A 57266-nucleotide genomic window follows, 5' to 3' on the forward strand; every position below is an offset into this window, starting at 1 on the left:
CTCCACGTCCGTAAGGACACTAGCACCTGAAGCTAGCGCGTCTACCAATTCCGCCATCTGGGCCAAGGCGCGATGCATGATACCGACTCTGCGACCGAATGCAAGCGTCTCATGGCCGGTGTGAAAGCCGCGTTCCGAGCAGCTTCTCAGGCGTCGTCAAGCAGGGTGTCGAGGTGGCAATTGGGCCTGTAGGTCAGTGCATGGTTGGGTCGAACAGGCGTGGCCGCTATACTTGTCGCATGAATCCCAAAAAACTGAACGGCTCAAGCCGCCCGCCGCGTGCATTTTCTTTATCACTCAGGCCCAACTGGCTCAACGCAAGGACGATGGTTGCATGACTCATTGGACGTTGAATGACGATCCGCACGCGGCTCGTGAAACCCAGAAATATGACAATCCCGTACCCAGTCGTGAGTATCTGTTGGCACGACTGGAGGAGTACGGCAAGCCGATTACCCACGAAAACATGAGCGCCATGCTGGGGCTCGAGGACGAGAACCAGCTGGAGGCCGTGCGTCGCCGGCTGGCGGCGATGGAACGCGACGGGCAGATCCTCAAGGATCGCAAGGGCGCCTACGCGCTCATCGACAAGCTCGATCTGATCAAGGGGCGGGTTCAAGGCCATCGTGATGGCATGGGCTTCCTGATCCGTCATGACGGCGTCAAGCCCGATCTGGTACTGCCGCCACGTCAGATGCGCCGGGTATTCAATGGCGACGTGGTGCTGGCGCGTATCAGTGGGCGGGATCGCCGCAACCGCGCCGAGGGCACCATTGCCGAAGTGCTGGCGCGCAACACCCAGACGCTGGTCGGCGTATTTCGTCAGAACACCTCCGAGTTTGCGGTTCTGATCCCCGAGAATTCTCGGATCAGCCAGGAGGTGATCATCCCCCACAGTGTCAGCGGCGGGGCGAAAGACGGGCAGATCGTTTCCGTTCGCATCACCCAGCAGCCGGAAACGCGCAAGCAGCCGGTCGGTGAAGTGGTGGAGATCCTGGGCGAGCGGATGGATCCCGGTCTCGAGATCGACATTGCGATTCGCTCCCACGACATACCTGCCGACTTTCCGCCGGAAGTGGATGACCAGATCGCCGGCATGTCTGCCGAGGTCAAGGAGGAGGACAAGACGGCCCGTATCGACCTCCGCGAGATGCCGCTGGTCACCATCGACGGCGAGGATGCCAAGGATTTCGATGACGCTGTCTGTGCCTGGAAGACCAAATCCGGCAGTTGGAAGCTGGTGGTGGCAATCGCCGATGTCTCTCATTACGTCCGCGGTGGCAGCGCGCTGGACAACGAAGCCTATATTCGCGGCAATTCGGTCTACTTCCCCGGTCAGGTCGTGCCGATGCTGCCGGAGCTGCTTTCCAACGGGCTGTGCTCGCTCAATCCGCACGTCGATCGCCTGACCATGGTCTGCGAGATGAACATTTCGCAGACCGGTACCATCAGCCGCTACAAGTTCTACGAAGCGGTGATCCAGTCCCATGCGCGGCTGACCTACAATCAGGTCGGTACCATGCTGCAGGAGGCGGACAGTGAAGAAGGCATCGCGCTGAGAGAGCGCTATCGTGAGCTGGTGCCCTCGCTCGAGAATCTCCACGGCCTCTATCAGGTGCTGCGCAAGGCGCGCGAAGTGCGTGGTGCCATCGACTTCGAGACCACCGAAACAGAGATCGTCTTCAATGACGAGCGCAAGATCGAGAAGATCGTCCCGCGTAGCCGCAACGACGCCCACAAGGTGATCGAGGAGTGCATGCTGGCGGCCAACGTCGCGACGGCACGATTCCTCGACAAGCACGACCTGCCCGCGCTCTATCGAGTCCACCAGGCGCCGGCGCCGGAGCGTCTGGAGAATCTCCGGGTATTCCTGGGCGAGCTGGGCCTGACGCTGGGCGGGGGCGACGAGCCGACGCCCAAGGATTATCAGGCGTTGCGCGAGGTGATCCAGAACCGGCCGGACTTCGATATCATCCAGACGGTGATGCTGCGTTCGATGAGTCAGGCGGTCTACTCGCCGCAGAACGATGGGCACTTCGGCCTCGCCTATCAGGCCTATGCGCACTTCACCTCGCCGATTCGCCGCTACCCCGATCTGCTGGTGCATCGCGCGATTCGCTCGGTCATTCGCGGCCCGCGTCAGACCCAGACCGTGCAGCGTGCCGAAGGCGCCCCGGTGGAAAAACCCACCACCTGGTGCCCTTACACCTTCGAACAGATGATCGAGCTGGGCGAGCACTGCTCGATGACCGAACGTCGCGCCGACGACGCGACGCGGGATGTCACCGACTGGCTCAAGTGCGAGTTCCTTTCCGACAAGGTCGGCGAAGTCTACGAAGGCACGATCGCTTCCGTCACGCAGTTCGGCATTTTCGTGCGTCTCGACGATGTCTATGTGGAAGGACTGGTGCACGTGACGTCGCTGCCGTCCGACTACTACCATTTCGAAGCCGACAAGCATCGCCTCAAGGGTGAGCGCAGTGGTGTTGCCTATCGCCTGGGCGACGGAGTCACGGTTCGTGTGGCGCGCGTCGATCTCGATGATCGCAAGATCGATTTCGACCTTGCCGATTCGACGCCGCGGCATCACCGCACGCCGCGTGGTCAGAAGCCCGGTGCGGGGAAAGCCTCCGGTGACGGCGCATCGGCCAGGAAGTCGTCGTCGAGCAAGAGTCGTCCCGGCAAGCGCGAGCGCCAGGGCGCCGCGGCGGGAAAAGACACGAGCGCTGACGAGTCGGCGCCTGACGCGGCCAACAACGAGGGTGGCGCGCCCAAGCGTCGTACCCGCGGCCCACGTCAGCGTCGGGGAAAAGGATGAGCGCGCCGTTGATCTTTCGAGCCGCGGCGCACGGTGGGTAATGCCATGAGTCGTTCAACCAGCCGGCGTCAACCTGCCAAGTCCCAGGATCGCCCCCGCACGCCCGATGGGCTCGAATCGGTCTACGGGGTGCACGCCGTTCGCGCGCTGTTCGAACGGGGTCAGCCGCCGAAGGTGCTGTGGATCCAGCAAGGTCATGCCGAGCAGCGCCTGGAGGCACTGTTGCAGCTCGCCCACGCCGCCGGATGTGATCTGAAACGGGTGGCGCGAGAAACCCTGGATGGGGTGTCCAATCAGGCCTCCCATCAGGGGGTGATCGGATTTTGCGAGCCGCTGGTGGCGGAAAGTGAAACCACTCTTTGGTGGCGGCTCGAGCAGTGGCTAAAGGGCGAGCCGCCGCTGCTGCTGATTCTCGATGGCGTGACGGATCCGCACAATCTTGGAGCTTGCCTGCGCAGTGCCGATGCCGCCGGTGTCAACGGCGTCATCGTTCCCAAGGACAAGTCCGCGCCGCTGAACGCCACCGTTCGCAAGGTGGCCTGCGGGGCGGCCGAGCTGGTGCCGGTGTTTCAGGTCACCAATCTGGCGCGTTGCATGGACAAGCTCAAGCAGCAGGGGGTTTGGATCACCGGCACTGCCGGCGAGGCCGACAGCCTGCTCTACGACGCCGATTTCACCGCCCCCTGTGCGCTGGTGATGGGGGCGGAAGGCAAGGGCATGCGCCGTTTGACCCGCGAGGCCTGTGACGGACTGGTCAAGTTACCGATGCAGGGCGGCGTTTCCAGCCTCAACGTCTCGGTCGCCACGGGGATCTGTCTGTTCGAGGCCGTTCGTCAGCGCGGGCTCGCGGCCAGCGGTTAAGCTTGCACCGACTGGTTCCTGTCTCTACAATTGCGCGGTTCTGTGGGCAGGCTATGCTCATGGAACGCGACTCTATCCCCGAATTTCTCTGATGCGAGGGGTTCGTCCGGTCTTTCACGGGCGGGTCTGTCGGAGCGACAAGGGAAGAGCGCTAATTGGTCTGAATATTCGGATATCACTGCGATCACTCATCGCAATCCGGTATCGACTCCTTGCTTCTCATGGTGGCCATCTATCGATGATCGGCACCGTGCAGAAGCTGCCAAACCGAAAGGAGCTAACATGCGTCATTACGAAATCGTGTTCATGGTCCATCCGGACCAGAGCGAGCAGGTTCCGGCCATGGTCGAGCGCTACACCGGCCTCGTCACCGAAAACGGCGGCACCGTGCATCGTCTCGAAGATTGGGGGCGCCGCCATCTGGCCTACCCGATCAACAAGATCCACAAGGCACACTACGTGCTGATGAACGTCGAATGCAGCGGCGAGACTCTCGACGAGATCGAGAACATCTTCCGTTTCAACGACGCCATCATCCGCAGCATGATCGTGCGCAGCAAAGAGGCCGTGACTGAAGCCTCGCCGATGATGAAGCCGACCGAAGAAAAGAGCCGTCGCCGTGACGACAAGCCCTCCGAGCGTGGTGATCGTGAGCGTTCAGAACGCCCCGAGCGTTCCGAAGCCGCTGAAGAAACCCATTGATTCGATTTCGCTAAGGAGAGACTCGCATGGCACGTTTTTTCCGTCGCCGTAAGTTCTGTCGCTTCACCGCCGAGGGCGTGAAGTACATCGACTACAAAGACATCGATACGCTGAAAGCCTACGTCACCGAAACCGGCAAGATCGTTCCGAGCCGCATTACGGGTACTCAGGCGCGCTACCAGCGTCAGCTGTCAACCGCTATCAAGCGGGCGCGCTACCTGGCGCTGCTGCCGTACTCCGACAGCCACCAGTAAACCCCGGTTCCGGTACCCGTTGATCCGGTAAACCAAACCACAGCGAGACATCATGCTGGTACTGGCCCGATGGATCATGCGCGGCATGCCGCAAGCCGTTGCGGCGGCTGCACTGACAGCGCTGGTGCCGTGGCTTTTCTGGTTCAGCGCCGCCGTGGCGGGGCTGGTCACGCTGCGCCGTGGCATGACGACGTCGGCCCCGGTATTGATCGCCGCAGCCATCCCCGCCGGTTGGTGGTGGATGCAGGGCGATGCGGTACCGCTGGCCAGTATCCTGCTGGTCACGTTGATGGCCACGGTGCTGCGGTCCCGTATGCGGTGGGCGGAAGCGCTGATCGTCGGCAGTGTCGTCTGCATGGCGATGGTGCAACTGGGTATTTTCCTCCCGGCGGGCGGTACTGCATCGCTATTGGCGGAGTTACGCCAGAGTTCGTCGGAAGTGGCCCGCATGCTGGATCAGCTATCGGCGCAGGGCGTCGATACCGAGATGATGGCAGCGATGGTAATTGGCGGTGCGACCGGCCTGGTGGTACTGCTCGCCGGCATCGCCTGTCTGGCGCTGGCTCGCAGTTGGCAGGCCGGGCTCTACAACCCTGGCGGTTTTCGCGAAGAGTTCCACGCGCTGAAACTGTCCGGGAAGCAGCTTCTGCTGCTGGTCGGGTTGATGGTCCTGGGAGTGGTATTGGCCGTTCCCGCTGCCAGTCTGCTGGCTTGGGTACCGCTGCTGGTCGCCGGTGTGGCGCTGGTACACGGGTTTATCGGTTTGAAGGGAATGAGCGGGTTCTGGCTGGTAGGCTTCTATGCCTTGCTGTTGACCACCTGGCCCACGATTCTGATTGTACTGCTGTTGGCGTTGGTAGATACCTTCGCGGATTTTCGCGGTCGTCTGACACGCAGTGATTGACGAGAGGTTCACGAGAATGGAAGTCATTCTGCTCGATAACATCGGTAAGCTGGGCGACCTGGGTGACAAGGTCACCGTCAAGCCCGGCTACGGTCGTAATTATCTGGTTCCTTACGGCCTGGCCGTACCGGCAACCAAAGACAACGTCGAAGCGTTCGAGACGCAGCGTGCGGAGCTCGAAGCCCAGGCTGCCGAACGCAAGTCCCAGGCTGAGACGCGCGCTGCCCAGCTCGCCGAAATCGAGCTGTCTCTGGTCGCCAAGGCCGGTGAAGAAGGCAAGCTGTTCGGCTCCATCGGTCCGCGCGATCTGGCCGAAGCCATGGCTCAGGCCGGCATCGAAGTCGCCAAGAGCGAAGTGCGCATGCCGGAAGGCCCGCTTCGCCAGACGGGCGAATATGACATCGCGCTGCAGCTGCATGCCGAAGTCACCTCCAGCGTCCGTGTCGTGGTAGTGGCCGAGTAAGTTTCGACCGTTATCGTGATGTGACGTCTGGCTCAAGGCACGCAGGGCTCACGCCCTGCGTGCCTTTTTCATGACCGGTAGGCGTGGCGATGGCCACGAGCCACTGGGTAGAATGAGCGCCAGATCATTTCCGCAGGTTCCACGCACGATACAGGTGAACGCCAAGCATGAATCAACGCGTCGACAATGATCGGGAAACCGCGCAGCTGAAGGTGCCGCCGCATTCGCTCGAGGCAGAGCAGTCGGTGCTGGGCGGGCTGATGCTCGACAACAGCAGCTGGGACACGGTGTCGGAGCGTCTGGTAGCGGACGATTTCTACCGTCACGAGCATCGGCTGGCGTTCAATGCGATGGCGGAACTGGCCGAGAGCACCCACCCGCTCGATGTCGTGACCCTGTCGGAAGCGCTCGAGCGTCGCGATCAGCTCGAGAGCGTGGGCGGGCTTGCCTACCTGGCGGAACTGGCGCGTAACACGCCTTCTGCCAGCAACATCCGCGCCTATGCCGATATCGTTCGTGAGCGGGCGACGCTACGCAAATTGATCCAGGCCTCGCGCCAGATCGCCGACAGCGCCTATTCGCCGGACGGCAGGCTGCCGGACGAGCTGGTCAACGAGGCCGAGCGGCTGGTCTTCCAGATCAGCGAGTCCCGGCCCAAGTTCGGCGGCCCGATCGGCATGAGTCAGTTGCTGACCAAAGCCGTCGACCGGATCGACGAGCTGTTCAACATGAAGGGCCAGATGACCGGTATCTCGACCGGTTTCCGCGACCTCGACGACATGACGTCGGGTCTGCAGCCCTCGGATCTGGTGATCATCGCCGGGCGCCCGTCGATGGGCAAGACCACCTTCGCCATGAACCTGGTCGAGCACGCGGTAGTCTCCAGCGACAAGCCGGTGGTCGTCTTCTCGATGGAGATGCCCGCTGAATCGCTGATGCTGCGCATGCTGTCGTCTCTGGGGCGCATCGATCAGACCCGTGTGCGAACCGGTCAGCTCGAGGACGAGGATTGGCCGCGGCTGACGTCGGCGGTCAATCTGCTCAAGGATCGTCAGCTGTTCATCGATGATACGCCGGCGCTATCGCCCAACGAGCTGCGCTCCCGCGTGCGCCGGATCGCCCGCGAGCACGGCAACGTCGGTCTGGTGATGATCGATTATCTCCAGTTGATGCAGGTACCCGGGCTTTCCGAGAATCGTACCGCGGAGATCTCCGAGATTTCCCGCTCGCTCAAGGGGCTGGCAAAGGAGTTCAACTGTCCGGTGGTGTCGCTGTCTCAGCTCAACCGATCACTGGAGCAGCGTCCCAACAAGCGGCCAGTGATGTCGGATCTGCGTGAGTCGGGGGCCATCGAGCAGGATGCCGACGTCATCGCCTTCGTCTATCGTGACGAGGTCTACAATTCCGACAATCCTGACAACAAGGGGCTGGCGGAGTTGATCATCGGCAAGCAGCGTAATGGACCGATCGGCACCGTGCACATGGCCTTCATCGGCAAGTACACGCGATTCGAGGATCTGGCGCCGGACAGCTACGGTCAGCACTACGAGTAAGCCGACCGACAGTGAAGAAGCCGGCGTTGCCGGTGTTTTGGAAAGATATCAAGGAGTCGAATCATGGCAGGCGGTTTTCAGCGGGGGCGTCGTCAACGGGTCCCCAAGATCGAGGTACGAGGCCAGCTGGAGAAGCTCGAGCGGGAAGGCCCCTTCAAGGAGTGGCTGGGCATGCCCGATCTCTACCGTCACTGGCTGACGGTCGATGGCGAGCTCTACAGTTACCAGACGGAAGATGCCGAGTTGCCGGTCGCCGTCGGCGATCGCGTGGTGTTTCGCTACAAGGAAGCCAAGGCGGGCAAGTGGATCGATCGAAACTCTCTGGGCAAGGCGATCGATCCTTCCGATTATCGCTAGGCCATGTCTGAAAAGTACTGCGCTTGCCCATGCGGCGTTAACAATCGGCTGGTGCGTCAGCCCGGTCAAGGTGTTCATTGACACCCCGTAAACTGGTACGCCAGCCCGGTCCGTCTTCGCCGATTTTTGCCTTGGCTACGCGCCCCGCGTCTTGCCTTCGCTCGTCGACTTTTCAGACAAGGCCTAGTGTGGTGTCTCACAAATACCATCCAATAATATCGGTCCCTGGCGCCGCCATGCGGCGTTGCTCGTCGTTGCCATAGACCCCACTATGACGCCTCCTCGCGCCTTGCCTGGCAACGCCATGCATCCGATATTTCTTCGCGTTACTTGCGAGACGCCACACTAGGCGCTGCCATTCCGACGACAATGTAATTTTATGTGTCATTGTTGTGTCATGATATTGCTGTTTCATGGCATTCATGAACCCACCTCTCGCTCCCATCGACAACTCCTTCCTCAAGGAGATCGTCGCCCGTCGCGATCTGAGCGTGCATTTTCAACCGATCGTTTCCGTCGCGACCGGCCACATTCTGGCTTACGAGGCCTTGTCTCGCGGCCCGCGGGATTCGCCCTACGCGAATCCGATCCCGATGTTTCGGGCGGCCCGCGAATGCGGCCTGCTTGCCGCGCTGGAGTGCGGGTGTCGAGAACGGGCGATCGAAAGCTGGGTGGACACCGGCCTTGGCGAGCTTCTGTTCCTCAACGTCAGTCCGGAAATTCTGATCGACCCAGAGGATCTCGGCGACAGGGCGCTGGCGCTGCTGCAGCAGCACGGTCTCTCGCCGGCCCGCCTCGTCATCGAGATCACCGAACAGTCGCCGGGGATCGACCCCGACCTGATGGCCGAGGCTGCCCGCAACTATCAGGCGATGGGGTTCTCCATCGCGCTGGACGATCTGGGAGACGGGTACGCCGGCCTGCGACTTTGGTCCCAGCTCAATCCGGACTACGTCAAGCTGGATCGCCACTTCGTCAGTCGTCTTGACGAGGATCGCGTCAAGCTCCGGTTCGTCCGCTCCATCATCGATATCGCACACAGCATGGACAGTCGTGTCATCGCGGAGGGGGTGGAGCGGGAGGGGGAGCTGGATACGCTTCTCGAGCTGGGCGCGGATTATTGCCAGGGGTGGTTGTTCGCGCGCCCCGATGCCGCTCCCCAACGGATACGCGAGGCGCTCGAGGCCCGGCTCGCTTCGCTGGCCGCCAACCGTCGACCGGCCACCGCCGCGACAGAGATCCAGCGCCTCAGCGTGCCTCTGCCTGCGCTGGATGCCGACCTCTGCGTGGCGGAGGCGTCCGAGCGCTTCAGCCGTCTGCCGCATGCCAACGCGCTGGCGGTCGTCGATGGCAGGAGCCGGCCGATCGGTATCCTGGGGCGTCAGCAGCTCATGGCGCTGCTCGGCAAACGCTTCGGGTTCGATCTTCACGGTCGTCAGCCCATCACCAAGGTGATGCGGACCCAGGCGCTCTGTGTGGAGGCCCACGAGCCGCTGGAGCGGGTCTCGCGCAAGGTGACGGGGCGCGAGGAGGCGTCCCGGGACGAGGATTTCATCATCACCGACGGTGGCCGCTATCTGGGCATGGGACACGTCATCAACCTGCTGCAACTGTTCACCGAACAGCAGGTTCAACTGGCGCGACAGGCCAATCCATTGACCCAGTTGCCCGGCAACCGCCCCATCAGGGTGGCACTGGAACACTATCAGCGTCAGGCGCGGGGCTTCGTCGCCTGCTATCTGGATCTCGACAATTTCAAGCCCTTCAATGACCGGTTCGGTTACGCCCTGGGGGATCGAATGATCCTTGCGCTGGCGAATCTGGTGAGCAGCGAACTGGGGCGGGAGGACTTTCTGGGCCATCTCGGCGGCGACGATTTCATACTGCTGCTGGATGACGGGAAGAATCTCCACCGTCGGCTGGCCGGTATACAACAACGCTTCATCGTCGAGAGTCATGCGCTGGTTCCCGCCGACGCCAGAGCGGAAGGTGGCTTTCATGCCAAGGATCGTTACGATCAATGGCGTTTCTTCCCGCTGGTCCGCCTGTCGATCATCGCGCTTCGCGTCGGTGCCGAGGCCAGGGTCGAGAGCTTCGGCGATCTCTGGAGTCACTTCAAGCCGGCAGCCAAGCGCGCCGGCAACGGCCGGGTCGTGGTGAGGCTAGACTGCCGTTCGGCACCGGTCGGGGAGTGAACGATCGGCGTGCCTTGGCGTCTTAGTCACAGCTCTGTCACAACGGACTGTCAGGGTGTCGCGACGGGATGGCAAGGAACGTCTCCCGATCCAGAACACGATTCCATACACGACCCACGGGAGGGAACCATGGAACTCAAGGAACTCGAACACTATCAGCGACATCACGAAAGCTTTGAAATTCGTGTCATCGCCCATGCCGGCAGTCGCTACTATCAAGTCATGCTGGAACCGGAAGACGGATCCACGCAGGTGTTGACTCGACGCGGCAAGCCGATGCTGTTTCGCGCGCTCGACGATGTCTACGGCGAGTTGAAGCGTGCAGGTATCCATCGTGCCTATCTGGTTCAGCAGGTGGCCAATGACGAGATCGTCGGGCATGAACCGCACTATCACGATCCGCTGCTGTCGCGAATGCCTCTGGTGTTCTGATCTCGACAGGTTTCTCGGCGCGATCTTCCATTCACCCACATCGTTTCCCTCCGGCGAGTCGACTAGTGACTTGCCCCGTCATGGAGGGAAGTTTGTCTCCCGCCCTTGTCTCTGTTCTTGCCGGTGCTTCCTCTTGCGTTGATTCTCTCGTGGGGGCAGCTGTCAGCACCCGTTTGCTGATAGTCAGCGCCTTCCTCCCCGATGCCGCATGCCGGTAGCCACTGATTCCTTGCCTCAGCGACGTTCATAACCCTCGGCGTGATCGCCCTTGCCGTAAGGGGCCTCGAAGTGAACCGAACGCAGGAATCGATCGGCCTGGTCGAGAATGGCCTGGCGTTTGTCCTGCCGCATTCGATCCCAGCTGCCGTAGATGAGCTTCATGCGATGGTTGCCGCCCAGGCGTTCGCGGTGACGCTGCAGAAAATGCCAATACAGGCTGTTGAAGGGGCAGGCGTTTTCGCCGGTGACCTGCTTGACGGCATAGCGGCACTGACGGCAGTGATCCGACATGCGATCGATATATTTTCCCGACGCACAGTAGGGTTTGGAACCGAGATAGCCACCGTCGGCGTAGAGGGTCATGCCCAGCGTATTGGGCAGCTCGACCCATTCGAAGGCATCGACGTAGACCGCCAGGTACCAGTCGCAAAGTGCGGCCGGGGATACGCCGCAGAGCAACGCGAAGTTGCCGGTAATCATCAGCCGTTGGATGTGATGGGCGTAGGCGTTGTCACGGGTCATCTCCAGTGCCCGCCGCACGCAGCGCAGATCGGTCGTCGCGGTCCAGTAGAAATCGGGTAGTCCCCGCAGCGCCTCGAGGTGGTTTTGACGTTTGTAATCCGGCATGCGCTGCCAGTAGATACCGCGGACGTATTCGCGCCAGCCCAGAATCTGGCGCACGAATCCTTCGACGGCGTTGATTGGCGCGGTACCTTGATGCCATGCCGTTGCAGCTGCTTCGCAGACTTCACGGGGAGAAAGCAGCCCGATATTCATCGCGGCGGAGAGACGCGAATGAAACAGCCAGGGTTGCTCGTCGCTGATCGCATCCTGATAGGTGCCGAAATCGGGCAGCGCGTGAGCGATGAAATGACGTAGATCGCTCAGTGCCTGACGCCGGGTCACTGCCCAGTTGAAATGGGTCAGCGTGCCGAAGTGTTCGCCGAAATGCGCCTCTACCAGCGCCATCACCTCGTGGGTGATGTTGTCCGGCCGGTGACGGGGGGGCGGAGGGAATTCCAGCCCTCTTTCGACCGGCTGTCGGTTGTCATGATCGAAATTCCACTGACCGCCGGCGGGTTCGTTCTTCTCCATCAGCAGTCCGGTCCGTTTGCGCATCTGACGGTAGAAGTCCTCCATCCGGAAGCGCTTGCGCCCGTCGAGCCACTTGCCGAACTCGGCAACCGAGCAGTAGAAACGCGAATCCTCGTAGAGCCGCCAACGTGTGCCGCGATCCTGGATGCGTTCGAGCAACCGCCATTCGCCGGGATGCGTCACCCGGATCTCGTCGCAGCGGTAGGCATCGGCAAGCCGCTCGGCTTCCTGTAGCAGGTCCTGACGATTGTCATCGTCGTCGAGCGCGCTGTAGTGGACCTGATACCCTTTGTCGCGCAGGGTATCGGCGAAGTGGCGCATCGCCGACAATATCAGCACGATCTTCTGGGGGTGGTGGGGGACATAGTCTCCCTCTGCCTTTACCTCGCAGAGAGCGACCACGGCATTGGGCGGGGCGGTGGCGAGGAGTTCCAGCTCCTCGCTCAACTGATCACCCAGAATCAGGATTAGCGGACGCGACATGAAGTTATCCATAACTTATACACATGATGTTGATCGTATAAGATGATCGGGTAAGTGCAAGCGGCGATGGTAGAATTTCGTCAAAAGATGGCAGGTAAAGGAGTGGTGTTATGGCGGCCCGTTATGGAGTGCTGCTGGTCAATCTGGGAACGCCCGAGGCGCCCACGCCCAAGGCCGTGAGGCAGTATCTCGGTGAATTTCTTGGCGATCCCCGGGTCATCGACGCACCGCGCTGGCTGTGGTGGCCGATTCTGCACGGCGTCATTCTGCGTATCCGTCCGCCGAAGGTCGCCAAGGCCTACGCCTCGGTGTGGCAAGAGGAGGGCTCTCCGTTGCTGGCGATCGGGCGGCGCCAGCAACGAGCGCTGCGTGAACGTCTGGCAACTCAGCATGGCGAACCGGTGCCGGTGGAATTGGCGATGACCTACGGCAAGCCCAGCATGGAAGAGGCCGGACTCAAGCTGCGTGAGTCGGGTGTCGAGCGGATCCTGGTGGTGCCGCTTTATCCACAGTTTTCACGCACGACCACGGGGGCCGTGTTTCAGCGGCTGGCCAAGGCGCTCGAGCCCTGCCCGCACCTGCCGGAGCTGCGCTTCGTACGCGATTATCATGACCACCCCGACTACATTGCGGCACTGGCAGCCAGCGTTCGCCAGCACTGGGAGACCCAGGGCGACCGCGGTCGGCTGCTGATGTCCTATCACGGTATCCCCAAGCGCTACGTCGATAACGGTGATCCTTACGCCAGACACTGCCAGAAGACCAGCCAGTTGCTGGCCGAAGAGCTGGGGCTGGGCGAGGGCGAGTGGTTTCAGAGCTATCAGTCGCGGTTTGGCCGTGAAGAGTGGCTCAAACCCTATACCGACGAGACGCTGAAGGGGTGGGGCGCGGACAAGACGGAGTGTGTCGACGTCATCAGCCCGGCTTTTGCGGCGGACTGCCTGGAGACGCTGGAAGAGATCGATGCCGAGAACCGTGAATACTTCCAGCAAGCCGGGGGCGGACGCTACCGCTATATTCCCGCGCTCAACGACCGCCCTGAGCACGTCACGATGCTGGCCAATCTGGTCGAACAGCACACCGCCGGCTGGTGAAGCCGGCGGCGGGTGGCGCTTGGCTCGTCAAGGCAGTGGGGAGTCGCCCTGCGGAGCTTCCTCGACGGCATGCTTGGGTTTTTCGCTTTCCAGTTCCACCGGATTGCCGCGCGTGCGGGGATCCGGCTTCAGCTTGTGGTGCAGGGCGCTCTTGGCCAGCATGTGGGCCGACACGGGCGCGGTGATGAAGGCGAAGATGGTGATCAGCAGCTCCTGGATGATCGGGCCATCTTCGCGGCTGAAATAGATCAGCGAGCCGATCAGCGTGCAGCCGACGCCGAGCGTGGTCGTTTTCGAGGGGCCGTGAAGACGCATGTAGAAGTCCTTCAGATGCGTCAGGCCCAGCGAGCCGATAAAGGCAAATGCCCCTCCGGCGATGAGCATGAAGGCGATCACGCCTTCGATAATCGTCTCTAGCATCGTCACGCCTCCTATTCGATGATGTCGCCGCGAAGCAGATACTTGCAGATGGCGATGGTGCTGACGAAGCCCAGCATCGCGATCAGTAGCGCCGCCTCGAAGTAGTCCTTGTTGTTGACCCAGATCCCGAACAGCACGATCAGCGCGATCGAGTTCATGTACATGGTGTCCACCGCCAGAATGCGATCCGGCAGACTGGGCCCGACCACGGCACGATAGAAGTTGAGCAAGATGGCAGCGCAGAACAGCGCCAGCGCGATCCACAGAGCCATATCGATCATGATTCGAAGATCTCCAGCAGAGGGCGCTCGTAGCGCTGGTGAATGTCATCGATCAGGGCGTTGATGTCGCCCACGTCCAGGGCGTGAATCAGCAGCGTCCTGCCATCCAGACGTAGATGCGCCGAAACCGTACCAGGCGTCATGGTAATGGTGCTGGCCAGGATGGTGATCGGAAAGTTCCCCTTCAGCGTCAGCGGGTATTCGACGAAGGCCGGACGCATCCGGCCGCGGGGGTCGAGGATCAGCTTCGAGACCTGAAGGTTGGCGGTCACGATATCGCCCAGCACGCGGAAGACGTAGCCAACCAGCTTCAACGGCCGCTTGATGGTCGGCTGGCGCTCCCAGAAAGGGCGACAGATCATCGGAATCAGGATCGCCAGCAAGCCGCCGAGAATCCATTGCCCCAACGCAACGCTTTGCTGCAGCATCAGCCAGACCACCAGCAACAGCAGTGAAAGCACTGGCATCGGCAGCCAGCGAGTGGGAGGAATCATGAGTCACCTCCGGCAACATTGCGGGACAGGATCGCCTCGACGTAGGCGCTTTGATCGAGCAACTGCGTGGCACTGGCATCGGTGAATCGAGTGATCGGGCCGGCCAGGATCGACAGCACCGGTGATGCTCCGATCAACAGGATCAGTCCGGCCAGCATCGCCGGTTTCAGTCTGGGGCCGTCGCTATCGCCGCGTCCCGCCTTCCAGAACACGGTCGAACCGCTGCGCGCCATCGCGATGAGGCCGGCGAAGCTCGAGAGCAGCAGCAGCGACCACAGCCAGGGCTGCTCGTCGGGGCGTGCCGAGTCGAGCAGCAGTGCCTTGCCGATGGCGCCCGACAGTGGCGGCAGACCGATGACCGTGACCGCGCCGACGAAGTAGAACAGTCCCAGCAGCGCCGGCTGGGTGACGCCGCGACCGGGCACGATGCGCGCGCCGGCCTTGCCGCGCTGTTCTCCGATCGCGTCGGCCAGCAGGAACAGACCACCGCTGACCAGCGTGGTGTGGATCATGTAGTAGAGCAGGGCGGCGATGGGGGCTTCACGATTCATGCTGACGCCGACCAGCAGCGTCCCCACCGAGATCAGGATCAGATAGGCCACCTGGTTACGCAGATCGCGCGCCGAAAGGACGCCCAGACCGCCGAGTGCCAGCGTGGCCAGCGCGAACCACCAGAGCCACGGCTGAACGAAGTTGGCGAGTTCGCCGGCGCCGTTTCCGAAGATCAGCGTGTAGATCCGGAGAATGGCGTAGATGCCCACCTTGGTCATGATCGCGAATAGCGCCGCCACCGGTGCCGGCGCGCTACTGTAGGCGCGTGGCAGCCAGAAGTAGAGCGGCAGGATCGCGGCCTTGAGCCCGAACACCACCAGCAGCAGAAACGCGCCGGCCTTGACCAGACCGAGCCGGTCGGGATCGAGCGCGGCCACTTTCTGCGACATGTCGGCCATGTTGAGCGTGCCGGTGGTGCCGTAGAGCACGCCGAGGGCGATCAAGAACATCGCCGACCCGGCCAGGTTCAGCGCCACGTAGTGGAAGCCCGCCTGGGTACGATCCTTGCCGCCGCCGTGCATCAGCAGCGAGTAGGAAGCGATCAGCAGCACTTCGAAGAACACGAACAGGTTGAAAATGTCGCCGGTCAGAAAGGCGCCGTTGATTCCCATCAACTGAAGCTGGAACAGGCCGTGGAAATTGCTGCCTTTGCGATCATCGCCGGCGCAGGCATAGGTGACGGCGCCCAGGGCCAGAAAACTGGTCAGGCAGACCATCAGCGCGGAGAGTCGATCGAGTACCAGAATGATACCGAAAGGCGGTTGCCAGTCGCCCAGCGCATAGTAGGTGATCCCATCGCTGTCGCTCTGGACTACCAGCATGGCGCTGACGATCAGCAACGCGGCCGTACTGATCAGCGCGATCGCCCGTCTGGGCAACACGATCGAATCACGCCTGACCAGCATCAGCAATCCGCTCAGCAGCGGCAGAAGAATCGGGAGAATGATCAGGTGGTGCATCAGGACTTCTCCTCCTTCGACTCTTCGGCACGCTGGTCGTTGACCTGGTCGCTGCCCTGATCACCACGCACGCGCATTGCCAGGATCACCGAGAACGCGGTCATCGCGAAGCCGATCACGATAGCCGTCAGCACCAGGGCCTGGGGCAGCGGATCGGCGTAGTGGGTGACGCCGTCCTGCATCACTGCGGCCCCGTTGGTGGTCAGGCCGCCGGTGGAGAAAAGGAACAGGTTGACCGCATAGGAGAGCAGTGTCAGTCCCACGACCACGGGGAAGGTGCGCCCGCGTAGCGCCAGATAGAGGCCGCTGGCCGCCAGAAAGCCGGTCACGGTGGCAAAGAGCGCTTCCATCAGACGGTCTCCTTTTCATTCTCTTTGCTGGGGCGATGGCGTGTCGTCAGCTTGCCCAGGTTGGCCAGGATCATCAGCGTGGCGCCGACGACGGTCAGATAGACCCCGAGATCGAACAGCATCGCGGTGGCGAGCTCGATCTCGCCGATCCAGGGGAGGGAGAAGTGGCCAAAGGCGGAGGTCAGGAAGTTGTGACCGAAGACCCAGCTGCCAAGTCCGGTCATCGCGGCGATGGCGACGCCTGTCACCGCGATCGGCTGATACTGGTATGACATCCGTTGCTGCGTCCAATCCACCCCGCGGGCGATATACAGCAGGATCAGGGCAACCGCCGTCACCAGACCGGCGATGAAGCCACCGCCGGGTTCGTTATGACCGCGCAGGAAGATGAAGACCGAGACCAGCAGCGCCAGTGGCAGCAGGCTCTGCGACACCGTTCCCAGCAGCATCGGATGAAGATCCTTCGACCAGGGACGCCCTTCGCTGTCGCTCGAGGGCATGAACAACCTCAGACGATTGAGCAGCTTGTAGATGCCGATGGCGGCAATGCAGAGCACGGTGATCTCGCCCAGCGTATCGAAGCCACGGAAGTCGACCAGGATGACATTGACCACGTTGTGGCCGCCGCCGCCGCTGACGCTGTTCTCGAGGAAGAATCCGGAAATGCTGTTCAGCGGTCGCGTCAGCAGGGCGTAGTTGAGGCTCGCGACGATACCGCCGAAAGCGGCCGCGAGCAGCACGTCTCTGACCACCCGGCCGCCGCTGGACTCCTTGGGCGTGCGCTGTGGCAGGAAGAACAACGCCAGCATCAGCAGAATGACCGTCACGACCTCGACCGCCAGTTGGGTCAGCGCAAGATCGGGGGCCGAGAAACGCGCGAAAGCCAGCGAGACCATCAACCCCACCACCGACAGCATCATCAGCGAGACCAGGCGTCGGCGATGCAGGACTGCCGTTCCCAGGCCGGCCAGGATGGTAATGGCGGCACCCGCGATGAGCAGCCCGTCGAGCGGCTGAAGTGGCAGAGGGCCCTGCAACTGCTCGAGATCCAGCAGGCCGCTGCCGGTCAGGAACAGCACGGCGATGATCAGCCACAGCATGTAGCGCTGCAGCGAGCCGTTCTCCAGGCGGTCGATCGCTTCCTGAGCCCAGTGCAGCACGCGGCGGGTATTGTGCTCGAAGATCATCAGCGCGTTGCGCTGCGGGAACTGGCGCTGGAAGCTGAACAGATTGCGACGCAAGACATAGAGACCGACACCGCCGGCCAAGGCAATGGCACTCATCAGCAGCGGCAGATTGAAGCCGTGCCAGAGGGACAGATGCAGCTCCGGCCTGGGCGACAGGATCGTGGCCTGCGCGGCCGCGTCGAGCAGGCCGGTCAGTATCAATGCCGGCATCAGGCCGACGAGGATGCATGGCACGACCAGCAGAATCATCGGCAGGCGCATCATCAAGGGGGCTTCGTGTGGCGTCTTGGGCAGCTCCTGCGCCTCCGGACCGAAAAAGACGTTGCGCACGTAACGCAGCGAGTAGGCCACCGACAGCACGCTGCCAAGCGTTGCCAGGACCGGAATCAGCCAGGCGAGACCGCCCAGGATGCCGGTGCCTAGCGTCTCGGTCAGCATCATTTCCTTCGAGATGAAGCCATTGAGAAGCGGGACGCCGGCCATCGAGGCGGCGGCGAGGGCGGCCAGCGCCGCCGTCATCGGCATGCTGCGTCGCAGGCCGCTCAGCTTTCGGATATCCCGGGTTCCGGTTTCGTGATCGACGATGCCGGACGACATGAACAGTGTCGCCTTGAACATGGCGTGATTGACGATATGAAAGAGCCCCGCCACTACCGCCAGCTTGCTGTCCAGTCCGAACAGCATGGTGATCATGCCCAGATGGCTGATAGTGGAAAATGCCAGCACGCCCTTGAGATCGTACTTGAGCAGCGCGAAGTAGGCGGCATAGATCATCGTCACCAGCCCGGTCAGGGTGACGATGTAGAGCCACAGCTGCGAACCGGCCAGGGCCGGATGCATGCGGGCGAGCAGGAAGACCCCGGCCTTCACCATGGTGGCGGAGTGCAGGAACGCCGATACCGGCGTCGGTGCCGCCATCGCATGTGGTAGCCAGAAGTGGAACGGGAACTGCGCCGACTTGGTGAAGGCCCCCAGCAGCACCAGCAGCAGCGCCGGCAGGTAGCGCGGATCGGCCTGGATCAGATCGCGACTGTCGAGCACGGTCTGCATGTCGTAGGTGCCGACGATATGCCCGATCAACAGAAAACCGGCCAGCATGGCCAGCCCGCCCATGCCGGTGACGGCCAATGCCATGCGTGCGCCGCGTCGGGCCTCGCTCTGCTGATACCAGTAGCCGATCAGCAGGAACGACGACAGGCTGGTGAGCTCCCAGAACACCCACAACAGCAGCAGATTGTCGGCCATGACGATGCCGATCATGGAGGTCATGAACAGCATCAGGTAGGCGTAGAAGCGCGGCATGCTGTCGTCCGGCGACAGATAGTAGCGGGCGTAGAGAATGATCAGCAGCCCGATACCCAGGATCAGCAGCAGGAACAGCAGCGAGAGTCCGTCGATCCGGAACGCGAGATCGAGCCCCAGCTGTGGGACCCAGCTCATGCTGAAGTGATACACCTCGCCGGAGATCACCCCTGGTGCGTGGGCGATGACGATGCCTAGCGCGATTGCCGGCAGCAACGCGGTGGTCAAGGCATTGAGATTGCGTTGCCGGTTGCTACACAGCAACGGTATCAGGCTGCCCAGTAGCGGCAGCAGAACGATCAGCGGCAGTGACATGAAATTGTCGCTCTTTTCTTGAATCAGGGAGGCTCGCTCACCGGCCAGACGCTTGGCGCCAGGTCGAAGGATTCGAGCGTCGTTCTCGCGTCCGTCGCGATCGATCCGCGACCGTGTCTCGCCTCAGTGTAAGCGATGTTGCCAGCCACACGAGGCCTGGGTCGTGTGGCCGAGGCCGACAATCAGTGCGGTGATGATCTTCTCCGCGAAATGGCATCAGCAGCCGTCTACGGACAAGTAGCGGTGGCGAGCGATGGTTCCGCGTTGACGTTCAGGGAACGCGGCGCCAGATCAGAGCCGCTGGGGCGGATCGGTCAGATAGGGGCGGCGTACGCCGCGAGGTGCCAGCATCCAGGCGGGAGTCAGTCCCTGATTCGTGATCGTGCCAGCATTGGACGGCAGAGTCTGGGCACCGGTACAACAGGTCGCGCATGTCAGCGACAGCTGGCTAGGCATGTGGCCCTGCATGGTGTCTCTCCTCTCTTCAGGAAGCGCTCGACGATAATGAGGAAACGATGAAGTCTTTGAAAATATTAGTTATTTTTCGGAGTCGAGCGGCTGCGTTCGACCGACTTTAGCACGCCTCCATTCGCCTAGCCATAGGTCCGGTGCGCCAGGCATCAGGATCTTTTGCCCGGATGGCGAGCAGGGTTCGCCAACCGAGGCAGCGCCATTCCCATGCGGGATGAATGCGCTACACTGCTGACGCCCAGCGTCATTTCGGAACAACCCCAGCATTAAGGATGTGCTCTCGTGAAGCGTTCACTGCCGGTCAAGGCTCCTATTACATTATCGCTGTGTCTTACTGTCGCACTCTTGGGATGTCAAAGCGTCGCGGATACCCAGACAGCATCGAGCGCGAATGCATCCGGCACGGCCAATGTCTCGACGCCGTCATCCGCCGACTCGGCGCGCTCGGCCGAGACCGGGGGGCGGTCCGAACGGAAGACCGTGCAAGCGACTTCTGGGCAGGGCACCGATGAGATGGCGACTGCCCCGAACCCCGAGGTGAGGCAGGACCCCGCCGGCTTCGAGGCCTGGGTCGACGCGTTCCGGCAGCGCGCCGCCAGCGAAGGGATCGATCAGGCAACCCTGGCCGAGGCGTTCGATCGGGCCAGCTACCAGCCGCGCATTCTCGAGTACGATCGCTCCCAGCCCGAGTTCACTCGCCAGATCTGGAGCTATCTCGACAGCGCCGTCTCGGCGCAGCGGGTTTCCACCGGTCGCGAACGCCTCGCCGCCAATCGCGCCACCGCCGATCAGGTCACGCAGCAGTATGGCGTTCCCGGAGAAGTGATCGTCGCGATCTGGGGGATCGAGAGCAACTACGGCAGCAACTTCGGTGATTTCGAGACCATCGATGCGCTCTCGACACTGGGTTTCGATGGTCGCCGCCAGTCGTTCGCGCGTGGCGAGCTGATGGCAGCACTCAAGATCCTTCAGAACGGCGATATCGATCGGGATCGCATGCGTGGCTCCTGGGCCGGCGCGATGGGTCATACCCAGTTCATTCCCAGCAGTTTCCTGGCCTATGCGGTCGACGAGGATGGCGATGGTCGGCGCGACATCTGGGGCAGTATTCCCGATGTAATGGGCTCCACTGCCAACTATCTGGACGCCTCCGGCTGGCAGCGCGGTCAGCCCTGGGGCGTCGAAGTCAAGCTGCCGGATGACTTCGACTACTCGCAGACCGAGCTGTCGGTCCGGCATACCGCCCAGACCTGGCAGTCTCGAGGTGTGACGCGCCTCGACGGCAGCCCGCTTCCGAGCTTCGACCAGGCCTCGGTCATCGCCCCCGCCGGCGCCAAGGGGCCGGCTTTCCTGGTGGGGCATAACTTCCGCGTGATCATGCGCTACAACGCTTCGACCAGCTATGCGCTGGCGGTGGCAACGCTGTCGGATCGGCTGGCCGGGCGGCCGGGTATTCAGGGCGAATGGCCGCGCTCCGAGCCGGCGCTGTCGCGGGATCGTATTCGGCGCATGCAGCAAGGCCTCAACGACCAGGGTTTCGACGTCGGCACGCCCGATGGTCTGGTCGGACCCAATACTCGAGCTGGCCTGCGAGCCTATCAGCGCAGCATTGGCGTCATCCCTGATGGCTACCCCACGCAGTCGTTGATTCAGCGTCTGACCGACGGCTGAATTCCCCATGCGGCCGGCGCGGGAACGCCTGCGTCGGTCGTCTCCATGCCTGGATCCAGTCCCGCCCCTCGCTCGCCATCGTGATCGTCCAGCTCTCGAATTGGCGTTGATTTGATGGTCATTCCAAGCCATGCCGCAAGCCTCGCGGCTGGCAGACTGTGGCCGCGAATCTTCTAGAGGCGGCCAGCGACAATAATCGCCGGGCCGCCTCGAACCATCGAGGAAGTCATGGGCGTCCAACGTTTCGTTGCCAGTAACAGCCGTGAGGCCATGCGCCAGGTGAGATCGGCGCTGGGAGATCAAGTGCTGATTCTCTCCAACCGTTCCGTCGAGGGCGGTGTAGAGATCATTGCCATGCCCGAGCAGGAGCACGAGCAGGCGCTGTCCAGCGTCGACGGGCCAGCCGAGGACGTGGCGCCGGCGGAAGCGCCGATGGCAACGGTGACCGATCCCACGGTGGAAACCTTGCAGGCACTAAACCGTCAGTTGCTGGACGATGTCCGCGCGATGCTGCGCGAGGGCGTCGCTTCCTCGCAGGCCAGCACGCCCTCGCTGGCGACGATATTGCGCCAGCGTCTGATCCAGGCCGGCTTCAGTGCCGCGCTCGCCGACGAGATCATCCAGGATTCGCCGGACGAACTGCGCGACGAGCCGGCGGAATCCCCCGCCGTGACGGCTTGGCTGGTGCGTCAGTTGAGTTCGCGTCTGTCGCTGCTGGAGGACGAAGAGGCACTGTTCGCCGATGGCGGCGTCTTTGCGCTGGTCGGGCCCACTGGCGTCGGCAAGACCACCACGACGGCCAAGTTGGCCTCCCGCTATGTGATGCGCCACGGCCCCAAGGACGTTGCCCTGGTGACGACGGATAGCTACCGCATCGGCGCGGCCGAGCAGTTGCGGATCTACGCACGGCTGCTGGGCACCGAGGTCCACGCGCTCGAGCAGAACGGCGATCTGGGCGATCTGCTGACGCGCCTGACCCAGCCGCGCCGGGCGTTGCTGTCGCGTAGTGCGGGCAAGAAACTGACGGTGATCGATACCGTCGGCATGAGCCAGCGCGACCAGCGCCTGGTGGGTGAAATTTCGCGGCTGGGCAGCGGCCCGGCCCCGGCACGTCGAGTATTGGTGCTCAATGCCGCCAGCCATGGCGATACCCTGGCGCAGGTCATCGATGCCTGGCAGCAGGCGTCACTGGAGGCGGGGGAGCCACTGTGGGGCTGCATTCTGACCAAGCTCGACGAAGCGGCGCGGCTGGGCAACGTGCTGGACGTGGTCATTCGCCACCGGCTCAAGCTCTGCTATGTCTCCCGGGGCCAGCGCGTACCGGAGGACCTCGAACGGGTGGATGCCACGTCGCTGCTGAACGAGGCATTGGCACTGGCCGGCGAGTCGCCGTTCGTCAGCGACGCGGCGGCGCGCACGCTGCCCCCGCAGCAGGCCCGGCAGCAGGCGATTTCGCGCGGCGTTCTGCGCCAGAGCGACGCGCTGGCCGCCACGCTCGATACCCTGAAGCAGCACAATCTGGGGATGACGCTGTTGGAACAGGCCTGGCACCGCACCCGGCTGCCGACGGCATCCGGCGGTGACGAATTCTCCCGGCTGATGGCCGGCGTCACCCAGCAGAGCTTGCTCAGCGCCGCCGACACGCCCCATGCGCTCTACTGGTCGAAGGCCGTGAGCGTCAGCGGTGCCGATCAGGCCATGCCGCTGGTGTCGCTGGATCATCAGGGCATGCCTCAGCCGCTGACCTGGCCGCGGCATCGGCTGCCCGCCGGCAGTGGCGAGCAGTTCCGCTGGGCCGAGAAGCTCGGCGCGGGTTGGCATCTGATGACGCAGCTTCCGACCGTTGCCGATCTCGAGCGCATCGATGCTGCCGGTCGAGGCTGGCTGGCGGCGGTGACCGGCGCTCGCCGGATTCGTCACGATGGCGAGTGGCTCGCGCTGTCTCAAGCCATGGCGTTGGGTGAGACCCTCGAACCCCGCCCGCTGCGTCATCAAGGGCGCGCCGCCAGCCTGCATCTGACACGGCTGGAAACGAGCATCAGTCAGCGCCGGCGGGATTCGCACGGCTTGCCGGTGGTGGCGTGGTATGGCGAGATCCGGGATGCCGATGAGGGTCGCCGGCTGGCACGACGCTTCTGGCTGAGCAGCAGTCACCCGGGGCTCGATATCGCATCGCGGCTGCCGCAGGCGGTGATCGCCGAGGCACTGCCGGGGCTGACCCGGCAGGCCGACCAATTGTTGCAGGCACGTGGGCTGGTCGAGGATCGGGAGCAGCGCTGGCAACTGGCCTCGACGCTGTCGGCGCTGGCGCTGCGCTTGAGCGCGGAAGAGGCCAACTGGGCGATGGATGTTCGCGCGCGTCTTTCCGGCATTGCCCAACGTCGCTGCGGCCGCCGGCCCCGCGCGCTGCTGGAGGCGCTGATGGACACCCTGAGTGCGCATGATGCGCTGGCGGGCCTCGCATCGTCCGACCGGGCGCTGGCGGCATGACGGATCAGGCGGCGGGACTGCGCGCCTGGGCCGACCCCGACGCCTTGCAGCTGGGGGTAATCGGTGAGCCGGGAGACGATGCGCTGATGCGGGCGCTGACGGTGCTGCCCACTTCTCGAGGCGGCTGCTGGCAGGCGTTGCGGGTCGACCAGTTGCGAGGCCCGGCGCTGGCCTGGATGCTGTGGGTCGACACTGCGCAGATCGATGTCGCCGATCTCTATCGGCGCGTCAAGCGCGCACTGGCGCCTCCCGCTGCCTCGAGTCCTCCCACGACCGGCACGCCGGTAACGCTGCTGCTGTGGTTGCACGATGGTGGCACGAGCACCCAACCGTCGCTGGATTCAGCGACAACGCGCCTGCTCGCCAACCTGAGCATGACCCTCAAGCGCTTCTTGAACGTCGAGCTCACGCCGGATCTGGCTCGCTGGCAGCGTTGCGTTCCGATGCCGGGCTGACGTTGCCCGGTCCGCTCTGGGATACCGCTCGACTCGCTCAGAACAGTCGGGCGAGCAGTGCCGTGACTGCCGTCTCTACGCGCAGAATGCGCTCCCCCAGATGAATGCCCTCGAAACCCAGCTCGAGAAACCTGTCGACCTCGTAGTCGACGAAACCGCCCTCCGGGCCGATGGCCAGCAGCGTCGGATCGCTGATGGCGCGCGGACATTCCCGGGCCAGGCCGGGGTGTGCCAGCAGACCGCGCTGATCCTCCAGCAGCGCCGGCAATCGATCTTCCACGAACGGTTTGAAGCGGGTTTCCAGCGTGATCTCCGGCAGCCGGGTATCGCGCGCCTGTTCCAGCCCGAGCAGGAGATGCTGGCGCATCTTTTCCGGCTTCAGTTCGGGAGACTGCCAGTAGCTCTTCTCGACGCGCCGGGTGTGCATCAACGTCACGCGTTTGACGCCCAGCGCCGAGACGTGCTCCAACGTTCTTGCCAGCATGCGCGGTCGCGGCAGTGCCAGCAGCAGATGAACCGGCAGCGGTGCCGGCGGCTCGCGGTCGAGGGTGACCCGGAATTGCGCTTCGGTATCGTTCAGCGAGAGCAGTTCGCCACGCCCCATCCGCCCGCCGAGGGCGCCCACGGTCAGGCAGTCGCCGACGACAGCGCGATGGACGTCAGCAAGATGACGCAGGCGGCGCGGATCGCGGAGAACGGCGTGGGTGTCGTCTATCCACTCATCGGGGTGCAGCAGAATCAGATTCATGAGGGCGGCAATTCAACGCAGCGGAAAAGGGGAATCGAGCAGGGCGGCCATTTTGCCTGAGCGACGCGCTCGAACATAGACGGGGCTGAGCATGGATGGACCTGAACATGGGTGACACTAAACATGGACGTGCCTGATTATGGCAGTCCCGATCACAGCGGCGAGCGCGAGACCTTTCTGACATAATGTCCCCATTGACTCTCTCACACATACTCTCTTACACGTACTCTCTTGCACGTACTCTCTCACACATACTCTCTCACTCAGCCAGTCAAGGCTCGGCAGAAGAAGGTTAGCGATGAAGGTTCTGATCATTGGCGGGGGCGGGCGCGAACATGCGCTGGCATGGAAAGCGGCACAATCGTCGCAGGTCGAGACGGTTTTCGTGGCACCGGGCAATGCCGGCACGGCACGGGAGCCCGGACTGACCAACGTTGCCATCGATGTCATGGATAGCGAAGGGCTGATCCTCTTTGCCCGCGACAATGCCGTCGACCTGACCATCGTCGGACCGGAGGCACCGCTCGTCGCCGGCGTCGTCGATGCGTTTCAGGCCGCAGGCCTGGCGATCTTCGGGCCGAGCGAAGGCGCCGCCCAGCTTGAGGGTTCCAAGGCGTTCACCAAGGATTTCCTGGCGCGCCATTCGATTCCGTCTGCCGATTATCAGACCTTCAGTGAAGTCGCGCCGGCGCTGGCCTATCTCCGGCAGAGGGGGGCGCCGATCGTGATCAAGGCCGACGGCCTGGCGGCGGGCAAGGGTGTCGTCGTCGCGATGACCGATGCCGAGGCCGAAGCGGCGATTCGCGACATGCTCGAGGACAACGCTTTCGGCGATGCCGGCGCTCGAGTCGTGATCGAGGAGTTTCTCGAGGGCGAGGAGGCGAGCTTCATCGTCATGGTCGACGGCGAGCACGTACTGCCGATGGCCACCAGTCAGGATCACAAGCGAGCCGGGGATGGCGATACCGGGCCCAACACCGGCGGCATGGGCGCCTACTCGCCGGCGCCGGTGGTCACCGGGAACGTTCATCAGCGCATCATGGACGAGGTGATCCTGCCCACGGTTCGTGGCATGGCCGCCGAAGGACACCCTTACACCGGTTTTCTCTACGCGGGCCTGATGATCGACGCCGACGGCGCCCCCAAGGTGATCGAGTACAACTGCCGCTTCGGTGACCCGGAAACCCAGCCGATCCTGATGCGACTGCGAAGCGATCTGGTATCGCTGTGCCAGGCCGCCCTGGAGCGCCGTCTCGACCAGGTCGGGTGCGAATGGGATCCCCGTGCCGCGGTGGGTGTGGTGCTGGCGGCGGAAGGTTATCCCGGCAGCTATCGCAAGGGGGACGAGATTACCGGCCTTGACGCGGCAGACGCCACCGGCTGCAAGGTGTTCCACGCTGGCACCGGCATGAGCGACGATGGTCGCGTCGTCACCAGCGGGGGGCGCGTGCTATGTGTGACCGCTCTCGGCGATACGGTCGGCGCCGCGACGGCACAGGCTTATGCCGGTCTCGAGCTGGTGCGCTGGCCCGGAGCCGAGTACCGTCGCGATATCGCCTATCGCGCCATCGCTCGAGAGCATCAGCCGGACTGAGGCAGCGCATCAGCCAACCGAGAAGTCAGGCGCTTTAGCGACAAGGAAAATCGTCATGCAGCGAGTGAGGCATCGATCAACGACCGGGCAGCGGCTCGAACGCTCGAGTGGCCACGGCATTGTGTCGGGTTCCCGCGCCAGCCGGTCGAGCTCGCTGAAGGAAGAGGTTCTGCATGTCGCGTGAATTTCCGATCATCGCGGTGACGGGCTCCTCGGGGGCCGGCACCACCACGGTCAAGCGCACCTTCGAGCGCATGTTCGCGCGTGAGGATGTGCACGCCGCGTTCATCGATGGCGACGCCTTCCATCGCTATTCGCGGGCGGAATTGGCGCAGATTCTTCAGGTCGAGCCGGAGCGCAAGGCCGAGCTCTCGCACTTTTCCGTCAACGCCAATCTGCTCGACCGGCTCGATGCGCTGTTCCAGGAGTACGGCGAGAACGGCAAGGGAACCTATCGCCATTACATTCATGCCGAAGACAAACGCATGATCGAGGCGGGCTGGCAGGTCGGGACCTTCACCGACTGGCAGCCCATTCCCAGTGGCACCGACCTGATGCTCTACGAAGGGCTTCACGGTGGGCTGGTCACCCACGAGGTGGATATCGCCAGGCACGTCGATATGCTGATCGGCGTGGCCCCGACCATCAATCTCGAGTGGCTGCAGAAGATCGATCGCGATACCAAGCTGCGGGGCTACTCCCAGGAAGCGGTCATCGATACCATCCTGGGCCGCATGCACGACTATGTGCGCTACATTCAGCCTCAGCTGTCACGCACGCATATCAACTTCCAGCGCGTGCCGACGGTGGACACCTCCAACCCGTTCGAGCTGCAGGACGTGCCCAACGATGGCGAGTCGTTCGTGGTCATTCGCTTCCGGGATCCAGAGGCCGTCGACTTTCCCTATCTGGTCACCATGATTCATGATGCCTTCATGAGTCGGCCGAACACGCTGGTCGTACCCGGCGCGCGCCTGTCTTTGGCGATGGATCTGATTCTCGCGCCACAGGTGCGCCAGCTGCTGGCTCAGCGCCGTTTTCGCTGAAGTCCGCCTTGCCGATACCGACAAACCCTCTCGACATCAGGAGCGCTCATGGAGCCGACACTCTTCAGCAAGATCATCGATCGCGAAATACCGGCGGAGATCGTCTACGAGGATGACGAGGTGCTGGCGTTCAACGACGTCAACCCGCAGGCGCCCACGCATATCCTGATCATCCCCAAGAAGCCGATCGCCACCCTCAACGATATCGAGGAGGCCGATCTGGCGCTGGTCGGACGGTTGCAGTACACCGCGGCCAGACTGGCCAGAGAGTTGGGATTTGCCGAAGACGGCTACCGTGTGGTGATGAACTGCAACGAAGCGGGCGGGCAGTCGGTCTATCATATCCACATGCATCTCCTGGGCGGACGCCAGATGCAGTGGCCGCCGGGTTGAAAGCGCGACCGCTCGACGTTCGTCCTCAGCCCGTTCGTTTCACCATGACGGCCCTCGACCCGCCGCCAGATCGTCAGGAGACATCGATGACACGCCAGATTTCCCGCGCCGACAACCTGATTCATCAGTTCGATACCGTGCTGCGCACGCTGGTGCCCAAGGCGGCTCAGCCGAGTCGCCCGTCTCCGGCCAACGTGCAGCCCGAAAGCCCTCTCGACGAGGAACAGCGCCATCATGTCGCCGGCTTGATGCGGATCAATCATACCGGCGAGGTGTGCGCGCAGGCGCTCTATCAGGGCCAGGGCCTGACCGCGAAATTGACCGAGACCCGAGTACGGATGGAAGAGGCGGCCGCGGAAGAGATCGATCATCTGGCATGGTGCGATCAGCGCCTGCAGGAGCTCGACAGCCGCACCAGCTATCTCAACCCTGCGTTCTATGCGGCTTCTTTCGGGATGGGGGCGCTGGCCGGCGCGATCGGCGACCGTGTCAGTCTCGGCTTCGTCGCGGCCACCGAAGAGCAGGTCGGGCGGCATCTTGAAGCCCATCTGCGCAAATTGCCGATCGACGACAAGCGCTCGCGTGCGGTGCTGGAACAGATGCGCATCGACGAGGCGCAGCATGAACTCTGGGCGCTGGAATCCGGCGGTCAGCGCTTCCCGCTACCGCTGAAGTGGGGCATGCGGCTGATGTCGAAGGTCATGACCAAGAGCGTCTACCGAATCTGAACGACGGCTCGGGACGTGGATGAAGGCTCGAACGCAAACCGCCAGCGATACCGTCGCTGGCGGTTTGCGTTCCGGACGTGGGGATGGATTTTGGCGGCTCGCGGTTTACGCCTCGACGATTTCGTAGGAGTGGGTGATCTCGACACCACCCTTGGCGAGCATCAACGACGCGCTGCAGTATTTCTCGGCGGAGAGATCGACGGCGCGCTTCACCACGGCGTCCTTCAGTGCCTTGCCGGTGACGACGAAATGGACGTGGATCTTGGTGAACACGCTGGGCGTGCCATCGAAGCGTTCGGCCTCCAGCGTGGCGACGCAGTCGGTCACCTCGGCGCGGCCTTTCTCGAGAATCTGGATGACGTCGAACGAGGTGCAGCCGCCGAGGCCCATCAGCACCATTTCCATCGGACGCGGTCCGGTGTTGCGCCCGCCGTTATCCGGATTGCCGTCGATCACGACGCTGTGACCGCTGCCGGATTCGGTGACGAACTGGCGGCCGTCGGTCCATTTGACTGTGGCTTTCATGACGAGGATTCCTTGCTGGGGATTCGTTGCCGAATCACGTGTTGATCGATGAGGGCAGGATAACATTCCCGACTCTTGCTCGTGACGTCCGCGCCGTCATGACCGGAGCCTGGCGTCCAGCTCGGCCAGCCGTGCCGGGGTGCCGACGTCGACCCAGTCGCCACGATGATGCCAGCCGCCGACGCGGCCCGCCTGCATCGCATCCACCAGTAGCGGCGCCAGCTTGGCGATCGCGCCGGCAGGCAGATCGGCGATCAACCGCGGGTGAATGACGCCCAGGCCGGCGTAGATCAGGCGCGGTTCGCCTTCGGCATGCAGACGACCCCGTGCATCGAGGTGGAAATCGCCGCGACGATGAAAGTCGGTAGTGTCGGCCATCACCAGCGAGGCCAGATCGCCCGCTGTCAGCGTGAGTTGCGCGAGCGGGAAGTCCGTCCACACGTCTCCGTTGATCAGCACGAATGGGGCATCACCCAGTTCGGGGAGTGCCTGACGCAGCCCGCCGGCGGTTTCCAGCGGCGTCTCCTCGACGCTGAAGGTGAGCGAGACGCCGAAGCGTTCGCCGTTGCCGAGCGCATCGATGATCTGCTGCGCCCGGTAGCTGACGTTGACCACGATGTCTCGAATCCCCGCCGCCGCCAGGCGCTCCAGATGATGAACGATCAGCGGCTTGCCGGCGACCGGCAGCAGCGGCTTGGGGCAGTGGTCCGTGAGCGGGCGCATGCGGGTGCCGAGGCCAGCGGCGAGGATCATCGCTTTCATGATCTCCCTCCGGCACCGCTGGTCGCTCGGTGTTCGGCCAGGCGCGCCTCCATCGCCGGGCGGTAGCTCTCGCGTAGCCAGCGATGGAAATCGCCGAGCGCCGGCAGCGCTTCCAATCCTTCGTCGAGATGCGCGTAGAAGTGAGGCAGCCATTCGAGATAGCTCGGCTTGCCGTCGCGCAGGCAGAGTCGGCAGAACTGGCCCAGGATCTTGAGCTGGCGCTGAGCGCCGATCGCCTCGACGCCGGCCCGGAACGTCTCGCCATCGATATCGGGGGAGAGTCTTCCTGCCGTGAGGCAGCGTTGGCGGAACCCCTCGATCCACAGGTCCATCTCCTGCCGTGACCAGCGATGATAGCGACCCCGCAGCAGCGAAATCAGATCGTAGCCCAGCGGACCCGCCAAGGCGCCCTGGAAATCGATGATCCATAGCCGGTCCTGGTGGATCATCAGGTTCATGGCATCGAAATCGCGATGCACGGCGACGGTGGGGAGCGCCGCGATATGGCCGAGCAGATGACGCTTGACCTCAGGCCACTGCGGCGGCGTCTCGATCCCGAGCCAGCGCGTCAGCCCCCAGTCGGGAAAGCGATCCATCTCCTCGTCGAGAAAGTCGGGTTCATAGCGGGGTAGCGATGCGATCGGTGCGCGCTTTTCGATCTCGTCGAGCAGATCGAGCGCCTGTGTCGTCCCGCTTCGCGCCTCGGCGTCGGTGCCGAAATGGTGGTGCAGGCTGTCGTTGCCGAGATCGTCGAGCTCGATGAAACCCTGCTCGAGATCGACGGCATGGATCATCGGTACCGGTAAGCCTGCCGCCTGCCATTCACGGCCGATGACCACGAACGGTTGGCTATCTTCCAATGTCGGCGGCGCATCCATGACGATGCGGGAGGTGAAATCGGGAAAGGTGACGCGGCAGTAGCCGCGAAGGCTGGCATCGCCAGCGACAGCTTCCCATCGGCAGGCCTCTGGCGACAGATGGTGGCGGGTAGCGATCCAGTGGCGAAGGGCATCGAGGCGCAAGGTCATGCAGGCTTCCGGTGGTGGTGGCGGGTCGGGGCGACGGGTCGCCGTATCGGCGCTTCGCGGCGAGTTGACGAGCCGGGGATGGCACCGCATGCTGGGCTTCAACCCGGGCGCGCCGAGCCAACCGTCCGACGGACGTGACTGACGTCGCTTGACGCGCTGGCGACGGTTTCGGTGATGGGCCAGTGTGCCGCGTTTGCTTGGCATCGCCAAATCGGACGGCTTCGCTAACGCGGAATCGCAATGCGCCGGCATCACCGGATCGAGCAGCGCTGGTTTGCCCGGATCGAAAGGCACCGGCAGCGTCGGCAAGATGGCCCGGCAGCCGTTCAGGCGATCAATGAGAAATGGCTTCGCGGCAACTCCCGTCGAGGTCTGTATACTACCGACTTCACTCGGCAAGGACACAGAGGACATGGGCAAGCGACTGGTCTGGACTGCCCTGACTGGCCTGATTTCATCGACAGCTCAGGCGGCGCCCCCCGCACCGTTACCGGCGGATCAACTGGATTGGGCGCCATGGGGCGATCAAGCGCCGGCCGGCGACCTGTGTGGTGGCCGCTATATCGAACCGGGCTACCTTCTGCCCGAGGGCAAGACGCCCGAAGAAGTACTGTCCGACTCGGGATCCGCCGCATACGGCAACGACGGTGAAACCATTCTGGGCGGCAACGTCGTTTTGCGGCGTGGCGAGAGCCAGCTGGAATCGCCACGGGTCCGGGTCAATGCCGCCCGTGACACGGCGTTCGCCGACGGACCATTGACGGTTCGCTATCCGGGGATGCTGGTGCGTGGCGGAGACGGTCAGGTTTCGCTCGACAGCGATGCGGCGCGTATCGACGACGCTCACTATGTGGTTCACGATCAACGACTGCGCGGCGATGCGCAGTCGATGCAGCGGCTCGACGACGGCCGCTACCGGATGACCGAGGCGAGCTTCACGACCTGTGCACCCGATAGCCGGTTATGGCGCCTGGTAGGCAGCGATGTCACCATCGATCGTGAGCAGGGCTTCGGCACCGCCTCCAACGCGCGCCTGGAAATGGGCGACGTGCCTGTCTTCTACTGGCCGTGGGTGCGGTTTCCGATCGATGATCGCCGACAAAGCGGCTTTCTGTGGCCGACGATGGGCATCTCCAGCGACGGGCTCGACTACAGCCAGCCTTACTATCTCAATCTGGCGCCCAACTACGACGCCACCATCACGCCACGAGCGATCACCGATCACGGTTTCATGCTGGGCGGCGAGTTTCGCTACCTGTTCGGCAGCGACCAGGGGACGCTGGAAGGTTCCTACCTGCCAAACGACAGTGGTGGCGACAGCGAGAACCCCAACGATCCCGACAATGCCTTCGATGGAGAGGATCGCTGGTACATCGACTACAGTCATTACGGCCGGTTCACGGATCGACTGGACTACGCCATGCGCTACGGCGCCGCCAGCGATGGTCGCTATTTCGATGACTTCGGTACCGACTTCGGCGAACAGGACACCGAATACCTCGATCGTCTGGCTCGGCTGAGCTACCAGGGCACGACCTGGAATCTCGATGCACGCGCGCAGGGCTATCAGCGTCTCGAATATCCGCTGGACGAGGATGACCGGCCTTACTACAAGTTACCGAGCCTGACTGCCAACGCGCGCTGGGATCAGGACAACGGTCTCTATCAGGAGTGGAACTCCAACGCGACCTACTTCTGGCGCGACCTGCACGGCGTCGACAGCGACGGTTTCTGGGAGGACGAAGAGACCGGCGACATGCGCCAGATCCGGCTGCGCGAAGCGGCCAACGGCTCGCGGGTCAATCTGACACCTGCCATCGGTTGGCGCGGACAGCCGAGCTGGGGCTTCCTCGAGCCAAGATTTCAGCTGTGGCAGACCAACTACGACCTCGACTACGGCAACCGGGACACCGATCGCGACGAGAGCCTGTCTCGCACCGTGCCGGTCTATTCGGTGGATTCCGGTCTGATCTTCCAGCGCGACGTATCGCTGTTCGATCAGGACTGGAAGCAGACCTTCGAGCCACGTCTTTATTACGCTTACGTACCGGAGCGGGATCAGTCGGAGTTCCCCGACTTCGACACCGATGAGCGCCCCATCTCGTGGAGTCAGCTGTGGTCGCCGTATCGTTTCACCGGCGCCGACCGGGTGGGCGACGTCAACAAGCTCTCCTACGGTGCCTCGACGCGCTTCCTGGAGGACGATACCGGACGCGAGCGACTGTCCCTCTCCGTGGGTCAGAGTGCCTACTTCTCCGATCGCAATATCGACATCGACGGCGACCCGGATACGCTGCCGGACAAGGAAACCGACTACGAGGACTGGTATCGGGCCACCCGTGACCGTTCACCGGTCATCACCCAGCTCGACTGGCGCATCAACGATCAGTGGCGATCCCGCTACGAATGGTTCTACGACCCGGACCGTTCCAAGACCGAGAAGGCCTCGGCTTATCTTCAGTACATGAGTCCGGTCGGGCATGTGGTGAACCTTGGCTACCGTTGGCAACTCGAAGGTTTCGATCCGTCGTCGGACGACGATGATCGGCTGAACTATGACCGTGAGGACTTCGATGTGTCGTTCGCCTACAAGGCTACGTCTTCGCTGGATCTGATCGGCCGTTATCTCTACGACAACACCAACAGCCGCGACCTGGAAACGCTGGCCGGCGTTCAGTTCAACAGCTGCTGCAGTGCGGTGCAGGTGGTATGGCGCGAGTGGGTCCAGGACAATGACACCGCCAACACCATCAGCGATGACTATACCGATCGCGGGCTGTTCCTTCGCTTCGTGTTCAAGGGGCTGGGCGGTGTCGGCCAGAATACCGATGCCTACTTCGCTCGCGCGGTGCCGGGTTATGAAGCGAGCCAGTTCTGAGCCATCGGACTTTCGATGTACGTCAGGCAATCAATGTGTACGGCGGGCCCTGAGGGCTCGCCTCTCCATCAAAGCAAGAGAGGTAGGCATGCGTCCTAGATTATGGATCCCCCTGGCGCTGGTAATGCTGCTGTCGCCGTTGACCGCGATGGCGGAAGTGGTGCAGCTGGATCGTATCGTCGCCGTGGTCAACGACGATGCCATCATGCACAGCCAGCTCGAACAGCGGGTCGCCCAGGCGCGCGACCAGCTCCAGGCCAACAACATCCAGATGCCGCCGGAGCGGGCGCTGGAGCGGCAGGTACTGGACCGCATGATCGTCGAGCAGATCGAGTTGCAGATGGCCGAGGATGCCAAGCTGAGCATCGACGAGACCCAGCTCAACAGCACCATGCGCGGCATTGCCGAGAACAACGGCATGAGCCTGGACGAGTTCGCGAACACGCTGGAGAAGCAGGGCCAGAACCTGGCCGAAGTCCGCGAGCAGGTCCGTCGCGAGCTGTTGATTCGCCAGGTCCAGCAGAGCCAGGTTGCCAGCAAGATTTCGGTATCGGACCGTGAAGTCGACCGCTTTCTGGCGCAGCGCGGCGAAAACAGCAACACCGCCTACCATCTGGCCCAGATCCTGATCGCCGTACCGCAGTCGCCGACGCCGGATCAGGTGACCCAGGCACAAAACGAAGCGCAGAAACTCTATCAGCAGCTGCAGGATGGTGCCGATTTCCAGCAACTGGCCGTGGCCGAGTCGGACGACGCCCAGGCACTGCAGGGCGGTGATCTCGGTTGGCGCCAGGCGGCGCAGATTCCGTCGATCTTCGCCGATGTCATTCCCGATCTCGCCAAGGGTGACGTCAGTGAACCGATTCGCAGCCCCAGCGGTTTCCATCTGGTCAAGCTGCTCGATACCCGTGGCGGTGACAGTCAGCAGATGAGCCGCGATCAGGCGAGCCAGGCAATCTTCCAGCGCAAGGTCAGTGACGAACTCGAGGCGTGGACACAGGAGATCCGTGCCAGCGCCTACATCGACAACCGTCTCGACGAGAATTGATGGCGGTGCCGGTACTGGCGTTGACGACCGGCGAGCCTGCCGGCATCGGCCCCGAGCTTGCCCTGGCGGTGGCGCGGGACTGGCAGCAGTTGGAGGCGACGGTGGTCGCCGTGGGGGATCCCGACCTGCTGGCCGAACGCGCCCGATTGCTGGGCTGGTCGGTCGAGCTGGAGGTTCTCGCCCCTGGCGATATGCTGCCGGCACCGGTCAATGGCCGACTGCCGGTGTGGCCGGTGTCGCTGGCAACGGCTTCGATTCCCGGTCGTCTCGATACCGCCAATGCCGGCTACGTGCTCGAGACGCTGGATATCGCCGTCGATGCCTGCCAGCGGGGCTTCGCCGATGCCATGGTGACGGCGCCGCTGCACAAGGGCGTGATCATCGACGGCGGACTTGTCGGGTTTACCGGCCATACCGAGTACCTGCGGGATGCCTGCGGTGTCGAGGAGGTGGTGATGATGCTGGCTACCGAACGCACCGGCAGGCCGCTGCGGGTGGCGTTGGCCACGACTCATCTGCCGCTTGCTCAGGTGTCGAATGCGATTACCGGCGCCGGTTTGACGCGCGTCACCCGTATTCTGGCGCAAGAGCTGACCCACCGCTTCGGCATCGCCTCTCCTCGGATACTGGTGTGCGGTCTCAACCCCCACGCGGGAGAAGACGGACACCTGGGTCGCGAGGAGCTGGAGATCATCACGCCCGCGCTGGACCGATTGCGTGACGAGGGTCTCGACCTGGTGGGTCCATTGCCTGCGGATACACTGTTCACGCCGCGCCATCTCGATCATGCCGATGCGGTGCTGGCGATGTATCACGATCAGGGCTTGCCGGTACTCAAGTATGCCGGGTTCGGGCAGGCCGCCAATATCACGCTGGGCCTCGGGATGGTGCGGACCTCGGTCGATCACGGCACCGCGCTCGATCTTGCCGGTAGCGGTCTTGCCGAGGTGGGCAGTCTGCGAGTCGCGCTGCAGGTGGCTCGGCAGATGGCAGTCCGCGTTCACTGAAGGAATTCGTTTTTCATGTCTACACGCTCTTCCGAACGTTCTCCGATGCCTCGCGCCCGGAAACGGTTCGGTCAGAATTTTCTCCGCGATGGCGGGGTGATCTCGCGCATCGTGCGTGCCATCGCCCCGCGTGCCGGAGACCGGCTGATCGAGATCGGTCCCGGTCAGGGCGCGCTCACCGGTCCGATACTCGACGCCGCCGGCGCGCTGGAAGTGATCGAGCTCGACCGCGACCTGATCCCTGGCTTGCGGGTGCAGTTTTACGACTACCCCGAGTTCACGATCCACGAGGGCGACGCGCTCAAGTTCGATTTCCTCGAGCTGTCCCGACAGGACGGACGCCCGCTGCGAGTGGTAGGCAATCTGCCCTACAACATCTCGACGCCATTGATCTTTCATCTGCTGACGGCACGTGGCGCCATTGCCGACATGCACTTCATGCTGCAGAAAGAGGTCGTCGAGCGTCTCGCCGCCGAGCCCGGCGGGCCAGATTGGGGCCGACTGTCGGTGATGACCCAGTATCACTGCGAGGTCGAGTCGCTGTTCGTCGTGCCGCCCGGTGCGTTCGTGCCGCAGCCCAAGGTCGATTCGGCGATCGTCAGGTTGACGCCGTTCGCCGAGCCGCCGTGGCCGGCCAACGACGAGAGGCATTTCGCCGATGTGGTACGACAGGCATTCGGTCAGCGACGAAAGACGTTGCGCAACAACCTCAAGGGGACCATCGAGGCCGACGCGCTGGCGTCGCTGGGGATCGACCCCGGCCGTCGTCCGCAGACGCTGAGCGTCGAAGAGCTGGTCGCCATCAGCAATCATCTGACCGGCCACCAGTCGGAGAGCCATTCCGCGACGGAGAAGACTTCATGAGCGAGACCGCTCCCGTTATCACGGTCGACGTCGAGCCGTCGTTTCGCGAGGACGAGTCCTCGCCCAACGACAAACGTTTCGTGTTCAGCTACACGGTGACCGTGCACAATCGATCCGACCACAGCGTGCAGCTGCTGTCGCGCTACTGGAAGATCACCCAGGGTCACGGCAAGGTTCAGGAAGTGCGCGGCAACGGCGTGGTCGGCAAGCAGCCGACCATTACCGCCGGGCACAGTTTCCGTTACACCAGTCGCGCGGTGATCGAGTGCCCCGTGGGCGTCATGCAGGGCAGCTACACCTGTATCGATCTCTCCAGCCAGGCTTCATTCGACGTCGCCATCGCGCCGTTTCGCCTGGCCGGCCCCAATCAGGTTCACTGACCGGACGAAGTCGCGTCTCAATCACAAGGAAGCGTATGGCGACCTACGCAATCGGCGATCTGCACGGCTGTTACGTGGAATTCGAGACCTTGCTGGAAAAGCTCGATTTTTCGCCTTCCCGCGATCATCTGTGGCTGACCGGCGATCTGGTCAATCGCGGCCCCGATTCGCTCGGCTGTCTGCGCCGGAGTGTTGCGCTGGGCAGTGCCGCCAGTGTGGTGCTTGGCAACCACGATCTGCATCTGCTGGCGGTGGCACGGGGGCACGGCAAGCTCAAGCGCAACGATACCCTGACCGACATTCTGGAGGCCCCGGATCGGCCGGAGATGCTGGAATGGCTGCGCCGCCAGCCGTTGCTGATTGCCGATCATGAGCGTGGCTACGTGATGACTCACGCCGGACTTTTGCCCCAGTGGTCGATCGCCCAGGCAAGCGAACTGGCTGCCGAGGCGGAGGCGGTCTTGCGCGGTGACGATGTCGATGATTTTCTGAGCGTGATGTACGGAAATCGGCCGGCTCGATTCACGCCTGATCTGACCGGCGAGGATCGCATTCGAGCCATCGTCAACGTCTTTTCCCGTATGCGCTTCATCGCCGACGACGGCACGCTGGATTTCGCTGCCAAGGAAGGGCTGGACAGCACGCCTGAGGGTTACGCGCCCTGGTTTACCTATCCGCGGGAGGACGACCCGGCTGGCGATCGGAGGCTCACGCTGCTGTTCGGGCACTGGGCGGCGCTGGAGGGGCGCACGCCGGATGCGCAGGTCGACGTCCGGGCGCTGGATACCGGCTGCGTCTGGGGCGGTTCGCTGACCGCTCTCGATCTCGGCAGCGGTGAACGGATCGCCGTGCCCGCCAGCCGCTGAGATGCCCGGGGATTGCCGTCCACAAGCGGATCTTGTTCAAAGTTCAGCCTTTTCAACGCCGGTCCTAGCCAGACCCCCGTTTCTTTCAGAGCCTAGCCCTTTCAGGAGTGAGCCATGACCCCGTCCTTCGAACATCTCGACCCGACGACGCTGGCGCAATGGCTGAGCGAAAGGCGCCCGTTGCAGCTGGTGGATATCCGCGATCCGTTGAGTTTCGCCCAGGGGCACATACCCGGCAGTCGTCATCTCGACAACACCACGGTGGCCGAACTGGTGGACAAGACGCCCAGCGACACGCCCGTGGTGGTGGTCTGCTATCACGGCCACTCCAGTCAACAGGCCGCGAGCTGGCTCGCTGGCCAGGGCTTCGACGAAGTCTATAGCCTGGATGGCGGCTTCGTGGACTGGGCGCATCGCCGGCCCGACAGCGTCGAACGTTAGATTGCCGCACGGCACCCAACCCGGAGTCAGACGATGAAGCCGCAACCCGATCCACATCCCGATCCTCGCCTCAGTGGGCTGGATGTCTACCTGGTCGGCGGCGCCGTACGCGACGCTCGCCTCGGCTGGCCGGTCGGCGATCGCGACTGGGTCGTGGTGGGTACCACGCCGGAAACCATGCGCCAGCGCGGATTCAAGTCCGTCGGTCGGGATTTTCCGGTGTTCCTGCATCCCGATACCCATGAGGAGTATGCGCTGGCCCGCACCGAGCGCAAGCAGGGCCACGGCTACACCGGATTCGAGATTCACGCGAGCCCCGACGTGACGCTGGAAGCCGATCTCGCACGGCGTGACTTCACCGTCAACGCCATGGCCGAGACGCCGGCGGGCGAGCTGATCGACCCCTACGGTGGCGCGGCCGACCTCGAGGCCGGACTGCTCAAGCATGTGTCGTCGGCGTTTGTGGAAGACCCCTTGCGGGTACTGCGAGCGGCCCGTTTTCTGGCTCGCTACCGCCGGCTCGGCTTCACCATCGCACCGGAAACCCGGGCGCTGATGTGTCAGCTGGTGGCCAGTGACGAGATGCGCCATCTGGTCGCCGAGCGCGTCTGGACCGAGACCCACAAGGCGTTGGGAGAAGCCGATCCCGCGGCCTATTTCCAGACACTGGAATCCTGTGGCGCCCTGGCAGTGCTGATGCCGCCCCTGTCGACCCCGATGTTGGAGCGTGCGCTGGATCGACTCGCGCACGTACCCGATGAGTCGGCTGATTACCCCTTGTCGCTGTGGCGCTGGGCCCGGCTCGGCGAGCACCTCGAGGACGACGAGCAGTCCCGGCTCAATGACGTCGTCAAGGCGCCCAACGCCTTTCGTGACGCCATGCGTCTGGCGGCGCTGTCATATCGATTGCGTCAGCAGATCGACGGAGTGCGTCCCGATGGCGCGGAGGATCGCACCGGGGCGATCATGGCCTGGCTCGACGCGATCGATGCCTGGCGCCGACCGGGACGGGTGGCACCGTTGCTCTCCTTGATCGCGCATGAAGACGGGGAGCTGGCGGACGACCTGGCGCTGGCCTGGCGACTCGCCTCGCAGATCCTGCCCCAGGCGCTTCTCGACGAAGGTTTTCGCGGCGCCGAGCTGGGCGAAGCGCTGTCACGCCGACGCGAGGCAACGGTGCGGGAAGCGCTGGAAGCACGCTGAATAGAGACCCACGACGGCACACGAAAACGCCCGCTGCGTGGTTTCACACGGCGGGCGTCTTGCATCAGGCCAGCTTGTTTCCTAGATGAAAAAACCGATGATCAGCGCCATGACGAGGCCAGTCAGGCCGATGATGGTCTCCATCACCGTCCAGCTTCTCAGCGTCTGTGCTTCGGTGAGACCGAAGTAGCGGTTGACCAGCCAGAATCCGGAGTCGTTGACGTGGCTCAGCACCGTGGCGCCGGAGGCGATCGAGATCACCAGCAGGCCGAGCACCGGGCCGTCGAGATTGAGCGTGGTGATCACCGGCGCCATCAGCCCGGCCGCGGTGATCATGGCGACCGTGGCCGACCCCTGGATCACGCGAACCGCAGCGGAGATCAGAAACGCCAGCAGGATCGGCGGCAGGGCGCTCTCGGCCATGATGTTGCCCATCACCTCGCCGACGCCGGAGTCGATCAGCACCTGCTTGAACACCCCGCCGGCACCGGTGACCAGAATGATGATACCGGCCGGTTCCAGCGCCTTGGTGGCGACTTCCATGACCTGTTCCCGCGTCATGCCGCGACGCGTGCCCAGCAACGTGAAGGCAAGCAGGGTGGCCAGCGTCAGCGCGACGAACGGATGACCCAGGAAGGTCAAGGCAGCCAGCACCGGGCTATCTTCCGGCAGGATGAAGCCGGACACGGTATTGAGCACGATCAGTGCCAGCGGCAGCAGGATGATCGACAGGATCAGCTTGAAGCTGGGCAGACCGCTGGTATCGATATCGTTTTTCGGCAGCTCCATGTATTCGGGAATCTGGGCGTCGATACGCTTGGCGATCCAGCGGCCGAATAGCGGGCCGGCGATGATCATGGCCGGCAGGCCGCAGATCGCGCCGAACAGAATCACGTAACCGAGATCGGCGCCGATCAGTTTGGCGACGGCGATCGGACCCGGTGTCGGCGGAATGAACGAGTGCGTCACGGCAAGTCCCGCCAGCAGCGGAATGCCGTAGTAGAGCAGCGAGCGCCCGGTGCGGCGGGTCAGGGCATAGATCAGCGGCACCAGAATGATGAACGCGACGTCGAGAAACACCGGTATCGCCACCAGAAAGCCGGTAACGCCCATCGCCCACTGAGAACGGTCCTCGCCGAACTTGTCGAGCAGCGTGCTGGCCAGACGGTCGACGCCGCCCGAGACCTCCAGCATCTTGCCGAACATGGCCCCCAGACCAACGACGGTGGCGACGAAGCCCAACGTGCCACCCATGCCTTTTTCGACGGTATCCAGCAACTGATCGACGCCCATGCCGGTAAACAGCCCGACCAGCCCGCTGACGACGAGCAGGGCGACAAACGCGTGCAAGCGCAGTTTCATGACCAGATAGAGCAGCACGATGATGCTGCCCAGCGCGGCGAGTATCAGGGATGTGGGGCTATCCATGGCAACGAAAATCCTTGGTGGGAGCACACGACGTCAGGGCCGGATATACACCCTTGGTGGCGTTGTGCTTCGCAGTGGAGTTGGCGAAAATGAATGTTACCGGTAACAAGTTGGTCCCAACAATGCACCTAAAGGTGTAGAGACAACGCTGGTCGAATCGGTTTAGGGCAATGGATCATTGGGCCCGATTCAGGTCGCCAGGTGGATCAGCGAGGCGAACCGAAGTGATCGTCTGGATTTGGATCACTGACGCACGAATCACACATGCATCAATCGGAAGGCAAAGTCATGGACGCAAAGATGGGTCAACGCATCGTCGTGATGGGCGTATCGAGCTGCGGCAAGACCGAGGTCGGGCAGCGGCTGGCGACGGCGCTGGGCGGGCGGTTCCTGGATGGCGACGACTACCACTCGCCGGAGAGCGTCGCCAAGATGTCGCGCGGCGAACCTCTCGACGACGAGGATCGGAGCGGTTGGCTGCACCGGCTGGCAGACTTCCTGGCCGAAGCCCGGGCGCAGGGCGAAACGCTGGTCATCGGCTGCTCGGCGCTCAAGCGACGCTATCGCGATACGCTGCGCAGGGGCGATGGCGCACTCACCTTCGTCCACCTCGCCGGGAGTCGCGAACTGTTGCTGCAGCGCATCCAGTCGCGCCGGGATCACTTCTTCAAAGGTGAGGCGATGCTCGATAGCCAACTGGCCACGCTCGAGCCGCCGGGTGATGATGAAGCCGTCACCGTCGATATTGCCGGTACTCTCGATCAGGTGGTCAACGAAGCGGTGTTGAAGCTCGAAAAACGCTTTCTCGCCAGCGAGCGACCAACTGGCCAATAAGCCGGGCCATGAGGCGGGCAACGGCCGCAGAAACGCGGAATCGGGAGCGCCTTCACAAACTGCCGCCGCGTCGGATCCGGAAGCCGAGGTCCTCGCTGGCCGGCTGTAGCGGCGCTCCCTGCAGACGGGCCAGCAGACGCCTGGCGATGGTGTCGCCGATAAGGCGGCGGGGCGTGACGACCGTCGCCAGTGGCGGTGAGGTCGCCTCGGTGATGTCCAGGCCATTGAAGCCCGCCAGCGCCAGCTGATCCGGGACGTTCATACGACGTCTCTGACACTCGAACAGCGCCCCGGCGGCGAGATCGTCGTTACCGCAAAAGATACCCTCCAGATCCGGCCAGCGATCGAGCATGGACGCTAGCATCTCTCCGCCCAGTCGGTAGGAGGAGGGGTGCGGCGTCGTCAGGCAGCGTTCGGTCGACAATCCCGCTTGCTGCATGGCCGTCTCCCACCCCGCCATGCGCAGCTGCGCGCGATGGTCCATGCGTGCGCCGAGAAAACCGACGCGCCGATACCCCTGATCGAGAAACGTCTGCGTCATCGCCTTGCCGGCCTGGTGCTGGTCGAGTCCGACGTTGATGTCCAGCGGCGTTTCGGTCAGTTCCAATGTCTCGACCACCGGTATCCGTGCCTGCCTCAGCAGGCGGCAAGCGTGGCCGGTATGCCGGGAGCCGGGAAGAATCAGTGCCTCCACGCCGTAACGCAGGTAGGTGTCGATCAGCCGTTCTTCCTCGAGAATCGAGTAGCCGGTGTGCCCGATCAACACCTGATAACCGGCTTCACTCAATCCTTCCTCGATCCCCCGCTGAATTTCCGAGAACACCGAATTGGAGAGCGAAGGGATCAGCAGGGCGACGCTGTGCGATCGCCCGCTCGCCAGCGCGCCGGCGGAATGATTGGGAATGTAGCCGAGCTCGTCGATGGCGGATTCGATGCGGAGTTGCAGCGTTGCAGAGACGAGATGGGGCTCGCGCAGGGCGCGCGACACTGTGATCTTGGTGACGCCGACACGTTCGGCAATGTGCTGAAGCGTCACCCGCCCAGAGGAACGACGCGGCATGACAATCCCTGGAGGTCGATTTTTATGGTCGGCTGTTACCGGTAACTTTCGAAGGAGATTACCATGCAGGCCCTGACGAACTCCGTAGGGCCATAGTCGTAGAGAAGACATCGAACGAAGCCTTCATGGCGCGATCAGAACGACAGCAGCAACAGAATCAGCGGCGGTGACAGCAACGACAGCAGAAAGCCGCTGACGATGGCCAGAGGCACGCAGGTAATGCCACCGTACTGTTTGATCACCGGCAGGCTCACGTCCATCGATGTCGCGCCGGCGTAGCCGATCGCCAGCGGCATGGCGCGACGGACGAACAGCGGTACCAGCAGAAAGGCGAGCAGCTCGCGGGCCAGGTCGTTGAAGAACGCCGCGCCGCCGAGTACCGGGCCGAGCTGGTCGCCGATCAGGATGCCGGAGAGCGAATACCAGCCGAACCCGGCGGCCATCGCCATGCCCTGATTCCAGGGCAGTTGCAGCAACGGTGCGGCGATCAGCCCGGCCAGCATCGAACTCACGAATACCGTCATTGCGATCGCCAGCCCCAGTCGGTTGAGCAGAATCTGGCGCAGTCCGAGTCCGGAGTTGCGCAACTGACAGCCGATCAGAAAGAGCAACGCATAGAGCGCCCAGGTCGCCAGCGTTTCCGCCACCGAGGCCAGGTGCCACCCCAGCAACTGGGCGCCCGCGCCGATGATGACGCCGAGCAGCACCACGCCCGCCAGCTGCAATGAGCCCAGCATCGCCTGCAGCTTGCCGGCGGAAGCCGCATCGCTTTCGCCGTTCGCCAGCGGTTTGCGCCTTGCCAGCCGCTGGCGCGACAGCCACGCCAGCGCCAGCAGATTGATCGGCGAGATCACCAGAAACAGAATCAGCGCCGTGGATCCGATCCGGGATAGCTGCCCGAGCAGATCTTCCAGGCCGCCAAGGCTCACGCCCATCAGCAGCAGGATCACGTAGACCGAGGCACTGACGCCGCGATCGATGGCCTGACGAATCCCAGCCTGGCGAACGGGGATCAGATAGCCCACGATCAATGGCAGCAGTATCCACAACAATCCCAGCAGCATGACCTCTCCCGAAGCGGACCCATGAGTCACCGACAACGATGCGGCACGAAAAAAACGGACGCCGATGAATCGGCGCCCGTGATTGGCAATGAACTCTAGAGGATACGCGCTGAAGAAGGAAGAACGGCTGGCCGGTTATCCGTCGTTGGTGCTTGCCGGGGCTGCGCTGGATGGGGCTGCGCTGGATGGGGCGAGCGTCAGATCGGTGAGGGTCAGGTGGCTACGTTCCTCGTCGTCGCGCACGTAGCGCATCTTGAGCAGCAGGCCAGGGATTTCGCGGTGAAAGGTGAAATAGAGATGTCGGCCCTGTTTGTCGGGATCCCAGGCGTCCACGGTAACGCCCGGAAACGTGCCGGCGGGCGTCTCGATGTCGCCACGATCGATCACCCGGTAGTAGAGCATCTCCGTCTTGCCCTTGTGATTCTGGTAGTCGAGCTGGCAGGGAGAGACCTGTGCGCTGGCACACCGCGCGGATGGCGCCTTGCGAGAAAGCTCGAACAGCGCGGTCTGGCGGTCCGGTAGCGCCTGCAACTGGGACCGGTCCAGATGATAGTCGTCGCCGATTCCCACCAGCGAATAGGTGCTGGTGTAATCCAGCGCCTGGATGCGATCGCCGTCCAGCCGGAACTGGCCGCGTTCCTCGCCGCTGGCGACCTTGATGCTGGCCCGCATGTCGCTCTCCCACACATCGCCGGAATGCGAGACATCGCCCTGACGCGACAGAGCATGAGTGATCGTCGCATCCGGCCAGCCGCTGATATCGAGCTGGTAATGGGCGGTGAACGGCGTCGGCGCGGCCAGTGCCAGACTAGCCCAGCAGGCCAAGGCCAGTGCGGCGGTTGCCTTGAAGACCGAGCGATAGTTGAGTGACATGATTTCCCTTGCAGCCTATTTCAGTGGAGCGGTTGTCGCACGTTCAGTCGAGTGAGACATAAGACGCCGAATTGCTGACGGTGTTCCCAAGGGACCATTCGTGGACCCCATCTCAATATGCCGCCGGAGACCGGGGGGCCGGCCAACGCTATCGGTACGGTGCCCGCACAGATACGGCCAGGACGGCAGGGCGCAGGAACGACAACGGGGCCCGAAGGCCCCGTTGATCAGTCGTGGCAGACGCTTCGACGTCAGTCGTTATCCGGCAGGGCATAGGCGATCACGTAGTCGCCGCGATCCGGTGACTGGCGAGCGCCACCTGCCGAGATCAGGATGTACTGCTTGCCCGTCTCCGGTGACACGTAGGAGATCGGCGTGCCCTGGCTGCCGACCGGCAGGCGAGCCTTCCACACTTCTTCTCCGGTTGCCGAGTCGAAGGCGCGCAGCCAGTAGTCCTGGGTCGCGGCGAAGAATGTCAGGCCACCTTGCGTCGTCAGCGAGCCGCCAATGGTCGGCATGCCGACCGGCATCGGCATGCGCAGTTTGGTGCCGAACATTACCGTGTCCTGAATCGTGCCCAGCGGGACTTCCCAGTTGACCTTCTGCGTCTTCATGTCGATCGCGGTCAGGCTGCCGAACGGCGGCTCCTGACAGGGAATGCCGAGCGGCGACAGGAAGCGGTCCTTGACCACCGAGTAGGGTGTGCCCTTGAGCGGCACCGCACCCATGGCAGCGTTGACCGCTTCGCCACCCTCGGAGGCGGCGGCGTCCTTGTCCTGCGGTTCCATGTGGACCCACAAGCCCAGGCGCATGTCATTGACGTAGAGCGTCTGGGAGGTCGGATCGTAGGAGAATCCGCCCCAGTTCAAGCCACCCAGCGAGCCCGGATAGGAGAGCGAGTAGTCGGTGTCCGGTGCGGTGAACAGTCCGTCGTAGCGATAGCCCTTGAAGATGTAGCGGCACATCAGCTGATCGAACGGGGTGGCGCCCCACATATCCGCTTCTTTCAGGTGCTCGGCGCCGATCTGCGGCATGCCGACGGAGACCGGCTGGGTCGGAGAGTACTTTTCGTTGGGGATATTCGCGGGCTTGACCTTCTTCTCGACGACATCGGTCAGTGGCTTGCCGGTCAACCGATCCAGCACGAAGATCTGGCCGACCTTGCTGCCAAAAGTGAGCGCCGGGGTGCTCGATCCACCCGGATTGGGGAAATCGATCAACGTCGGTTGCATTGGCACGTCGTAATCCCACAGATCGTGGTGGACCGTCTGGTAGTGCCACTTCTCTTCGCCAGTGGTGGCGTCGAGCGCCAGCATGGTCGCTCCATACTTCTCGTCTTCCGGCGTGCGTTCCGGACCCCAAAGATCGATGGCGGCGCCACCTACCGGCATGAAGAGGATATTGGAAGCCGGGTCGTAGGTCATCGGCGCCCAGACGTTCGGCGTCGAGCGCACATAGTTGTCACCGGGGGCCGGCGCTTCCCGATCTTGCGGATTGCCGGGATCGAACGCCCAACGCATCTCGCCGGTGATGACATCGAAACCGCGCATCACGCCGCCGGGCATGTCGAGGGCGACGTTGTCGGCCACGCGGCCGCCGACGGCGACGGTGGTGCCCGCTACCGTTGGCGGCGAGGTCAGGGAATAGAGCGGTGCCTTGGCGTCGCCCAGACCGGCCTTGAGATCGATACGACCGTTGTCGCCGAAGCTCTGGCACAGCTCACCGGTTTCAGCATCCAGGGCGACCAGAACGGCGTCGATGGTATTCATGAAGATGCGGCGGCGACAGGCCGTGGCATCGGCGGCGAGGGACGGCTGTGGAACCGGCGAGGCATCGCCCAACGTCGGCTGCTGGACCGGCTTGTCGGCATCGAAATAGGCCAGTCCGCGGCAGCGCACCCAGGTCTTGGTGTCGGTGGGAAACTCATGACGCCATTTCTCTTCGCCAGTATCCGCATCGACCGAAATCACGGTGTTGGACGGCGTGCAGAGGTAGACGGAATCGCCGACCTGCAGCGGCGTTTGCTGATCCTCGAAGCCCGCCCCGGTGGGGCTAAGCGGTGTGTCGCCGGTGTGAAAGGTCCAGGCGATCTCGAGGGAGTCGACGTTGTCTCGGTTGATCTGATCGAGCGCGGCAAAACGCCCGCCGCTGCCGTCCGAGCTGTAGTGATCCCAGTCCACCTGACGAGTGGCATCGGTAACCGGGGTCTCGCCGGTGGCGGCGACGCTATTGTGGATGCCATGGGGCTGGAACATGCCCCAGATCATGCCGACGATCGCGATCAGTGCGACCGCGGCAGCGCCAAGGCTGATGCCTTTGTTGGCCTGCAGGCCGGCTCGCTTCAGGATCAGCGGTTGAATCAGCAGCAGCAGGAACAGAGCGCACAGGAAAGTGAAGATGCGCGCGTGCAGCGCCCAGAAATCCAGCCCCGCCTCCCACAACGCCCAGATGACCGTGGCGATGAAGGCAAGCAGGTAGATGGCCAGCGCCTTGGTGCCACCGCGAACGATTTCGATGCCCGTGGCGGCTAGCGCCAGACCCATCAGCAGGTAATACCAGCTGCCACCGCGACCGATCAGCATGCCCCCGCCGATCGCAAGCCCCAGTCCCAGTATGGTGAAGATCGCGCCGACCAAGATCAGCAAGGCGCTGACCGGCCGTGATACCCCGTTTTTTCGACTCATCCCTCGAACCCCTGTGTAATAAGCGTCGCGATTCTACCCAAGACTATAGTCATAAGCCAACTTGTTAGCATGCTACTGTTATGGTTCCGAGTCTGGCCTCAATATCCCGCCTCGGGGTCGATGGTCTCGACCACCTTGCCCTTCGACATCGCATCCAGCGCGTCGGCGACCTGGTCGGCGGCAGCGCCGATCGGGGTCGGTCCGGCCATGTGCGGGGTGATCAGGATGCGTGGGTGGTGCCATAGCGGGCTGTCTGTCGGCAACGGCTCGTGGGGAAAGGCGTCCAGCAGGGTGCCGCGCAGACGACCTTCGGATGCACCATCGCGCTCTCCACAACCCAAGGCTTCGAGCAGGGCGGGCTCGTCGATCAGGGTGCCGCGACCCGGGTTGATCAGGCTGGCGCCATCGGGGAGCTTGGCCAGGTTGTCGCGATTGATGATGTGGCGCGTGGCCGGCGTGTCCGGCAGCAGCGTGATCAGCGTCTTGACCTGGCGCAGCAGCGTGTCGAGCCCGTCATCGCCGTGATGGCAGGTGAGTCCGTCGATCTGCTTGGGCGAGCGGCTCCAGCCGTGGACCGGGTATCCGTCGGCGGCGAGCATCTGCGCCACGCGGGTGCCGATGGCGCCGAGCCCCAGCACGCCGATCGACCAGTCGGGCTTGTCGACGACCGGTACCTCGCGCCATTCGCTCGTCGCCTGCTGACGCCGGTAGCGGTCGAAGTCGCGCTGGAAATGCAGCACGCCGTAGCGAACGTAGTCGCCGATCAGCTCGCCCATGCCGGCGTCGCGCAGCTTGACGATGGGGAGCTCGCGGGGCAGCGACGGGTTCTGCAACAAGGCATCCACCCCGGCACCCAGATTGACGATGCCTCTGAGCGCCGTCTGTTCATCGAACACCGAGGCCGGCGGCTTCCAGGCGACCAGGTAATCGACCTGCGGGTTGCCGCTATCCATCGCGACGATAATTTCGGCGTTCGGCAGACGTTCGAGCAGGATATTGCGCCATTGTTCGGCGTCGTTGTGATAGATCAGAACTCGCATCTGGGCTCCGTCCTCGTTGTCGTGTTGGAGCCCGTTATCATCGCAGGTTACGCACGGCGAAAGAAATTGCCGCGCATCGCTTGTCTGTTCCGCGACCGCGAATCAGGATGTCCCGTCGCTTCAGTACGCGATTTCCAGCATCGGCGGTGGCGCCTCGCCCAGCAACTGGCTCAACACGTCCAGGCCGCTGGCCAGGCGTGCCAGATCCGGTTCGGCCCCCAGGCTGATGCGCACGCGGCGCGGCATGGCGGACTGCTCGACCAGAAACGGCTGGGCCGTGGTGATGGCAACGCCTTCCTGGCGCGCCTGCTGCTGCAGCTCCTCGGCACGCCACGGCTCGGGAAGCGCCAGCCAGACATGCAGGCTGCTGGGGCGCGATTCGATGGCATGCCCCGCCAGCTTGCGTGCCGCCAGCGACTGGCGCTCCGCCAGCAGTTGGCGCTGTTCGTGGGCGAGCGTATCGACCATGCCGCTGGCCAGCCAGTAATCCGCCAGTTCGAAAATCAGCGGGGTCGCCATCCAGCTGGTGGCCCGCAGGCGCGGCAGGGTGTGATGCATCTGCCCGCGGGGGACACTGAGATAGCCGGCGCGCAGCCCGGGCACGGTCGACTTGGTCAGACTGGTGACGTGGAAGCTCTGCTGGGGGAGACGAGCGGTCAACGGGATCAGACCCGCCGGCTCCAGCAGTGCATGGACATCGTCCTCGATCAGCCAGACATCATGACGCAGCAGAATCTCGGCTACGGCGTCGCGACGGGCGTTTTCCATGGTCGCGCCGGTGGGATTGAGCTGGGTCGGCGTCAGGCAGACGGCGCGAGGGCGGAATTTCACGATGGCCGCCTCCAGCGCCTCGGGGATGACGCCCTGCTCGTCGATCGCCACGCCGTGGAGCTGGAAGCCTAGCGTGCGCGCCAGCGCGATCAGCCCGTGGTCGGTCAACGTCTCCGTCAGCACGATGTCGCCATGCTGGACAACCGTGGCGATGGCCAGCATCAGGCCATGGGCGGCGCCGTTGCAGAGCAGCCGGTCATCGGTTTCGCCGGGGACACCCAGGCGCTCTTTCAACCAGGCGTTGGCGCGTTCGCGCTGATGCTGCAGCCCGGCGATCGGACGGCAGGCGCCAATGACATCGGCGTGGGCGGACTTGGCGAGCTCCGCCAGGGCGTCGCGAAAGCGCCGATGATGAGAAGGCGGACAGACAGTGTGGGCGATCGACAGATCGATCGGCGCGGCGTCGGTGACGGCCGCCGGCGCGCGCAGGTACTCGTTCTCGGAGTCGCCCTCGGCATCGCGAATCCAGGTACCGCTGCCGACACGGGCCTGAACGAGGCCGCTCTTCTCGGCCTGTTCGTAGGCGCGGGAAACCGTCTGCACGCTGACGCCGAGCGTCTCCGCGAGCTCGCGATGGGTCGGCAGGCGCATGCCGGGAGCGAGCACCCCGTGGCGGACCGCTTCGGCGAGTGCGCGGGCGATGGAAAGATATTTGGGGCCGTGCCCGCCGAGGAAGGGCGTCAGGTCGATTGTCATGATGCAATAAAGCCTTTGACGGCACGCTGAGCGACGATGCTACTATCATCGTCGATGCATTGACCGATAATTGTCATGAATAATGGTAAGTAAATCATGACAATTTCACACCCGGTCGGCAAGCGGCAGGACACTCGGCTCGATCCCCTCGACTGCCGATGTCCCTACAATTCGGTCCCGTTAGTCGAGTGGCGCCATGTTTCAGGTTTCTTTACCTTTCTCGCGTGAAGAGTACGCCAGCCGTTTGCACAAAGTGCGCGTATCCATGGCGAGCCGGGGAATTGATGTTCTCGTTGTCAGCGACCCTTCCAACATGGGCTGGCTGACGGGTTATGACGGCTGGTCGTTCTACGTGCATCAGTGTGTGCTGGTGGGCCTGGAGGGCGAGCCTGTCTGGTATGGGCGGCGACAGGATGCCAATGGCGCCTGGCGCACCTGCTGGATGGACGCCGAGCGCGTGCGCTACTACCCGGACTACTACGTCCAGAATCCGGACATGCATCCGATGGAGTATCTGGCCCAGTCGGTGCTGCCGGAATATGGCTGGCATACCGGTAACGTCGGGCTGGAGATGGACAACTACTACTTCTCGGGCAAGGCCTATACCAGCCTGCTCAAGGAGTTGCCGCACGCGCAATTGATCGACGCCACGGCGCTGGTCAACTGGTGCCGGGCGATCAAGTCGCCCCAGGAGATCGCCTACATGCGCACGGCGGCGAGAATCGTCGAGTGCATGCACACCCGGATCATCGAGATGATCGAGCCTGGCCTGGCCAAGAGCAAGCTGGTATCCGAGATCTATCGGGTCGGCACCGAAGGCTGGACCGACGAGCACGGCAAGGTCCACGGTGGCGACTATCCCGCCATCGTGCCGTTGCTGCCGACCGGCAGCGACGCCGCCGCCCCCCACCTGACCTGGGACGACACCCCGTTTCGCAAGGGCGAGGGGACGTTCTTCGAGATCGCCGGCTGCTACAAGCGCTACCACGCGCCGCTGTCGCGGACCGTTTTTCTGGGCAAGCCACCGCAGGACTTCATTCGCGGCGAATCAGCCCTGCTCGAGGGTATCGACAACGGTCTGGCGGTGGCCAAGCCCGGCAATCGCTGTGCCGATATCGCACTGGCGCTGGGCGCGGCGATGGACAAGTACGGCTTCGATCGGGGCGGCGCGCGCTGTGGCTATCCGATCGGGATCAGCTACCCGCCGGACTGGGGCGAGCGCACCATGAGCCTGCGTCCTTCCGACGAGACGATTCTCGAGCCCGGCATGACCTTCCATTTCATGCCTGGCATGTGGATGGACGATTGGGGCCTGGAGATCACCGAAAGCATCCTGATCACCGAGAACGGTGCCGAACCGTTGTGCCATTTTCCGCGCCAGCTGTTCGTCAAGTAAGCCGCGTCAGCTGTTCGTCAACTATGTTCGTCAACTATGTTCGTCAACTATGTTCGTCAAACAAGAGTGTGCCGGTCGTTGGTGGGATGAGGCCGAATAGCGAGTCTGAGGCCCGCCGCGATTCCGGCTCGCCCGGCTGTTTTGCTATCTTTCAATGACGCGCCTGTTAGCGATCCGCTGCGGCGCGTCATCCGTTTCATTGAGGAGAGTTCGCATGTCCGCAACCCTGCGTCCCAGCCCGATCAGCGCCACCGTCGACTTCGATGCCCAGGGCGTTCAGCACGGTTTTCTCAAGCTGCCGATTTCCATCGACACCTCTGCGTGGGGCGCGGTGATGATCCCGATCACCGTGGTCGCCAACGGCGAAGGCCCCACGGCGCTGCTGACCGGCGGTAACCATGGCGACGAGTACGAAGGCATCACTTCGCTGCTCAAGCTGGCGAGCACCCTCAAGCCCGAAGAGGTTCGCGGCCGAGTGATCATCGTGCCGATGATGAACACGCCGGCGGCAGAAGCGGGCAAGCGAACGTCGCCGCTGGATGGCGGCAACCTCAATCGCAGCTTCCCCGGCGACCCCAATGGCGGCGTGACGAGTCAGATCGCCGACTATTTCACTCGGGTGCTGGTACCGATGTGCGACGTGGCGCTGGATCTGCACTCCGGCGGTCGCACGCTGGACATCGTGCCGTTCGCCGCCGCGCATCGGCTCGACGATCTCGCCCAGGAGAGCGCGAGTCTCACCGGCGCCGTCGCCTTCGGCGCGCCCTACGCCATGATGATGTTCGAGCTCGACGCCACCAAGCTCTACGACACCGCGGTGGAATCCCAGGGCAAGACCTTCGTCACCACCGAGCTGGGCGGCGGCGGCACCTCGACGCCGCAGAGCCTGGCGCTGACCGAGCGAGGCGTGCGCAATTTCCTGATTCACTATGGGTTGATGGCTGGCGAGATCGAGAAGCCGACCGAACCCATGGTCTACGTCGATATGCCGGATGCCAGCTGCTACGTCCAGAGCGAGCATTCCGGCCTGCTGGAACTGACGGTGTCCCTGGGGGAAATGGTTCAGCAGGGCGATGTGCTGGCAAGGATCCACGACATGAGTCGCACCGGCGCAGTGCCGGTCGAATACCGCGCCCAGCGTGACGGCGTGCTGATCGCGCGGCGGTTCCCGGCCAAGGTCGGAATGGGCGATACCATCGCCGTGGTCGCGGAAGTGGTCGAGTCGCTGGAGCGTGAGAGTTCCTTATCCGCCCCGAAGCCGGCCCGTTCATCGGCCCCGAACCCGGCCGAAAGCCATTCATCGGCCCCGAAGCCGGCCGAATGAGACTCGATCGCTACGACCTCAAGATCCTGGAAATTCTGAGCCATGACGGTCGGATCACCAAGTCGCGGCTGGCGGAGGCAATCAGTCTCTCCGTCAGCCCGTGCTGGGAACGGGTCAAGCGGCTGGAGAAAGCCGGGATCATCGAAGGCTACAGCGCCCGCATCAATCCCGACGCCATCGTCAAGCGCACCCCGGTGTGGGTGCAGATCGAGCTCAAGCAGCACAATGCCGAAAGCTTTGCCCGTTTCGAGCGCATGGTCCGGGAGACCGACGCCGTCGCCGAGTGCGTCGCGGTCGGCGGCGGCGTCGACTACCTGGTCAAGATCGCCGCCGACAGCATCGATGCCTATCAACGCCTGATCGATGCCTGGCTGGTGTCCGATCTGGGGATCGAGCGCTACTTCACCTACATCGTCACCAAGACGGTCAAGCGCGAAGGGCCGCCGGTATTCTCCGAAACGGATGCATCGAATTTCTAGCATAAGCTGAATATTCGCCCGGCCTTGGCCGGGCGAGTTTGCGCTTGTCTCCTGTCCCACCAAAAAAACCGCAACTCCTGAGCGGGCTTTCGGAAGAAAGCGTGCCGCAAAGCGGTAGAGACGAAAAGTTTCCTGCCGCCGAATCGATACCATGGTCGCACTCGCAGGATAGGCAACCCGTTCTGCCCCACCGCCGATACCCCTGCAGGAGGCGATATGAAACTCAACGATCCCAGGCTTTTCCGCCAGTACGCTTATGTCGATGGCAAATGGACCCACGGTAGCGAGGGCCGCGAGGAAGCGGTCGTCGATCCCGCTACCGGAGAGACCCTGGGCCATTGCGCATTGCTGGAAGCGTCGCAGATTACCGATACGGTAACTGCGGCAGAGAATGCTTTCGCCGCATGGCGAGCGATCAACGTCCATGAGCGCGCCGAAAAGCTGCACGCCTGGTATCGCCTGCTGCACGAGCACAAGGAAGATCTGGCGCTGCTGATGACCTACGAGCAGGGCAAGCCGCTCGACGATTCCCGGGGCGAGGTCGATTACGGCGCCAGCTTTATTCAGTGGTTCGCCGAAGAGGCCAAGCGCGCCTACGGCGTGACCATTCCCAGCCATATTCCCAACGCGGCGCTGGGCACGATCAAGGAACCGGTCGGCGTCTCGGCGATGTTCACGCCGTGGAACTTCCCGCTGGCGATGATCACGCGCAAGGCGGGGGCGGCGCTGGCTGCCGGTTGCACGGTGATCGTCAAGCCGGCCAACGAGACGCCATACTCCGCGCTGGCACTGGCCGAACTGGCCGAGCGGGCCGGTATCCCGGCGGGCGTGTTCAACGTCGTCACCGGCGATCCGGCGACCGTTTCCGAAGTGCTGTGCAACGACAACCGCATCCGCAACATCTCGTTCACCGGCTCGACCCGTGTCGGCAAGCTGCTGATGCGCCAGAGTTCGTCCAGCGTCAAGCGCATGTCGCTGGAGCTTGGCGGCAACGCGCCGTTCATCGTCTGCGACGACATGGATCCGGATGCCGCGGCGAAAGAAGCGGTCGCCGCCAAGTTCCAGACCGCCGGGCAGGATTGTCTCGCCGCCAACCGCATCTTCGTTCACCGCAAGATCTACGACGCCTTCGTCGAGCGCTTCGTGGCACACATGCAGGCGCTGAAGGTCGGCAACGGTCTCGAAGGGAGCGATATCGGCCCGCTGATTCACAAGCGCGCGGTCGACATGGCCAAAGGCATCGTCGAGGACGGCGTCGGCAAGGGCGCGCGTCAACTGGGTGGAGAGGGCCAGGCGCCCGGTGAGAACTTCTTCATGCCGACGTTGCTGGCCGATATCACCCCGGAGATGCGCGTGTTCCGCGAGGAGACCTTCTCGCCGGTCGCCGGTGTCTGCGCGTTCGACGATGACGAAGAGGTTCTCCGGCTGGCCAACGACACCGAGTACGGTCTGGCCGCCTACGTCTATACTAACGATGTTCGCCGGATCTGGAAGCTGATGCGCGGGCTCGAGTACGGCATGGTCAGCGTCAACAGCGTCAAGATGACCGGCGCGCCGATCCCGTTCGGCGGCGTCAAGCAGTCAGGGCTCGGCCGCGAAGGCGGTGCGGCAGGACTCGAGGAATATCTCGATACCAAGTACTACTGTCTCGGCAATATGCCCTCTGCCAGCAATTCGTAGATGGATCGATTCTATCGCGGGTATGACACAAGGATCACTCCGATCGCTGCGCCCGCCCGGATCGCTGCCGTTTCCGACAACGCTCGATGGTGCGAGCACGGCAGCAATCCTCTTTCGGTAAGGAAATCGTATGACCGATACTCGTACGCTGATCGACAACGATCGCCGCCATGTCTTCCATGCGTCTACCCATCTGCGCGATTACGCCCATGGCGATTTGCCGGGCCGCGTGATTACCGGTGGCAAGGGGATCTCCATCGTCGATCGCGATGGGCGCGAGATGATCGATGCCTTTGCCGGGCTCTACTGCGTCAACATCGGCTACGGCCGCACCGAGATCGCCGAGGCGATCTACGCCCAGGCCAAGGAGCTTGCGTACTATCACACCTATGTCGGCCACTCCAACGAGCCGTTGATCGCGCTGTCCGAGCGCATTGCCAAGCTCGCCGGCAACGGCTTGAACAAGGTCTACTACGGGCTTTCCGGCAGCGACGCCAACGAGACCCAGATCAAGCTGGTGCGCTACTACCACAACGTCACCGGCCGGCCGCAGAAGAAAAAGATCATCTCGCGCCAGCGCGGCTATCACGGCTCCAGCATCGCCGCCGGCTCGCTGACCGGGTTGCCCGCGTTCCATCAGCATTTCGACCTGCCCATCGAGGGCGTGCTGCATACCGAGGCGCCATATTATTACCGCCGGCCTCGGGGCGGTGTAGACAGTAACGGACGGCCTCGGGGCGAGATGAGCGAACGCGAATTCTCCGCCTACTGCGCCGAACAGCTCGAAGCGATGATCCAGCGTGAAGGGCCGGAGACTGTCGGCGCCTTCATCGGCGAGCCGGTGCTGGGCACGGGCGGCATCATTCCGCCCCCGGCAGGCTACTGGGATGCGATCCAGGCCGTGCTGAAGCGCCACGACATCCTGCTGATCGCCGACGAAGTCGTCAGCGGCTTCGGTCGTCTGGGCAGCGATTTCGGCTTCCAGCATTACGGCATCAAGCCGGATCTGGTCACCATCGCCAAGGGCCTGACCAGCGCCTATCAGCCGCTTTCCGGCGTGATCGTCGGCGAGCGCGTATGGAAAGCGCTGGAAGATGGCACCGGCGAATACGGCCCGATCGGCCACGGCTGGACCTACTCCGGCCACCCGCTGGGTGCCGCCGCGGCCATGGCCAATCTCGATATCATCGAGCGCGAAAACCTGGTGGGTAACGCTGCCGAGACCGGTGCCTACTTCAACGCGCAGTTGAAGAAGACCTTCGGCGAGCACCCGCTGGTCGGTGACGTGCGGGGCGAGGGGCTGATGGCGGCACTGGAATTTGCGCCGACCAAGGGCGAGTACACGCCATTCGATCCGTCGCTCAAGGTCGGTGCCCGGGTCGCGGCCGCCGCGCTGGAAGAGAACCTGATCGCCCGCGCCATGCCCAACGGCGATATCCTCGGCTTCGCGCCGCCGCTGGTGATCGATCGTGGCCAGGTCGATGAAGTGATCGCCCGCGCCAAGCGTGCCGTCGACAAGGTCACTGATGCGCTGACGCGCGAGGGCAAGCTCAACGCCTGAGTGTTGATGGCGCCATGAGACTGCGGCAGGGTGGAAACTTCCATCCTGCCGTTTCCATTTTCTCAATCGGGAATCGCTCAACGATGTCAGACCCCGTGACGCTTCACGACATCTATCTGGCGCGAAGCCGCATCGCCGGCCAGGCGGCGCGGACGCCGCTGATTCTCTCCCAGAGCCTGTCGGCACGCTTCGATGCCGAGATCTATCTCAAGCTGGAAACCCTGCAGCCGAGCGGTGCCTTCAAGCTGAGAGGCGCGCTCAACAAGATCGCGTCGCTAGCGCCGGAGCAGCTGGAGCGCGGCGTGACCACGGCCTCCACCGGCAATCATGGCCGCGCGGTGGCCTGGGCGTCGAAGCGTCTCGGCGCCCGCGCCATCATCTGCGTCTCCGAACTGGTACCGGCCAACAAGATAGCGGCCATCGAGGCG

At 63.3% G+C, this 57266-nt stretch carries 52 protein-coding genes (1 of these 52 running past the window's edge); 33 read left to right on the forward strand and 19 right to left on the reverse strand.

Going from position 1 to position 57266, the window contains the following annotated elements; translation table 11 throughout:
- The first annotated feature begins 334 nt into the window (after positions 1-334).
- The 10 genes from rnr (at position 335) to BTW07_RS14010 (ending at position 10539) form a co-directional block, all read left to right on the forward strand.
- Positions 335-2818 (forward strand): ribonuclease R, encoded by a 2484-nt coding sequence (rnr, locus tag BTW07_RS13965; protein ID WP_075570794.1) that lies wholly within the window; start codon positions 335-337, stop codon positions 2816-2818.
- 45 nt (positions 2819-2863) lie between these two features.
- A complete protein-coding gene (gene rlmB / locus BTW07_RS13970) occupies positions 2864-3679 on the forward strand; it encodes a 23S rRNA (guanosine(2251)-2'-O)-methyltransferase RlmB (protein WP_075570795.1) in 816 nt (271 codons plus the stop codon).
- A 282-nt stretch (positions 3680-3961) separates the two neighbouring features.
- Positions 3962-4381 carry a 30S ribosomal protein S6 gene (rpsF, locus tag BTW07_RS13975; RefSeq protein WP_075570796.1) on the forward strand — a complete coding sequence of 140 codons (420 nt, stop codon included), beginning with the start codon at positions 3962-3964 and terminating at the stop codon, positions 4379-4381.
- A gap of 26 nt (positions 4382-4407) precedes the next feature.
- A complete protein-coding gene (gene rpsR, locus BTW07_RS13980) occupies positions 4408-4635 on the forward strand; it encodes a 30S ribosomal protein S18 (RefSeq protein ID WP_035472385.1) in 228 nt (75 codons plus the stop codon).
- Between the two features lie 52 nt (positions 4636-4687).
- Positions 4688-5539, forward strand: coding sequence for a hypothetical protein (locus BTW07_RS13985; protein WP_075570797.1), 852 nt, complete (start codon positions 4688-4690; stop codon positions 5537-5539).
- Between the two features lie 16 nt (positions 5540-5555).
- Positions 5556-6002 (forward strand): 50S ribosomal protein L9, encoded by a 447-nt coding sequence (gene rplI / locus BTW07_RS13990; protein ID WP_075570798.1) that lies wholly within the window; start codon positions 5556-5558, stop codon positions 6000-6002.
- A gap of 167 nt (positions 6003-6169) precedes the next feature.
- On the forward strand, positions 6170-7555 hold the full coding sequence (dnaB, locus tag BTW07_RS13995) for a replicative DNA helicase (RefSeq protein ID WP_075570799.1): 1386 nt from the start codon (positions 6170-6172) through the stop codon (positions 7553-7555).
- Positions 7556-7618: 63 nt separating this feature from the next.
- Positions 7619-7912, forward strand: coding sequence for a hypothetical protein (locus tag BTW07_RS14000; protein ID WP_075570800.1), 294 nt, complete (start codon positions 7619-7621; stop codon positions 7910-7912).
- 413 nt (positions 7913-8325) lie between these two features.
- Positions 8326-10107 carry a bifunctional diguanylate cyclase/phosphodiesterase gene (locus BTW07_RS14005; protein WP_110643286.1) on the forward strand — a complete coding sequence of 594 codons (1782 nt, stop codon included), beginning with the start codon at positions 8326-8328 and terminating at the stop codon, positions 10105-10107.
- Between the two features lie 129 nt (positions 10108-10236).
- Complete coding sequence (locus BTW07_RS14010) at positions 10237-10539, forward strand: DUF6482 family protein (protein ID WP_075570801.1); 303 nt, start codon at positions 10237-10239, stop codon at positions 10537-10539.
- A 234-nt stretch (positions 10540-10773) separates the two neighbouring features.
- Here BTW07_RS14010 and BTW07_RS14015 read toward each other — a convergent pair whose 3' ends face one another.
- Positions 10774-12336: a cryptochrome/photolyase family protein gene (locus BTW07_RS14015; protein ID WP_075570802.1), complete on the reverse strand. Its 1563-nt coding sequence runs from the start codon at positions 12334-12336 to the stop codon at positions 10774-10776.
- Between the two features lie 110 nt (positions 12337-12446).
- Here BTW07_RS14015 and hemH point away from each other — a divergent pair, with 110 nt between their 5' ends.
- The gene (gene hemH, locus BTW07_RS14020; protein ID WP_075570803.1) at positions 12447-13430 is read left to right on the forward strand and encodes a ferrochelatase; all 984 of its coding nucleotides are present in this window, start codon (positions 12447-12449) and stop codon (positions 13428-13430) included.
- 27 nt (positions 13431-13457) lie between these two features.
- Here the strand turns inward: hemH and BTW07_RS14025 are convergent, their stop codons facing one another.
- The 7 genes from BTW07_RS14025 to BTW07_RS19870 form a co-directional block, all read right to left on the reverse strand.
- Complete coding sequence (locus tag BTW07_RS14025) at positions 13458-13850, reverse strand: Na+/H+ antiporter subunit G (RefSeq protein WP_075570804.1); 393 nt, start codon at positions 13848-13850, stop codon at positions 13458-13460.
- Positions 13851-13861: 11 nt separating this feature from the next.
- Complete coding sequence (locus tag BTW07_RS14030; protein WP_075570805.1) at positions 13862-14131, reverse strand: K+/H+ antiporter subunit F; 270 nt, start codon at positions 14129-14131, stop codon at positions 13862-13864.
- The gene (locus BTW07_RS14035; RefSeq protein WP_075570806.1) at positions 14128-14625 is read right to left on the reverse strand and encodes a Na+/H+ antiporter subunit E; all 498 of its coding nucleotides are present in this window, start codon (positions 14623-14625) and stop codon (positions 14128-14130) included. Before BTW07_RS14035 ends, BTW07_RS14030 begins: the two co-directional genes overlap by 4 nt.
- Positions 14622-16139 (reverse strand): monovalent cation/H+ antiporter subunit D, encoded by a 1518-nt coding sequence (locus tag BTW07_RS14040; RefSeq protein ID WP_075570807.1) that lies wholly within the window; start codon positions 16137-16139, stop codon positions 14622-14624. The genes BTW07_RS14035 and BTW07_RS14040 overlap by 4 nt, the downstream gene beginning before the upstream one ends.
- Complete coding sequence (locus tag BTW07_RS14045; RefSeq protein WP_075570808.1) at positions 16136-16486, reverse strand: Na+/H+ antiporter subunit C; 351 nt, start codon at positions 16484-16486, stop codon at positions 16136-16138. The genes BTW07_RS14040 and BTW07_RS14045 overlap by 4 nt, the downstream gene beginning before the upstream one ends.
- Complete coding sequence (locus tag BTW07_RS14050) at positions 16486-19290, reverse strand: monovalent cation/H+ antiporter subunit A (RefSeq protein ID WP_075570809.1); 2805 nt, start codon at positions 19288-19290, stop codon at positions 16486-16488. The genes BTW07_RS14045 and BTW07_RS14050 overlap by 1 nt, the downstream gene beginning before the upstream one ends.
- A 291-nt stretch (positions 19291-19581) precedes the next feature.
- Positions 19582-19758 (reverse strand): hypothetical protein, encoded by a 177-nt coding sequence (locus BTW07_RS19870; RefSeq protein ID WP_157958639.1) that lies wholly within the window; start codon positions 19756-19758, stop codon positions 19582-19584.
- A 483-nt stretch (positions 19759-20241) separates the two neighbouring features.
- On the opposite strand from BTW07_RS19870, the gene BTW07_RS14055 reads away from it, so the two are divergent.
- The 3 genes from BTW07_RS14055 (at position 20242) to BTW07_RS14065 (ending at position 24377) form a co-directional block, all read left to right on the forward strand.
- On the forward strand, positions 20242-21432 hold the full coding sequence (locus tag BTW07_RS14055; RefSeq protein ID WP_425272039.1) for a lytic murein transglycosylase: 1191 nt from the start codon (positions 20242-20244) through the stop codon (positions 21430-21432).
- A 228-nt stretch (positions 21433-21660) separates the two neighbouring features.
- Positions 21661-23922, forward strand: a complete 2262-nt coding sequence (gene flhF / locus BTW07_RS14060) for a flagellar biosynthesis GTPase FlhF (RefSeq protein ID WP_075570810.1) — start codon at positions 21661-21663, stop codon at positions 23920-23922.
- On the forward strand, positions 23919-24377 hold the full coding sequence (locus BTW07_RS14065; RefSeq protein ID WP_075570811.1) for a hypothetical protein: 459 nt from the start codon (positions 23919-23921) through the stop codon (positions 24375-24377). Before flhF ends, BTW07_RS14065 begins: the two co-directional genes overlap by 4 nt.
- 37 nt (positions 24378-24414) lie before the next feature.
- Here BTW07_RS14065 and BTW07_RS14070 read toward each other — a convergent pair whose 3' ends face one another.
- On the reverse strand, positions 24415-25125 hold the full coding sequence (locus tag BTW07_RS14070) for a 16S rRNA (uracil(1498)-N(3))-methyltransferase (RefSeq protein WP_075570812.1): 711 nt from the start codon (positions 25123-25125) through the stop codon (positions 24415-24417).
- A 298-nt stretch (positions 25126-25423) separates the two neighbouring features.
- Here BTW07_RS14070 and purD point away from each other — a divergent pair, with 298 nt between their 5' ends.
- The 4 genes from purD (at position 25424) to coq7 (ending at position 28886) form a co-directional block, all read left to right on the forward strand.
- On the forward strand, positions 25424-26719 hold the full coding sequence (gene purD, locus BTW07_RS14075) for a phosphoribosylamine--glycine ligase (RefSeq protein WP_075570813.1): 1296 nt from the start codon (positions 25424-25426) through the stop codon (positions 26717-26719).
- A 173-nt stretch (positions 26720-26892) separates the two neighbouring features.
- Positions 26893-27765, forward strand: a complete 873-nt coding sequence (locus tag BTW07_RS14080; protein ID WP_075570814.1) for a phosphoribulokinase — start codon at positions 26893-26895, stop codon at positions 27763-27765.
- A gap of 48 nt (positions 27766-27813) precedes the next feature.
- Complete coding sequence (locus BTW07_RS14085; RefSeq protein ID WP_075570815.1) at positions 27814-28158, forward strand: histidine triad nucleotide-binding protein; 345 nt, start codon at positions 27814-27816, stop codon at positions 28156-28158.
- A gap of 86 nt (positions 28159-28244) precedes the next feature.
- The gene (gene coq7 / locus BTW07_RS14090; protein WP_075570816.1) at positions 28245-28886 is read left to right on the forward strand and encodes a 2-polyprenyl-3-methyl-6-methoxy-1,4-benzoquinone monooxygenase; all 642 of its coding nucleotides are present in this window, start codon (positions 28245-28247) and stop codon (positions 28884-28886) included.
- A gap of 105 nt (positions 28887-28991) precedes the next feature.
- On the opposite strand, the gene BTW07_RS14095 is transcribed toward coq7, so the two are convergent.
- From BTW07_RS14095 to BTW07_RS14105, 3 genes are all read right to left on the reverse strand, one after another.
- Positions 28992-29411, reverse strand: coding sequence for an OsmC family protein (locus BTW07_RS14095; RefSeq protein ID WP_075570817.1), 420 nt, complete (start codon positions 29409-29411; stop codon positions 28992-28994).
- Positions 29412-29507: 96 nt separating this feature from the next.
- The gene (murU, locus tag BTW07_RS14100) at positions 29508-30173 is read right to left on the reverse strand and encodes an N-acetylmuramate alpha-1-phosphate uridylyltransferase MurU (RefSeq protein ID WP_075570818.1); all 666 of its coding nucleotides are present in this window, start codon (positions 30171-30173) and stop codon (positions 29508-29510) included.
- On the reverse strand, positions 30170-31201 hold the full coding sequence (locus BTW07_RS14105; protein ID WP_075570880.1) for an aminoglycoside phosphotransferase family protein: 1032 nt from the start codon (positions 31199-31201) through the stop codon (positions 30170-30172). Before BTW07_RS14105 ends, murU begins: the two co-directional genes overlap by 4 nt.
- A 412-nt stretch (positions 31202-31613) precedes the next feature.
- On the opposite strand from BTW07_RS14105, the gene BTW07_RS14110 reads away from it, so the two are divergent.
- The 8 genes from BTW07_RS14110 (at position 31614) to BTW07_RS14145 (ending at position 39888) form a co-directional block, all read left to right on the forward strand.
- Positions 31614-34079, forward strand: coding sequence for an LPS-assembly protein LptD (locus BTW07_RS14110; protein WP_075570819.1), 2466 nt, complete (start codon positions 31614-31616; stop codon positions 34077-34079).
- Between the two features lie 88 nt (positions 34080-34167).
- Positions 34168-35127, forward strand: a complete 960-nt coding sequence (locus tag BTW07_RS14115; protein ID WP_075570820.1) for a peptidylprolyl isomerase — start codon at positions 34168-34170, stop codon at positions 35125-35127.
- Positions 35127-36134, forward strand: a complete 1008-nt coding sequence (gene pdxA, locus BTW07_RS14120) for a 4-hydroxythreonine-4-phosphate dehydrogenase PdxA (RefSeq protein WP_075570821.1) — start codon at positions 35127-35129, stop codon at positions 36132-36134. The genes BTW07_RS14115 and pdxA overlap by 1 nt, the downstream gene beginning before the upstream one ends.
- Before the next feature lie 15 nt (positions 36135-36149).
- Entirely contained in the window at positions 36150-36998 is an 849-nt protein-coding gene (gene rsmA, locus BTW07_RS14125) for a 16S rRNA (adenine(1518)-N(6)/adenine(1519)-N(6))-dimethyltransferase RsmA (RefSeq protein ID WP_075570822.1), read from the forward strand.
- Positions 36995-37378 (forward strand): Co2+/Mg2+ efflux protein ApaG, encoded by a 384-nt coding sequence (gene apaG, locus BTW07_RS14130; RefSeq protein ID WP_075570823.1) that lies wholly within the window; start codon positions 36995-36997, stop codon positions 37376-37378. Before rsmA ends, apaG begins: the two co-directional genes overlap by 4 nt.
- Positions 37379-37413: 35 nt before the next feature.
- Positions 37414-38244 carry a symmetrical bis(5'-nucleosyl)-tetraphosphatase gene (locus tag BTW07_RS14135; RefSeq protein ID WP_075570824.1) on the forward strand — a complete coding sequence of 277 codons (831 nt, stop codon included), beginning with the start codon at positions 37414-37416 and terminating at the stop codon, positions 38242-38244.
- 114 nt (positions 38245-38358) lie between these two features.
- Complete coding sequence (glpE, locus tag BTW07_RS14140) at positions 38359-38685, forward strand: thiosulfate sulfurtransferase GlpE (RefSeq protein ID WP_075570825.1); 327 nt, start codon at positions 38359-38361, stop codon at positions 38683-38685.
- Between the two features lie 33 nt (positions 38686-38718).
- The gene (locus BTW07_RS14145) at positions 38719-39888 is read left to right on the forward strand and encodes a tRNA nucleotidyltransferase/poly(A) polymerase-related protein (RefSeq protein WP_075570826.1); all 1170 of its coding nucleotides are present in this window, start codon (positions 38719-38721) and stop codon (positions 39886-39888) included.
- A gap of 81 nt (positions 39889-39969) precedes the next feature.
- Here BTW07_RS14145 and BTW07_RS14150 read toward each other — a convergent pair whose 3' ends face one another.
- Positions 39970-41316 (reverse strand): GntT/GntP/DsdX family permease, encoded by a 1347-nt coding sequence (locus tag BTW07_RS14150; RefSeq protein WP_075570827.1) that lies wholly within the window; start codon positions 41314-41316, stop codon positions 39970-39972.
- Positions 41317-41616: 300 nt separating this feature from the next.
- On the opposite strand from BTW07_RS14150, the gene BTW07_RS14155 reads away from it, so the two are divergent.
- The gene (locus tag BTW07_RS14155) at positions 41617-42150 is read left to right on the forward strand and encodes a gluconokinase (RefSeq protein WP_232823824.1); all 534 of its coding nucleotides are present in this window, start codon (positions 41617-41619) and stop codon (positions 42148-42150) included.
- A gap of 52 nt (positions 42151-42202) precedes the next feature.
- Here the strand turns inward: BTW07_RS14155 and BTW07_RS14160 are convergent, their stop codons facing one another.
- From BTW07_RS14160 to ehuR, 6 genes are all read right to left on the reverse strand, one after another.
- A complete protein-coding gene (locus BTW07_RS14160) occupies positions 42203-43210 on the reverse strand; it encodes a LacI family DNA-binding transcriptional regulator (protein WP_075570828.1) in 1008 nt (335 codons plus the stop codon).
- Positions 43211-43344: 134 nt separating this feature from the next.
- Positions 43345-44274 (reverse strand): LysO family transporter, encoded by a 930-nt coding sequence (locus BTW07_RS14165; RefSeq protein WP_075570829.1) that lies wholly within the window; start codon positions 44272-44274, stop codon positions 43345-43347.
- Positions 44275-44409: 135 nt separating this feature from the next.
- The gene (locus BTW07_RS14170) at positions 44410-45147 is read right to left on the reverse strand and encodes a hypothetical protein (protein WP_075570830.1); all 738 of its coding nucleotides are present in this window, start codon (positions 45145-45147) and stop codon (positions 44410-44412) included.
- A gap of 251 nt (positions 45148-45398) precedes the next feature.
- Positions 45399-47831 (reverse strand): membrane-bound PQQ-dependent dehydrogenase, glucose/quinate/shikimate family, encoded by a 2433-nt coding sequence (locus BTW07_RS14175; protein WP_075570831.1) that lies wholly within the window; start codon positions 47829-47831, stop codon positions 45399-45401.
- A gap of 98 nt (positions 47832-47929) precedes the next feature.
- On the reverse strand, positions 47930-48871 hold the full coding sequence (locus BTW07_RS14180) for a 2-hydroxyacid dehydrogenase (protein WP_075570832.1): 942 nt from the start codon (positions 48869-48871) through the stop codon (positions 47930-47932).
- A gap of 120 nt (positions 48872-48991) precedes the next feature.
- On the reverse strand, positions 48992-50398 hold the full coding sequence (ehuR, locus tag BTW07_RS14185; RefSeq protein WP_075570833.1) for a MocR-like ectoine utilization transcription factor EhuR: 1407 nt from the start codon (positions 50396-50398) through the stop codon (positions 48992-48994).
- A gap of 196 nt (positions 50399-50594) precedes the next feature.
- On the opposite strand from ehuR, the gene doeA reads away from it, so the two are divergent.
- From doeA to eutB, 6 genes are all read left to right on the forward strand, one after another.
- Positions 50595-51794, forward strand: coding sequence for an ectoine hydrolase DoeA (gene doeA, locus BTW07_RS14190; RefSeq protein WP_075570834.1), 1200 nt, complete (start codon positions 50595-50597; stop codon positions 51792-51794).
- Between the two features lie 214 nt (positions 51795-52008).
- Entirely contained in the window at positions 52009-53118 is a 1110-nt protein-coding gene (gene doeB, locus BTW07_RS14195) for a N(2)-acetyl-L-2,4-diaminobutanoate deacetylase DoeB (RefSeq protein WP_083941894.1), read from the forward strand.
- Positions 53115-53597, forward strand: a complete 483-nt coding sequence (locus BTW07_RS14200; protein WP_075570835.1) for an Lrp/AsnC family transcriptional regulator — start codon at positions 53115-53117, stop codon at positions 53595-53597. The genes doeB and BTW07_RS14200 overlap by 4 nt, the downstream gene beginning before the upstream one ends.
- Positions 53598-53813: 216 nt before the next feature.
- Entirely contained in the window at positions 53814-55277 is a 1464-nt protein-coding gene (locus BTW07_RS14205; RefSeq protein ID WP_075570836.1) for an NAD-dependent succinate-semialdehyde dehydrogenase, read from the forward strand.
- Between the two features lie 130 nt (positions 55278-55407).
- Complete coding sequence (locus BTW07_RS14210) at positions 55408-56838, forward strand: aminotransferase (RefSeq protein WP_075570837.1); 1431 nt, start codon at positions 55408-55410, stop codon at positions 56836-56838.
- Between the two features lie 83 nt (positions 56839-56921).
- Positions 56922-57266: the 5' end (the start) of a hydroxyectoine utilization dehydratase EutB gene (gene eutB / locus BTW07_RS14215; protein WP_075570838.1), read on the forward strand. It continues 642 nt past the right edge of the window; the window shows 345 of its 987 coding nt (coding positions 1-345); it begins with the start codon at positions 56922-56924; its stop codon lies beyond the right edge, outside the window.

It is taken from the genome of Salinicola socius (genome assembly GCF_001937195.1).
Classification (GTDB): Bacteria; Pseudomonadota; Gammaproteobacteria; order Pseudomonadales; family Halomonadaceae; genus Salinicola; species Salinicola socius.

Coding starts and splice junctions, on each gene's coding strand:
- rnr (WP_075570794.1), top strand. CDS start 335: ATGACTCATTGGACGTTGAATGACGATCCGCACGCGGCTCGTGAAACC.
- rlmB (WP_075570795.1), top strand. CDS start 2,864: ATGAGTCGTTCAACCAGCCGGCGTCAACCTGCCAAGTCCCAGGATCGC.
- rpsF (WP_075570796.1), top strand. CDS start 3,962: ATGCGTCATTACGAAATCGTGTTCATGGTCCATCCGGACCAGAGCGAG.
- rpsR (WP_035472385.1), top strand. CDS start 4,408: ATGGCACGTTTTTTCCGTCGCCGTAAGTTCTGTCGCTTCACCGCCGAG.
- BTW07_RS13985 (WP_075570797.1), top strand. CDS start 4,688: ATGCTGGTACTGGCCCGATGGATCATGCGCGGCATGCCGCAAGCCGTT.
- rplI (WP_075570798.1), top strand. CDS start 5,556: ATGGAAGTCATTCTGCTCGATAACATCGGTAAGCTGGGCGACCTGGGT.
- dnaB (WP_075570799.1), top strand. CDS start 6,170: ATGAATCAACGCGTCGACAATGATCGGGAAACCGCGCAGCTGAAGGTG.
- BTW07_RS14000 (WP_075570800.1), top strand. CDS start 7,619: ATGGCAGGCGGTTTTCAGCGGGGGCGTCGTCAACGGGTCCCCAAGATC.
- BTW07_RS14005 (WP_110643286.1), top strand. CDS start 8,326: ATGGCATTCATGAACCCACCTCTCGCTCCCATCGACAACTCCTTCCTC.
- BTW07_RS14010 (WP_075570801.1), top strand. CDS start 10,237: ATGGAACTCAAGGAACTCGAACACTATCAGCGACATCACGAAAGCTTT.
- BTW07_RS14015 (WP_075570802.1), bottom strand. CDS start 12,336: ATGTCGCGTCCGCTAATCCTGATTCTGGGTGATCAGTTGAGCGAGGAG.
- hemH (WP_075570803.1), top strand. CDS start 12,447: ATGGCGGCCCGTTATGGAGTGCTGCTGGTCAATCTGGGAACGCCCGAG.
- BTW07_RS14025 (WP_075570804.1), bottom strand. CDS start 13,850: ATGCTAGAGACGATTATCGAAGGCGTGATCGCCTTCATGCTCATCGCC.
- BTW07_RS14030 (WP_075570805.1), bottom strand. CDS start 14,131: ATGATCGATATGGCTCTGTGGATCGCGCTGGCGCTGTTCTGCGCTGCC.
- BTW07_RS14035 (WP_075570806.1), bottom strand. CDS start 14,625: ATGATTCCTCCCACTCGCTGGCTGCCGATGCCAGTGCTTTCACTGCTG.
- BTW07_RS14045 (WP_075570808.1), bottom strand. CDS start 16,486: ATGGAAGCGCTCTTTGCCACCGTGACCGGCTTTCTGGCGGCCAGCGGC.
- BTW07_RS14050 (WP_075570809.1), bottom strand. CDS start 19,290: ATGTCACTGCCGCTGATCGTTCTGCTGCCGCTACTGGGCAGCCTGATA.
- BTW07_RS19870 (WP_157958639.1), bottom strand. CDS start 19,758: ATGCAGGGCCACATGCCTAGCCAGCTGTCGCTGACATGCGCGACCTGT.
- flhF (WP_075570810.1), top strand. CDS start 21,661: ATGGGCGTCCAACGTTTCGTTGCCAGTAACAGCCGTGAGGCCATGCGC.
- BTW07_RS14065 (WP_075570811.1), top strand. CDS start 23,919: ATGACGGATCAGGCGGCGGGACTGCGCGCCTGGGCCGACCCCGACGCC.
- BTW07_RS14070 (WP_075570812.1), bottom strand. CDS start 25,125: ATGAATCTGATTCTGCTGCACCCCGATGAGTGGATAGACGACACCCAC.
- purD (WP_075570813.1), top strand. CDS start 25,424: ATGAAGGTTCTGATCATTGGCGGGGGCGGGCGCGAACATGCGCTGGCA.
- BTW07_RS14080 (WP_075570814.1), top strand. CDS start 26,893: ATGTCGCGTGAATTTCCGATCATCGCGGTGACGGGCTCCTCGGGGGCC.
- BTW07_RS14085 (WP_075570815.1), top strand. CDS start 27,814: ATGGAGCCGACACTCTTCAGCAAGATCATCGATCGCGAAATACCGGCG.
- coq7 (WP_075570816.1), top strand. CDS start 28,245: ATGACACGCCAGATTTCCCGCGCCGACAACCTGATTCATCAGTTCGAT.
- BTW07_RS14095 (WP_075570817.1), bottom strand. CDS start 29,411: ATGAAAGCCACAGTCAAATGGACCGACGGCCGCCAGTTCGTCACCGAA.
- murU (WP_075570818.1), bottom strand. CDS start 30,173: ATGAAAGCGATGATCCTCGCCGCTGGCCTCGGCACCCGCATGCGCCCG.
- BTW07_RS14105 (WP_075570880.1), bottom strand. CDS start 31,201: ATGACCTTGCGCCTCGATGCCCTTCGCCACTGGATCGCTACCCGCCAC.
- BTW07_RS14110 (WP_075570819.1), top strand. CDS start 31,614: ATGGGCAAGCGACTGGTCTGGACTGCCCTGACTGGCCTGATTTCATCG.
- BTW07_RS14115 (WP_075570820.1), top strand. CDS start 34,168: ATGCGTCCTAGATTATGGATCCCCCTGGCGCTGGTAATGCTGCTGTCG.
- pdxA (WP_075570821.1), top strand. CDS start 35,127: ATGGCGGTGCCGGTACTGGCGTTGACGACCGGCGAGCCTGCCGGCATC.
- rsmA (WP_075570822.1), top strand. CDS start 36,150: ATGTCTACACGCTCTTCCGAACGTTCTCCGATGCCTCGCGCCCGGAAA.
- apaG (WP_075570823.1), top strand. CDS start 36,995: ATGAGCGAGACCGCTCCCGTTATCACGGTCGACGTCGAGCCGTCGTTT.
- BTW07_RS14135 (WP_075570824.1), top strand. CDS start 37,414: ATGGCGACCTACGCAATCGGCGATCTGCACGGCTGTTACGTGGAATTC.
- glpE (WP_075570825.1), top strand. CDS start 38,359: ATGACCCCGTCCTTCGAACATCTCGACCCGACGACGCTGGCGCAATGG.
- BTW07_RS14145 (WP_075570826.1), top strand. CDS start 38,719: ATGAAGCCGCAACCCGATCCACATCCCGATCCTCGCCTCAGTGGGCTG.
- BTW07_RS14150 (WP_075570827.1), bottom strand. CDS start 41,316: ATGGATAGCCCCACATCCCTGATACTCGCCGCGCTGGGCAGCATCATC.
- BTW07_RS14155 (WP_232823824.1), top strand. CDS start 41,617: ATGGGTCAACGCATCGTCGTGATGGGCGTATCGAGCTGCGGCAAGACC.
- BTW07_RS14160 (WP_075570828.1), bottom strand. CDS start 43,210: ATGCCGCGTCGTTCCTCTGGGCGGGTGACGCTTCAGCACATTGCCGAA.
- BTW07_RS14165 (WP_075570829.1), bottom strand. CDS start 44,274: ATGCTGCTGGGATTGTTGTGGATACTGCTGCCATTGATCGTGGGCTAT.
- BTW07_RS14170 (WP_075570830.1), bottom strand. CDS start 45,147: ATGTCACTCAACTATCGCTCGGTCTTCAAGGCAACCGCCGCACTGGCC.
- BTW07_RS14175 (WP_075570831.1), bottom strand. CDS start 47,831: ATGAGTCGAAAAAACGGGGTATCACGGCCGGTCAGCGCCTTGCTGATC.
- BTW07_RS14180 (WP_075570832.1), bottom strand. CDS start 48,871: ATGCGAGTTCTGATCTATCACAACGACGCCGAACAATGGCGCAATATC.
- ehuR (WP_075570833.1), bottom strand. CDS start 50,398: ATGACAATCGACCTGACGCCCTTCCTCGGCGGGCACGGCCCCAAATAT.
- doeA (WP_075570834.1), top strand. CDS start 50,595: ATGTTTCAGGTTTCTTTACCTTTCTCGCGTGAAGAGTACGCCAGCCGT.
- doeB (WP_083941894.1), top strand. CDS start 52,009: ATGTCCGCAACCCTGCGTCCCAGCCCGATCAGCGCCACCGTCGACTTC.
- BTW07_RS14200 (WP_075570835.1), top strand. CDS start 53,115: ATGAGACTCGATCGCTACGACCTCAAGATCCTGGAAATTCTGAGCCAT.
- BTW07_RS14205 (WP_075570836.1), top strand. CDS start 53,814: ATGAAACTCAACGATCCCAGGCTTTTCCGCCAGTACGCTTATGTCGAT.
- BTW07_RS14210 (WP_075570837.1), top strand. CDS start 55,408: ATGACCGATACTCGTACGCTGATCGACAACGATCGCCGCCATGTCTTC.